The sequence below is a fragment of the Micromonospora sp. NPDC005172 genome, assembly GCF_040608555.1.
In the GTDB taxonomy this organism is placed as follows: Bacteria; Actinomycetota; Actinomycetes; order Mycobacteriales; family Micromonosporaceae; genus Micromonospora.
On sequence record NZ_JBEXIL010000010.1, the window covers coordinates 113,912 to 171,582 of the forward strand.

Genomic DNA, 57,671 nt, shown 5'->3' on the forward strand with positions numbered 1-57,671 from the left:
TCGCGGAGTTCGTCGAGCAGCTCCAGGTGCCGACGCCGCAGTCGCCGGAGGTGTCTCCGGCGAAGGAGCCCAGGCTGGCGAACAGGTTGGCGTTGGTCCGCTGCGCCCACAGTCCGCCGGCGGCGAAGATGTCGACGAGCTGGTAGCGGACGTCCCGGTCGTCGCCGCTCTCCGGCGTCTCGGCCACCGTGGACGGGTAGTAGACGACGCCGTCGCCGTTGATGGCGTACTGCGGGTACGCCTTGAGGCCGTGGCCCTGCGCCTCCTGCGCGGTGACCGGGTGCGTGAAGGAGTCGTGCGGCGAGGACTGGAACTGCAGGGTGCCGTCGACGCCCTCCCGACCACCGCTCCAGGTGCTGCCGGCCGGGGTGTACGAGTAGAAGTCGCTGTGCGCGACGGTGACCGCCCCGCGCAGGACGCCGTACGCGGAGCCGTCCCGCTCGATCGCGAAGAGGACGCCCTCGCCGTCGTTCTCGTGCTCGGTCTCGAAGAACGGGTGGTCGGTCCAGTCCCGAGGGTGGAAGAACAGGTAGGTGATGTACCAGTGCGTGCTGGTCTCCACGACGGAGTAGTACGCGTGCGCGGCGAGCGACGTGCCGGACGCCCCGGTGCGGTCCCAGTTGTTGCGCCCGTTCAGGTCCCCGTCGAAGTCCACCGCGGTGATGTAGTCACTCCGACCGCCCAGTGCGTGGGTGCCGGTGGCGTCGACGTCCTGGTAGTGGATGGGCGCCCAGCGTAGGGCCAGTTCGGCCCGGCTGACCGCGGCGGTGGCGGGTGACGGCGTCGTGAGGGGGGTCAGCGTCAGCGCCGCCACCGTGGCCGCCGCCGTCAGTGCCCTCGCCATCCGCCGGTTCGTGCTGCTTCTGTCGCGCATGATGTCCTCCCGCGTCGAATTGACAGACCACTATGGATGATCGTCGGTCCGGGGGCCTGGCGCGTGTCCCTGCGGCGACGGGAAGGCAGCGGATGTTCGACGGGTGCGCGCCGGGCGCCCCAAGATCACGCTTGTATTGACATTCATCGAATGCAATGCTGTGGTTCGGCCGTGCTCGGGAGCCGGCGCGGTCGACGTCTGTTCCGGAGTCGGGGACGCGCGAGGTGGCCCGTCACCCGCGCCGGGCAGTCCTCGTCAGCGGCCGCATGCCGATCGCCGTCGGGCGGCCGCCGCGCTCATCCGGACCCGTACGGCCGGTCCCTCACCCTGGGCCGCGACGGCGACGGTTTCTCGGAGGTACCGATGCGTCGCATCTTCCTGGCTCTCACGACCATCGCCATGACCGGCTGGGCCGCCACGACAGGCGTCGCCCAGGCGGCGCCGACACCCACGCCGTCGGTCACTGCCGCGCCGACACCCACACCGGTCTGCCCGCCGGTGACGCCGATCGGCGGTCGGGTGTCCGTGGCCACCACGACCAGCCTGACCATCGACTACTTCATCGCGGTCAGCCCGCCGTGCGGCTACCGGCCGCCGATCACCGTGCGTCTCTTCACCAGCCGCGAGGACGCCTTCGCGTGGCAGAACCCGGTCGCGGAGACGGTCTCCGGCCCCGAGCGCGACGGCAGCGTCACCTTCGAGCGGTTGACGCCCGACACCGAGTACTGGTTCGGGTTCCGCGACTCCGACGGCCGGTGGGAGCCCTACTACGGTGGGACCGGTCGGACCGCAGCGCTGGCGTCCTGCCGCGCGACCGCCACCATCGACTCCCGCTGGGGCACCGGCTTCGTCGCCACCGTGACGGTCCGCAACGTCGGCGCGCAGCCGTTGGGCCGGGGACGAGCGGATCCAGGCGGTGTGGGGTGGGATCGTCGACCCGGCCGGCACCGACGTGGTGGTGCGCAACGCCCCGTACAACGGGACGGTGGCGCCGGACGGGACGACGACGTTCGGGCTGCTGGTGACGACCAGCACGACGCCGGCCGGGCTCACGCTGAACTGCACGCGCTGACCGGCGAGACGCTCCGGGGGTTCGGCGTCGGTCAGGGCTTGCGGGCCACCGCACCGTAGGCGTCGATCCCCCGGGCGTCCGCCTCGTCCGGACGCCAAAGTGGGATCGGCACGAGACCGGGCTCCACCATCGCCAGCCCGGCGAAGCAACCGGCGAGGTCCTCCGGGCTGCGCAGGATGTACGGGACACCACCGTTCTCGGCCAGCCGCTGCGCGCCCGACACCACCTCCGGGCTGGTGTTCGTGCCGTCCCAGAGCACCAGGTGGCTGCCGGACGCGGTCGCGTCCATCGTCCGCCCGACGATCGAACGCACCACCTCGAGGTCCGGCTCGTACCCGAGCACGCCCATGAACATGACGGCGATCGGCTGGTCGAAGTCGAGCGTCCGCGCCGCCTCGGCGAGGATGGTCTCCGGGTCGTGGTAGTCGGCCGGCACGTACGTCGTGACGCCCTGGACGGTCGTGCTGGCCAGCAGCGCGCGGGCGTGCACGAGGACCATCGGGTCGTTGTCGACGTAGACGATCCGCGCGTCGGGCGCGATGCCCTGGGCGACCGCGTGGGTGTTCTGCATGGTCGGCAGGCCGGTGCCGATGTCCAGGAACTGCCGGATGCCCGCCTCGGCGGCCAGGTACCGGACCGCCCGGACCAGGAAACGGCGGGACTGCTGCGCCATCAGGACGATCTCCGGGTAGACCTCGGCGACCGCGTCACCGGCCGCCCGATCGGACTGGAAGTTGTCCTTGCCGCCCATCCAGTAGTTCCAGATCCGCGCCGCGTGCGGCACGTCGGGTTGCAGCGTCGCGGTGAGTTCGGCATCCGGGCCGGCCATGCCAGGCTCCTATCGAGGGGTCCGTCGAGGGTCGCATCCCGGATTGTCCACTATCGACCGGACGGACCACGGCCGGGTCGCCGACCACTGCGTGGGCGACCCGGCGACCCGTCACGGCGCGTCGACGACCTCCCGGCCCAGCGGCCAGAACGCGGCCGGGACGAGCTTGAAGTTGGCGACGCCGAAGGGGATTCCGATGATCGTCACGCAGAGCGCGATGCCCGCGAGGATGTGGGACAGGGCGAGCCACCAACCGGCCAGCACCACCCACAACACGTTCGCCAGCCCGGAGCCGACGCCCGCGCCGGGCTTGGGCACCAGGGTCCGACCGAAGGGCCACAGCGAGTAGACGGCGAGGCGCAGCGCGGCGACGCCGAACGGAATGGTGACGACCAGCAGGAAGCAGATCAGCGCGGCGAAGCCGTAGCCGATCGCCAGCACGAGGCCGCCACCGAAGACGAGCCACAGGACGTTCAGGACGAAGCGAATCACCCCTTCAGCATGAGCGATGCCCGCCACCGGGTCCGGGCCGCCGGCCGGGGTCGAGTGGACAGCCGGTCCGGGCCGCCGCCAGCCACGGTCGGTTCCGCGGCGGGATCGGCCCGGCGGCCGGGCGTCAGTTCGACAGGCCGCCGCAGGTGACGCCGTCGATCGTGCACGCCGTGGGAGTCGCGCCGACCGCCGCGCCGTTGACCCGGAAGGTCACCCGCGCCGATGCGCTGCCCGGCACCTGCCCCGCGCTGCCGTCCGGTACGAACGTCCACACGGCGCCGTCCTGCGTGGCCCGCGCGCCCTGGACCGCGCTGACCCGCAGCGACTCCCGGGGCAACGTGATCGCCAGCGTCCACTGCGCCACCGGCACCGGGCCGGGATTGTCGATCGTCACGGCGGCACCGTAGCTGAGCAGCGCCTTGTCCTCGATCGCGAAGTCGGCGGCGAGGGCGGCGGGGGTCGGCGAGGCCGACGAGGGGGTGGCGGCCGGAGCGCTCGTCGGTGATTCGACGGGCGGCGGGGCCGCGCTGACCGACGGCGACGCGGCAGTGGTCGGGCTGGTGGCGGCCGGATGCGCCTGCCCCCGGGGCGTACCGGGCGTGGGGGTGCCCAACTGATCCACCGACGGCGGCGCGTCGAGGGTCACCGGCGCGAACTGCTCCGGGGTGCGCACCACACTGATGATCGAGACCACCGTCGCCACCACCACCCCGAGCGCGGCGAGCACAGCGACCCAGGCGGCCCGCGACACGTCGGCCTGGCCGGTGACCACCCGCCGTACGGCTGCGGCAGCGGCCACGATCCGGTCCAGCAGAATGATCGCCACAGTACGCCGTGGCTGCGGCGGTGTTGCCGGCACTGCCTCTCTCCCCTTCACTTCGTCACCGGACGCCTGCCCGCGACCGCTGGGTCGCGGTGGCACCCGAGCGCTCACAGGGCGCGCAGCCCGACAAGTATCGACTCGAGCAGCTCCTGCGACGGCAGCTCCGACAGCGTCGGTGGTTCGTGCGTCTCGACCAACCCCGCCCCGAGCAGGTCACCGAGGAGGACCCGGACGGTGCCCAGGGGCAGATCCAGCTCGGCGCTGACCTCAGCCACCGACACTGGATGGTGACACAGCTCGACGATCCGCGCCTGTTCGGGGAAGAGTGACGTGGGCGATGTCGCCGACCGCCGCGCGACGACCAGCGAGATGAGGTCGAACCGGCCCCGGTCGGACGTCGTACGCCCACCGGTCATCGTGTACGGACGGGCGACCGGGCCGGCGTCGTCGTCGTACCACGCCTCGTCAGCGGAGCCGGCGCTGTGCACCAGAGTCTCCGCTCCTCGCCACGGAGGCGGTCTCCAGGCGGATCGGCAGGTGCCGTTCGGCCTGCCCGACGAAGAGCGCGACCTCGTACGCCATGTCGCCCACCTCGACCTCGTCGCCCGAGATCCGGACGGTGAGGATGGTCCCGTTCCCGATGGTGGCGACGAACAGGAACGCTCGCGACATCTGCACCACGATCTGGCGTAGCCCGCCCGCGTCGCAGGTCCGGGTGGCGGCCAGCCCCAGCGCCAGCAGACCGGCGACCACGCCGGAGATCTGCTCCGCCAGCTTCGCCTCCACCCCCCGGGAACCGCCGAGCGGGAGCCCGTCGGGGGAGAGCACCACGGCGAACTCCGCCCCGCTCACCCGGTCGACCAGGCGGTCCAGGGCACCGGTCAGGCTGTCCGCGGTGACCACTGCGTGCGTCATCGATGTCTCCTCGTTGTTCTCGTGACCGGCAGCTCGACGGTCTCGGGGCCGGCGCTGCCCGGGCCGGGTCCGACCGGCCCGGATTGGCGGACCCGCATGGGTAGCCCGCCGGCGTTGCCCTGTTCGGCCCCGCCGGGCGTGTGCGGCCCGTCGGGCGTCGGCCGGTACGCGGGGCCTGCGGTCGCCGGGCCGCTGCCGGTCACGGTGACCAGCTCCGCCGGCAGGTGCACGATGGCCGCCGTCCCGCCGCGCTGGCTGGGCCGCATCGTGACCCGCGCACCGCACCGGGCGGCCAGCAGGGCTACCGCGTATAGCCCTCCGGCCCCGCTCGGCGGGTCGCTCGGCGGCCTGGCGAACAGGTCGTTCACCTCGTCGAGCGTGGTGGCGTCGAGGCCGGGGCCGTCGTCGACCACCACGATCACGCAGCCCTGCGGCCGGTGCTCGCCGGCCACCCGGACGGTGGTGTCCGTGGCCGAGAACGTCAGGGCGTTCTCGATCAGCTCGGCCAGCAGGTGCACGACGTCCGTGACGGCGGGGCCGGCGAGCGACCACGGCCAGTGCGGCGCCACCAGGACCCGGTGGTATTCCGGCACCTCCGCTACCGCGCCACGCGCGACGTCGAGCAGGGGCACCGGTCGTCGCCAGCGGCGCGCGGGCCGCGCGCCGGCCAGCGTGATCACCTTCTCCACGTTCCGGCGGACGCGGGTGGTGAGATGGTCGAGCTGGAACAGCTCGTCTGCCTCCGAGGCGCTGCGCTCGCGCCGCTGCATCGCGTCCAGCAGGTCGAGCTGGTCGCGCAGCAGGACCTGGTTGCGCCGGCTGATCCGCAGGAAGAACTCCCCGGTGCGGCGGTCCCCCACCGGACCGCCGCGCTGCGGGGCGGCGGTCTGGTCGGCGGCGGTCCGGCCGCGAGGCTCGTCGGCGAGTGGCTGAGGGTCGACGGGTGGGGCCGGCGGTTCGTGCCGGCGCTGGCCGCCGCCCGCCGGAGCACCCTCGTCGTCGGGCCGGCGGCGCAGGGTGGCGGCCCAGCCGAGCAGTACCGCCAGGACGGCGATCAGCCCGAGCCCGACCACGACGCCGGTCCGCCCGACGAGCACCGCGGCGCCCGGCGTGGCCCGTTCGACGCTCGCGCGGGCGGTGCTCGTGACCAGCTCGTGCAGGGCACCGAGCGCGGCATCCGCCGCCGAGCGCCAGTCCTGCGGGTTGACCCCGCGCAGCGCGTCGGCCCGGTCCGTGCGCAGCAGGGTGTCCTCCACGGCGAGCACACCCGCGAACTCGGGGCCTTCCACGAGCCGCTGGTGTTCGCTCCGGCCGCCGGCCGGCAGGCCGGCCGTCGCCTCGGCGCGGGCGTACCGCTGGACGGACACCAGCTCGACCAGCCGCCGCCGTTCCTCGACGCTCATCCGGCCACTCGCGACGGCTGCGGTGACCAGGGTGTCCTCCCGGGCCAGCAGCTCGCGGGCACGGGCCAGCGAAATCACCGCGCGGGTGTCGATGGCCAGCCTGCTCTCGTACGCGCCCCACTCCGGGCCGTACACGTCGAAGGCCGCGTCGACGAGCTGGTCGTACCCGTCGACCGCCCCGGCGGGATCGACCTGCCCGTCGTCCACGCGGGACCGGATCGCCCCCAGTCCGTTCAGCCGTCGGATCAGCCCGTCGGCCCGGTCACGGACCGCGTCCGCGCTGAGCAGGCGCAGGTCGCGGCTGGAGGGGAACGCCCGGACGTCCGCCGCCGCCCGGTCGGTCGCCTCCCGCGCCCCGGCCAGCGTGGGCCGTGCCGGCACGGCGCCGGCCAGCGTCTCGGCGGTCGCCCGGCGCTCGGTCTGCAGGCTGAGCACCAGCCGGTCGATGGGCTTGCCCAGGGTGTCGGCCAGGGCCCGCACCCGCAGCAGGTCGACCGCGTCCTGGCAGGTCAGATAGGCCGCGTACGACCAGAGTGTGAGCAGTACCGCCGCTGCCGCGACGAACCGGACGCGTGCCCGTCGTCCGCGCGTCACGTCGCCCTCCGTCCGCTGCGCCGGCTCATCGGGCAGACCGTTGCGGCCACGGCTGCCCGGCGGCGTCGCTGGCCCGGTCGGCGACCATCGTCCGCAGCAGCGCCAGCAGTTCCGCCCGGTTGGCGCAGTTCAACCGGTTGCGCATACGAGCCACGTGGTGCTCCACCGTCTTGGCCGAGATGAAGAGCCGATCACCGATCTCCCGGTAGGTCAGGCCGGCCAGCACCAACTCGGCCACCTCGTACTCGCGGTCACTCAGCCCCTGCTGGGTGGGGGCGGCGATGGCGTCGGCGGCGGGCGTCGCGGTCTCGCCGTCGCTCGGGCGCTGCCCGCCGGTCCCGCCGGTCGACCGGCCCTGTAGCACCCGGGCGCACTCGAGCAGGGTGGTCATCGCCCGTCGGTCCGAGGTGCGGATCGCGGCCTGCCCGGCCAGGCGGGCGCCGTCCCAGCACAGTCCGGTGTCGTGCAGGCCACGGGCGGCGGCCTCGACCCGCACCGGGTCGACCACACCTCGCAGCACCTCGACCCAGCTCTCCGCGGCCGCGGCGACCACGCCGGCGTAGCGGCTGTGCTCGGCGGCGGCCAGCAGGGCGGCGACGTGGTCGTCGGCGGCCGCCGGCTCACCGGTCAGGATGGCGGCGTGCAACCCGCTCCAGTGCAGCGGGACGCTCCACAGGGTCGGCGCGCCGAGCCGGTCGAGCAGCGCGCGGCCCTCCCGCAGGTACGGCGCCAACCGGGCCACGTCACCGAGCCGTGCGCCCGCGATGGCGAGTTCGCCCAGCGGCAGCAGCGTGAACAGGTCGACCCGATGGCGTACCACCGCCTCCAGCGCCGGCCCCCACTCCCTCTTGAGCGCGCCGAGGTCGCTGGTGCGCCGGGCGATCCCCATCCGCAGCGCGGCGGCGAAGAGCAGGTCGCGGGACTCCAGTGGACGCTCGTCGGCGGTGACCGTGGCGAGGCGTTCGGCCGCCGCGAGCGTCTGGCCCCGCACCATGAGGATCCAGGCCTGCAACAGCCGGTGCCGGCGGGCCATCAGCGGGCCGCCGACACCGGCGGCCTGCGCCCGGTGCAGGACCCGCTCGGCGATGTCCAGCTCGCCACAGTGCACGGCGGTCAGGGCGGCGAGCGCGGCCGGGCTGTCCGGCAGGAGCACCGCCCGACCGTCGGGCTCGAGCAGGGCGGCGGACTGCACGAGCGCGGACAGCGCAGCGCTCGGCGTACCGGTGACGCTCTCGCGTACCCCCTCGGCCATCAGCCGGGCGGCGCTGGCGTGCAGCGTGGGCGGCGCGCCGACCGGCTCGCCCGCGGGCTTCGCGGCGGCGCTCAGCTCGCCGGTGGCGAGCCCGCCCACGGCGGCGAACGCCACCGACGAGGCGGTGCCCGACCACCGGTACAGCTCGACGCTGCGGCCGGTGTGGCCGCGATGCGCCAGAGCCGTCGCGGCCACCACCGCCGCCTCGGCGCGGTCCGCCGGTTCGGCGGCGGTCAGCAGCCGGTCCGCCAGGCGCAGCGCGTCGTCGAGATTGCCGGCGAGCGCGGCGGCGAGAGCCTGCCGGGCGCCCGTCGGATGGCCGGCCGCGGTGGCGGCGGCGAACAGGTCGGCGGCGAAGGCCGGCTCACCGGCCAGCGCCTCCTGCGCCGCCGCGGCCAACGTCGGGGCGGGACAGTCGGCGAGGACACCCACCGCGAGCAGCGAGCGGACCAGCGGCAGCACCGGGCCACCCCGGGCGAGCTGCAACTCGGTGAGGCGACGCCAGACGGCGCTGCGCTCGGTGGCCGGGCTGAGCGTGGTGACGGCCCGTCGGACCAGCGGTGTGAGCCGCCCGTCGGCGCCGATCAGGCCGGCCGACCGGGTCGTCGCGATCAGCTCGTCGACCGTCTCCGGCTCCTGGTCCAGGAGCGGGCCGAGCATGGCCACCGGCAGCGGTACGCCGGCCGCGACCGCGAGCAGCAGCCGTCGTACGGGGGCGGGCTGGATCTCCAACTCCGGCGCGAACTCGAGGACGACCGACCGGGGCGGCTCGGCCGGGACGGTGGTCAGGCTCGGAGCCGCGCGCAGGCCGCGGGTCAGCCGCTCGACATCGCGGGGTACGCCACCGGTCTGCGCGTGCACGAAGTCGACCAGCTCGCCGCGCTGGGTCAGCTCGGGTACGCCCGCGATCCAGGCTGCGGTCTGCTCCCGGGTGAACGGCCCGAGCAGCACGGCCTGCCCGTCGCGGCGCAGTGTGTCGACCAGTTCGGTGAGTGCCGCCGACCGGGGCCAGGGGCGGTGGGCGATGACCAGCCGGTGCCGGCGGGCGGCGACCAGGCGCAGCAGCACGCCGATCCGCTCGTCGTCGAGGAGGTGCGCGTCGTCGACCAGCAGCAGGTCGTCCGGGTCGACGACATCGTCCGGTCCCGGTGCGCCCGTGCGTACGGTGCTGCCGGCCTGTTGCTGGACGCGCGTCAGCTCGGCGAGCAGAGCGGTCTTGCCGTGCCCTGCGGGACCGGCCAGACCGACGGTGAGCGGCGCGGTCGGATCGTCGGCGACCCTGTCCAGCAGGGCCCTGGGCGCCCGGCCCAGCACCAGTCGGGACTCCACGAGGTGTTTCATGATCATTGCGGTCATCCTTCGCGTCCCCGGCTGAGCGTCAGTGCCAGGCGGGACGCCTTCGGCAGGTCGAGGGGCAGTATCCGGACCGGCGGTCGGGGTGGCGGGTCACCCGGATCGGTGGCGTGGTTGCGGGGCCGGCGCAGGGCCGGGAGGGCCGTTCGTACGCCGCCGCCGACCGGCGCCGGATCGCGGACCGGGGCCGGGCACTGGGGTCGAGGTCGGGGCGACACCACCTGGCAGGCGGCGCTCGCGGCGCCGGTGGCGGCGGTCAGTTGCGCGTCCGGCTCCACCTCGACCGGCACACCGAGCGCCGTGCCGATCAGCTCGGTGACCAGCGGGATGCGGGTCGAGCCACCGGCCAGCAGGACGCCGTCGAGCTGCGTCGGGGCCAGGCCGGCGCCGTGCACGCTACGCAGCAGCAGCTCCACGGTGGCCTGCACCGTCGGGCGGATCATGGCCTCGAACTGCGCGCGGGTCACCGGTATCCGCGCCGGACCGGTCGGCATGTTCAGCACCACGTCGGCGGCTGGCTCGACGGTCAGCGCCCGCTTGACCCGGTCACACTCGACCGGCAGGTCACGCAGGGCGGCGTGGTGGTCCCGACGGCCGATGGCGGCCAGCTCCCGCGACAGCACGGTGCGGACGTGGCTGGCCAGCAGTTCGTCGAAGTCGGCGCCGCCGACCGGGTCGAGACCCTGCGGTGTGCCGAAGCTCTCGTAGGTGCCGCGGGCGGTGCGCCGCACGAGGGCCGCCTCGAAACTGGCGCCGCCCAACGCGTAGACGGCCGCCGTGGTGCCCGCGAATCCGCGCGCCGCGTGACTCTCCGCAACCGTGACCGTTCGGGGTAGCAGCGTGACGGCGCGCAACCCGAGGTCGGCGAGCGCCCGGCGCAGCAGCTCCCGCCGGTACGGCCGCCAGCCGGCCGGGTGACTCAGCACGACCGCCTCGGCCGGGCCGCCCTCCGCCGCGTGCACCTGCTCCACCACCCAGGCCGCCAACTCCGCCGTGAGCGTCTGCGGCGCGCACGCCTCACCGCCCAGCAGCAGGGGCACGTCGTCGCCGATCCGGCGGACGAAATCCCTGGTGGTACGGCTGCCGTCGTCGGTGGCGGGAGCGCCGATGTGCAGCGCCCCGTCCTCGGCCAGGTGCAGCACCGACGGTACGAGCGGCGAGCCGGCGTTCAGCGGGACAGCCTCCGGACGCGTCCAGGCCCGGCCGTCCCGCCGTGCGACGGCGGCGGCGGTGTTGGTGCTTCCGATGTCTATCCCCAGGACGTACGGCATCCGTCTCTTCTCTTTCCGCGACTGGCCGGCTGATGGCGATGGCGTCGGCGTTGCCCGGCGACCCACCCCCGGCGAAACCCGCGGGCCCCTACGTTCGTACCAGAGATCACTGCGTGGTCGGCACCCTAATCTGACCGGGACGGTTTCCCCCAGTCCCCCTAACGGTGGAGCGGGCGCAGGCCCCTAACGGGGCGTGATCGATTGCGGGCGGAGCCCCGATGTCCGGGGCCGGCCCCCGCAATAGCGTTTCCCTCGACGAACGACGGTCGCCGACGCCAATCCGAGGAGAACCGGCACATGAACTCGCAACAGACCCTCCACGACTTCGTGCTCGAAATGCTGACCAACCCCGATGCACGGTCGGCCTTCGACCTCTACCCGGAGGGCGCGCTGCACGCCGCGGGGCTCAGCGACATCACCGCCGCCGACGTGCAGGACGTCGTGCCGCTGGTGGTCGACTACGCGCCGGGCGCGGGCCTCGCGCCGCTCGCCCCGGTGGTCGGGCAGTTCGGCTTCGACCCGCTGGTGACCGACGCCACCGACGTGGTCGGTCAGCTGCAGAGCGTGGCGCAGCAGATCAGCATCACCAGCACGCCCACCGGTGTGGACGTCAAGGCCGGTGTGCTCGGCGCCATCGCCGTCGACCCGTCGACCGTCGCCGCCGGCGTGACCGTGCTTCCGGGTGTCGGCCTGGGCATCGGTCCGAGTGGCCTCGACACGAACCTGACCGGGGTTGCCGACGTGGCGCACACGCTCGACGCGGACGTGGTGCAGCCGGTCGACGGCATCGCCGACCCGGTGCTGGGCGGCGTGACCGGCACCGTCGGCGACCCGACCAGTGTGCTCGGCGTCACCGACCCGGTGCTCGGCGGCGACCTGCTCGGCGGCGACGTGACCGGCGGGGTCCTCTCCGGCGTGCACGGTCAGGTCGACGGCATCGTGGGCTCCCTCGGTGTCCACGACACCCTGGGCGGCCTGGGCCTCGGTCACGGCGCTGTCGGCGGTGTGGTCCCGCCGGTGGACGTTCCGTCCGTTGTGGGCGGTGTCACGCACCACGTGGACAGTGTTCTGCCCGGTGTCACCGGCACGGTCGGTGACGTGACCGGTGGGCTCACCGACGGTGTGACCGGCGACCTGCACGACGGGGGGCCCGCCTCGTCGGACCACGGGTTGCTGGGCATCACCGGCGGTCTGCTCTGACGGTAGTTTCCGTCGGAAGCGGGGGGCCGGGTCGCGTCATGCGGCCCGGCCCTTGCGGGTTTCCCTACCGGCTCCTCTTGCTAATTGAGCCGAAATCCGCACACTTGGTGCGGTGATGGCGGGGATCTGGCTGGACGTACTGGACGAGATCGCCCGGACGTGCACAACACACGGTCGCGGCGACCTGCTCCAGACGGTTCGGCAGAAGCGTGCCCAACTGCTGGACCCGAGGCTGCGTGTCCTGGTCGTCGGTGAGCCGAACCAGGGCAAGAGTCAGCTCATCAACGCGATCATCAACGCGCCGGCCTGTCCGGTCGGTGACGGCCGGACGACCGTCCTGCCGACAGTGGTGCAGCACGCCGAAGCCGCCAGCGCGACAATCGTCCAGGCGCCGCCACCGCCGGCCGGACGACCCGCCGGGGCGCCGGCGACGCTCGCCGAGCGCACACCCTTGGCGCTCGATGAGGTCGCGGCCGGGGTGTCCGGCACCGTCGGGCGTCGGCCGGGCGGCGGTCCGGCGTACGTCGAGGTTGGCCTGCCCCGCGCGCTGCTCGCCGCCGGACTGGTGCTGGTGGACACTCCCGGCACCGACCAGGTCTCCGCGCTCGGCGCCGCCGCGGAGGTCGCCGCCTCGGCTCGCGCGGACGCCGTTCTGCTGGTCTCGGACTCCACCCGGGAACTCTCGGTGGCCGAGCTGAACATGCTGCTGCACGTCATGCGCTTGCAACCGAACGTGGTGGTGGTGCAGAGCAAGACCGACCTGGTGGCGGACTGGCGGACGGTGGCCGAGCGCAACCGGCAACACCTCGCCGACGCGGGCGTGGCGGCGCCGCTGGTCCCGGTGTCGGCGACGCTGCGGCTGCGTGCGGCGGCGGCCGACGACCGTGGCCTCAACGCCGAGTCCGGCTTCCCCGTACTGATCGCCCGCCTGCAACGGGATCTGGCCGGCAAGGCCGACCACCTGGCGCGGGCGTCGGTGCAGGCGGTGGCGCGTACGGTGGTGGAGCAACTGGCCGCGCCGCTGCGCGCCGAGTTGGCGACGCAGGAGGCCGAGGAGCAGTCCGGGCCGATCTCACGGCTGCACGCGGCCCAGCGGGAGGTCGACGAGCTGCGTCGCTGCTCGACCCGCTGGCAGAACACCCTCACCGACGAGATCGCCGACCTGCTCTCCGACATCGAGTACGACCTGCGTGACCGGACCCGCCAGATTCTGCGTGCGGTGGACGAGGCGTTCGACACGGCCGACCCCCTCGTCGCCTGGGACACCTTCGACGAGTGGTTGGCGCGCAGTCTCGTCGAGGCCGCGGAAGCCAACCGCGAGTGGCTGGTCCAGCGCTGCGACTGGATCGCCCGCAGGGTGGCCGCCCACTTCGACAGGTACGGCTACGACGTGCTGCCGCCCTGGTCGATGACGATGCCGGAGGATCTCGGTGACCGGCTGCCGGATCTGGAACGGCCGAGGGTCGACCGGTTCACGACCGGCCAGAAGCTGTTCACCGGCATGAAGGGCTCGTACGGCGGCATGCTGATGTTCGGGCTCGCGACCACCCTGGCCGGGATGCCGATGATCAACCCGGTCTCGGTCGGGATCGGCGCCCTGTTCGGCGGCAAGAGCATCCGCGACGAGGGCAAGCAGATGCTGCGCCGCCGGCAGGCGACCGTGAAGACCGCCATCCAGCGGCATGTCGACGAGTTCTTCGTCCGGATGGTCCGGGAGTGCCGGGACACCACCCGACAGGTGCAACGGATGCTGCGCGATCACTTCACGGCCCTGACCGAGGAGTTGCAGGAGGCCATCGTTCAGTCGTTCCGCAGCGCGAAGCAGGAGGCCGACACCGACGTCGCCCTGCGCGAGCAGCGACAGCGGGAGATCCGGTCGAAGATGACCCGCCTCGCCGCGCTCTACGAGCAGTCCCAGCAACTGACCGCCACCCGGTCGAGGCCGGTGCTGCTGGAGCCCGGGGCATGACGGTCGGGGTGCGGTTGGACGAGGCGGCCTGGGGGTTGTTGCACCAGGCGTTGGACGTCTACCAGCACGACGCGCGGGCCGTCGGACGGTTGCGACACCAGATCGCGCGGTTCGAGCAGCCCCTGCGGATCGCTGTCGCCGGCCCGTGGCGGGCGGGCAAGTCGACGGTGCTCAACGCGCTGATGGGGGAGGAGGTCGCACCGGTCGAGGGTGCCGACGGCGCGTTCACCTGGTACGAGGACGGCGCGTCGCCGGCGGCCACCGCCTACCTGGTGGGGCAGCCTCCGCAGGAGTTGACGGTGGTCAAGTCGGCGACCGGTATGCGGGTCGACCTCGGTTGGCGGGCCGGGGAGGTACGCGACATCGTGGTGCGGTGGCCGACACGGGCGTTGCGGCAGGTGACGCTGATCGACACCCCGGCGCTCACGGCGGTCGACGACCAGGGGCACACGCCGGTGCTGGATCGCGTCCTGGCCGACGCGGACGCGGTGTTGTTCCTGACCCGTGACGGCCGCGACAGCGATCTGCGGGTGGTGGAGTCCGGTCGGGACAGCGCCGTCGCGCAGGCCGCCCCGGTGAATGTGATCATGGTGTTGTCCCGGGCGGACGAGGTCGGCGGTGGCCGGGTCGACGGGTTGCTCACCGCCCGTCAGTTGGCCCGCCGGCACCACCGTGATCCCCGGGTGGGCGCGCTGGCCGTCAACGTGGTGGCGTGCAGCGGGGCTATCGGCCTCGCGGGCCGGTTGCTCAGCGAGTCCGACTTCGTCGCCCTCGCGACGCTGGCCGGGGTGCCCCGCGCCGAGATGGAGGCCCACCTGCTCTCCGCGGACCGCTTCGTCCGTGGCGAGCTTCCGGTACGCCTCGACCCCGAGGTGCGCGCGGGCCTGCTGGAACGGTTCGGCCTCTTCGGTATCCGGCTCGCGACGACCCTGGTACGCGGCGGGTTCGACACCCGGGTGACGATGTCGGCCGAGCTGATCCGGCGCAGTGGGCTCACCGAGCTGCGCGAGTCGATGACCCGCTGTTTCGTCGATCGCCGCGACGCGCTCAAGGCGCGCTCGGCGCTGGCGGCGGTGGAGTCCCTGGTGCGTGACGAGCCGGTCCGGGGCAGCGACGAGTTGGTCGGCGCGATCGAGCAGATCCTGGCGGGCGCGCACGAGTTCCGTGAGTTGCGCCTGCTGGTGGCGTTGCGCAATGCGCGTCTCGGTTTCGACGCCGAGTTGGCCGCCGAGGCACAGCGTCTGGTCGGCGGCGACGGGGTCTCCCTGGCCGCCCGGCTCGGTGTCGAGCACGGGGCGACCGCGCAGCGGCTGTGGGAGGTCGCCGCCGACGCCCAGTGGCGGTGGCGGGACCGGGCCGAGGATCCGCTGCTACCGCTGACCCAGCGGCGCGGGGCGGAGGTCGTCGTGCGCAGCTGCGAGGGCATGCTGGCCGAGTTGGCCGCCGACGGTCGCTGAGCGGTCACGAGTCCAACCGGGACGTTGCGGCGCGCGTCTCCCCGCGACCAACCCATTGACACGGCCGTGGTCTCCCGGCAGCATCTGCCCAACATCCACCGGATCTGCCCTCGCTTGTCAGGCACGCCCGATGACAACGATGTCAGGCCCGGTTGACCGTCCACTACCACCACCCCCTTCGCCCATCCGCTCGACGTCCTCGACCGGATCGAGTCGAAAGGTCCCGCCCCCATGCCGTATCTCCCCCGTGCGCGCACCGTCTCCCTGCGGATGGCCGCCGCGACGACCGCCATCCTGCTGCCCCTGGGGCTGGTCGTCGGCGCGCCCCTGGCCAGCGCCGCGCCCAGCGCCCCGCCGGGTGCCTTCCGATCCTCGTTCGAGTCGGCCGACCCGCAGCCCGCCACGAGCACCGTCGAGGTGGACCGCTCGGGTCGACCCGTGCAGGGCAACCTGAGCGGGTCGAGCAGCGCCAACCTGCCCGGCAGCCTGCTCGGTCAGGTCGAGGCCGTCACCGCGAGCGCCCAGAACCCGCCGAACGAGATCGCGGCGAACCTCGCCGACGGGAACCCGTCGACCAAGTGGCTGGCGTTCGAATCGGCCGCGTGGGTGACGTACCAGCTGGCGAAGCCCGCGGTCGTCAAGCGGTACGCGCTGACCTCGGCCGACGACGAGCCGGGCCGCGACCCCCGCGACTTCACCCTCCAGGGGTCCGTCGACGGCAGCACCTGGGTCGACCTGGATCGTCAGACGCAGCAGCGTTTCGCCAGGCGGTTCGCCACCATCACGTACGGCGTCACCAACACGACGGCCTACGGCTGGTACCGACTGTCCATCTCCGCCAACTCCGGCGAGTCCCTCACCCAGCTCGCCAGCTGGGACATCAGCGACGGCTCGGACGTCCGGCCGCCGGCGACGCCCATGGTCACCGACGTCGGCCCCGGGCCGGTCGGCGGCTACACGACGAAGCCGAGCGTCGGCTTCACCGGGCTGGCCGCGCTGCGGTACTCCGGTGGCGCCCAGGCCGCCGGTCGCTCGTACGCGACGAACCGGCTGTTCGACGTCGACATCCCGGTCGGACCGCACACCCGCCTGTCGTACCGGATCTTCCCCGAGTTCACCGGTCAGGACGCCCGGTACCCGTCCACCTACGCGTCCGTCGACCTGCGCTTCACCGACGGCAGCTACCTCAGTGGACGGTCGGCAGTCGACCAGCACGGCTACCCGCTGACGCCGGCCGGCCAGGGCGCGTCGAAGGTGCTCTACGCCGACCAGTGGAACGCGGTGAGCGCGGACCTCGGCGTCGTCGCGCGCGGCAAGACGATCGACCGGGTCCTGCTCGCCTACGACAATCCGCAGGCCACCGGGGAGACCCGGTTCCAGGGATGGCTCGACGACATCGAGCTGACGGGCACGCCGACGGCAGTCGACGGCTCCCGCCTGACCAACTACGTCGACACCCGGCGCGGCACCAACTCCACGGGCGGGTTCTCGCGCGGCAACAACCTGCCGATCACGGCCGTGCCGAACGGGTTCAACTTCTTCACCCCGGTGACCGACGCGACCTCCGATTCCTGGGAGTACGACTACCACCGGGCCAACAACGCCGCCAACCTGCCCACGTTGCAGGGCCTCGCGATCTCCCACGAGCCCAGCCCGTGGATGGGCGACCGCAACCAGATGTCGGTGATGCCGGTGGCCGGCGACGGCCCCCTCACCGGAGCACCCGCCAGCCGGGCGCTCGCCTTCCGCCACGAGGACGAGACGGCACGTCCGGACCTCTACCGGGTCGCGCTGCAGAACGGCCTGGTCGCGGAGATGGCACCCACCGACCACGCCGGCATCATGCGGTTCACCTTCGGTCCCGGACCGGCGACCGGAAGTCTCGTCTTCACCAAGGGCACCTTCACCCTCGGGACGGACAGCACGTTCACCGGCTGGGTCGACAACGGAAGCGGCCTCTCGGCCGGGCGTAGCCGCATGTTCGTGTCCGGCGAGTTCGACCGGGCGCCGACGGCGGCCACCGCGACGTCCGCGACCTTCGACGTGTCCGCGAACCGGCAGGTGACGATGCGGATCGCGACCTCGTTCCTCTCCGTCGACCAGGCTCGTCGCAACCTCGACCTGGAGGTCACCGGCCGCAGCTTCGACGCGATCCGGGACGCCGCCACCGCCGCCTGGAAGGACCGGCTCGGCCGGGTCGAGCTGCGGGGCGCGACCGAGACGCAACTGGTCACCATGTACTCGAACCTGTACCGGCTGAACCTCTACCCGAACTCCCAGTCGGAGAACACCGGCACCGCCGCCGCCCCCCGCTGGCAGTACGCCAGCCCGGTGTCCGCGCTGGCCGGCACGTCGACCGCCACCCGGACCGGCGCGAAGATCGTCGACGGGCAGATCTACGTCAACAACGGTTTCTGGGACACCTACCGCACGGTGTGGCCCGCGTACGCGTTGCTCTACCCGGACGTCGCCGCGAAGATCTCGGACGGGTTCGTCCAGCACTACCGCGACGGCGGCTGGATCGCCCGCTGGTCGTCGCCCGGCTACGCCGACCTGATGACCGGCACCAGCGCGAACGTGGCCCTCGCGCAGGCGTACCTCAGCGGGGTGAAACTGCCCGACCCGCTCGCGGCGTACGACGCGGCGGTGAAGGACGCGACCGTCGCATCCGGGCGCGGCGCGGTCGGCCGCAAGGGCATCGAGACGTCGCTGTTCCTCGGCTATACCCCGACCTCCACGGGCGAGTCCGTGTCGTGGGCGCTGGAGGGCTACATCAACGACTACGGCATCGGCAACATGGCCGCAGCCCTGGCCAAGGACCCGGCCACCCCGAAGTTGCGGCGCGACCGGCTCACGGAGGAGTCCCGGTACTTCCTGGAGCGTGCGCGCAACTACGTCCACCTCTTCGACGACAGGACGAAGCTCTTCCAGGGCCGCGACGCCTCCGGCACGTTCCTCGCCGGTGACCCGCTGGACTGGGGCGGCGTGTACACCGAGACCAACGGTTGGAACTTCGCGTTCACCGCGCAGCAGGACCCGCAGGGCCTGATCAACCTGTACGGCGGGCAGAAGGCGTTGCGCGACAAGCTCGACACCTTCTTCGCCACGCCGGAGAACGCCGACCGCCCCGGCGGCTACGGCGGCGTCATCCACGAGATGCTCGAAGCCCGCGCGGTGCGACTGGGCCAGCTCGGCATGAGCAACCAGCCCTCGCACCACATCCCGTACCTGTACGACGTCGCCGGCGCTCCCGCCAGGACGCAGGCGGTCGTGCGCGAGATCATGCGGCGTCTCTACGTGGGCAGCGAGATCGGCCAGGGCTACCTGGGCGACGAGGACAACGGCGAGATGTCGGCCTGGTACGTCCTCAGCTCGCTGGGCATCTACCCGTTGCAGGCCGGGTCGACCCACTGGGCGATCGGTTCGCCGCAGTTCACCCGGATGACCGTGCACCGACCGACCGGCGACATCGTGGTCAACGCCGCGAACAACAACGACCGCAACGTGTACGTGCAGAGCGTGAAGGTCAACGGCAAGAAGCAGCGCGGGGTCTCCGTCGAGGTGTCCGCGCTCTCCAGGGGCGGCACGATCGACTTCCAGATGGGACCGAACCCGTCGTCCTGGGGCGCCGGACGCAACGACGTGCCGCCGTCACTGACCAAGGGTGATGCCGTGCCCGAGCCGTTGCAGGACGTCACCGGACCGGGCCTCGGCACCGCCACCGTCAGCGGCGGGCAGGACGCGTCCACGCTGTTCGACGACTCGTCCACCACCCAGCTCACCGCGTCGACGGGTACGCCGCGGATCGGCTGGACCGCCCGCGGCGGCCGGCAGAAGCCGACCTACTACACGCTCACCTCCGGCGCTGCCGCAGGTGATCCGGCGGACTGGCGGTTGCAGGGCTCCACCGACGGCCTCACCTGGAGCACCCTCGACTCCCGGGCGGGCGAGGTGTTCGCCTGGCGCAACCAGACCCGGCCGTTCCGGATCGACAAGCCCGGGCGGTACGCGCAGTTCCGCCTCGTCGTGACCAGGACGGTCGGCGCGGAGCGGCCGACCTTCGCCGAGATCGAACTGCTCGCCGGTGGCGACCTCGACCTGGCCGGCGGCGACATCACGGTGACCGCCACCGACGGCGCGCACGCGCTCTCCGGCGCACCCGCGACTGTGGCGCTGGCCACCGTCACCGGCGGCGTCGCCGACGACTACCGCGCGACGATCGACTGGGGTGACGGCTCACCGGCCACCGCGGGCACCCTGACCCTGAGTTCCCGGGCGGTCTACCGGATCAGTGGCGAGCACACCTACGCCACTCCCGGCTACCACCAGGCGACCGTCACGGTGACCGACGGCGTCGGCCAGGGCTCGGTGACGGTCGGCGTCGACGTCGCGTACGCGCCGGCGAACGGCCTCGCCGCGGCGTTCGACACCGTGTGCGTCGGCGACGAGGGCACCCTCGCGGCGGACTGCGACGCGAAGTCGTGGGCGTACTCGCGGGCCGCGCTCGTGGCGGCCGGTGTGGCGCAGGGGCAGCGGCAGCAGGTGCCGGGCACGGCGCTGGGCTTCGCCCTGCCGCAGATCCCGGCCGGGCAGCCGGACAACGCCACCGGCAACGGCGCGACGATCGACCTGCGCCTACCGTCCGATGCCCGGACGATCTCGTTCGTCGGCGCCGGCACGCAGGGCAACCAGAGCACCACCGGCACGGCGACGTTCAGCGACGGCAGCACCGCCGGCATCCCGATCCAGTTCAGTGACTGGACGCTGGGCGGCAACGCCAACGGCACCCCGTCGTACGGCAACATCGTGGTCGCGAAGTCCGCGTACCGGCTCAGTGGCACGAGCCGCGACGGCGCCCAGCCGTTCCTGTTCGCCACCGCGCCGTACCAGATCCCTGCGGGTAAGACGCTGGTCTCGGTGACCCTGCCGACGCAGACCGGCGATCCCCGCTCGGCGGGCCGGATCCACGTGTTCGCCGTCGCGGACGACGGCACGCCGACCGCCGCGCTGGCGACCACCGCCCCGAGCGGCCAGAGCGTCGACGCCGGGCAGGTCCTCGCGGCGAACCTCGGGTCGGTCAGCGGCGGTGTCCCCGGCGCGACCGGCTACCGCGCCCGCGTCCAGTGGGGCGACGGCACGGTTCCGGACGACGCCACGGTCGGCGCGGACGGCGCGTTGAGCGGTCGGCACACCTACGCGGCGGAGGGCACCTACACGGTGCGCGTCACCGCGTGGGACACGCTGTCCAGCAGCACCGCCAGCTTCACCGTGACCGTCCGGCGGGCCGGAGCGCGCACCACTCTCGCGGTGTCCGGGACGCAGCCGGTCCTTGCCGGTGACGCGGTCACGGTCGTCGGCAGCGGGTTCGCCGCCGGCGAGCGGGTGACGGTGGGCCTGGCGGCCGGCACGATCCGCGACGTGACGGTCTCGGCGTCCGCGACGGGCACGATCCGCGCGGTCGTCGCGACCTCGGGGAACACGACACCGGGCCGGTACGCGGTCAGCGCCACCGGCGCGTCCTCGAGCACGCCGGCGACGGCCACCGTCCAGGTGACCGCCCCGCCGACGGGCCCGACCTACCAGCCGCGTCTGTCGTTGCCGACGGCGTCCGCACCGCGGGGCACGTCGATCACCGTCGACGGCTCCGGCTTCGCGCCGAACGAGGCGATCGCGGTCAGCTTCGGCGACGGCCGTGGGGTCGGCACGGTACGCGCGAACGGTGACGGCGTCGTCGCCGGCGCGACAGTCAGCGTTCCGGATTCGGCGCGGCCGGGCGTGACCAGCGTGACGCTGTCCGGCGGCACGTCGGCGACGCCGGTGTCCCGACCGTTCACGGTCACCGGCGCGAAGTAGGCCGGGTACGACGCAGTGGGGCGGGCCGTGACACACGGCCCGCCCGACTGCGGTTCCGGGTCCACCCGGCCTCGACCCCGAGATGCACGTGCTTCGCGGGTCGCCCCTCGTGCGGCGGCCACCACTGGCGCTCCTCGCCGCCGGCGAGGCATGTCGGTTGTGCGGCACATACCTCAGAGTCATATTCATACCTCTGTGGTATGTCGCTCACCGGCTCTGTCGCCTGCCGAGGGTGACGGGGGCGCGCTCAGCCGGAGCTGCCATCGTCGGCCGTGGTCGGTGAGCCGGACGATCGCCAGCGGCGCGACGTCGAACTGCCGGTACGTCGCCAGTGGCAGATCCAGGGCGTGCACCAGCGCGACGCGGACCACGAGCGGATGAGTGACCGCCGTGACCCGTCGACCGACGCCACGCTGGGCGTCCAGCCACCGACCGACGCGCTGGCGTAGCGCCGCGACCGACTCGCCACCGTGCGGTGCCGCGTCCGGGCTGGTCAGCCACTCATGCAGCGCCGCGGGCCGCGTCGCGGCGATGTCCTGAAGGGACCGACCGGCCCACTCCCCGTAGTCGCAGTCGGCAAGCGCCGACTCGACCGCGGGCGTCAGGCCGAGGGCGTACGCGGTCTGCACGGCCGCCGTCGCGGGACTGGACAGGCAGGCGTGGCCGTCGCCGGTCCGCCGGCCCGGGTCGACGGGGGACAGGGCGAGGGCGGCGCGCCGGCCGCCCTCGTCCAGGCTGTCGTTCCCGCCGAACCGGGCCTGCCGCAGGGCGACGGTGTGCCCGTGGGCGACCAACCGCAGGCTGGTGGCGCTCACCCGGCCAGTCGTGCCTCGGCGACCGCGCGTTGGCGGTGCATCAGAGCGGCGAAGAGCAGACCGAGCCCGGTCCACAGCACCACCTGGGTGCCCAGGGAGGCGAGGCGGAAACTCCACAGCAGCGTCGCGGGGAAATCACCGGGGACCTCCTGGAACGACGGCAGCACCACATAGGAGACGACGGTGACCAGCAGGAAACCGCCGACTGCCGCGCTGGCGCGGAGCCACACCGGCGAGTGCTCGCCGACCGAACGGTAGCCGAGCGAGCCCGACCAGACCGCGACCAGGCCGAGTACCACCATCAACAGGTAGGTGACCGTGCGCTGGTCGATGGTGGACGGGTCGCCGACGGCCGGAGGGTTCGGCGGGTACTTGAGGAACGGCACGATCACCACGCCGAGCAGCGCGCCGCCGGCCAGTAGCAGACCGCCCCGCCCGTCGTCGACGGCCCTGCGTCGCCGGCTCAGCAGGACGTACGCGGTGGCCAGCAGGCCGCCCATCGCGGCGCCGAACAGGCCGGTGGCCAGGAACAGGCCGCCGCGCTGGCCGTTGCGGCCGACCAGGGCGTCCTCGTCGTGCTGGTGCCCGTCGACGGGGGATTCGGCGTGCGTGGCAGCCGCCGCCTCCTCGATGGCGATGGCCGCCTCGACGTGCGGTTCGCCGACGACGTAGGCGAACGTTCCGGCGAGCAGGCCTGCCACCAGGCCGGCGAGCAGGCCGCGCAGCAGGACCGTGACGAACGAGGGTGCGGTGCCGGTGCCGGTCAGTGGCACGGGACACCGAGCAGGTGCCGACCGTCGTGCATCAACTCGTGCAGGTACATGCCGCTGCGGGAGACGGCCCCCTGGTCGAAGGCGACGAGGTAGGTCAGCAGGGCGAGCGCGGCGACCGTGGCCAGGACCGCCCACAGCAGACGGGTCGGGACAGCGGGGTGCACCAGCGGCTGGCTGGACGTGGAGCTGGACATGCGTGCACGAACCTCCTCGGGGATGACGCGTCCCCATCGCAAGGCTGCGGACGACCGAGCGTCCTGGCTCGCGACCCCCGAGTGGGGACCGCTCACAGTGGCGCGACCGCGCCGGATTCTCACCGGCTTCCCTCGCGTCGCCGCAGATAGTGGATCGACCGTATCGGTGCCGGTTCGGCTCAGTCAAGCCGGCGGCGACAGCCGGACGCGCTGCCGCCCGACGTGCGCTCACCGGCCGACTCGAAGGTGTCGACGGTGACCATCACCGTTGACCGCGACACGCCCGGACCCGACATGTGGGGTGTGACAAACGTGGTCCCCCCTATATATGGTGTCGACCGCAGCTGGTTCGGCCGCTCATCCCGAGTGGTCGAGGCAAGAGGGAACCCGGTGGGAATCCGGGACTGTCCCGCAGCGGTGAGTGGGAACGAACGCCGCCATCAGCACTGGGCCACCAATCGGCCTGGGAAGCGACGGCCAGTAGGAGACCGGCTAGTCCCGGTCGCGCCCACGAGTCCGAAGACCTGCCAGCGCGCCGCGTACCCGACCCCGGGTGTGCGGCGGTCCGAGGCCGCGTGGGACGGCTGACGCCACCTGACCCACGCCGCGCTGGCGTGGCGTCCGACGGTGTCCGTCTCCTCGCGTCCGAGGGCCGTGAGGTCTCGAACTCCCGAGGAGTGAGTGGTGACAGTCACCGAGGTGGTACCGGTCAGCGGCGAAGCCCTGCGGCGGACACCGATGCAGGTCCGCAAACGCGACGGCGGCACCGAGGCCGTCGACGTCAACAGGATCGTCCGGGCGGTCGAGCGGTGGGCCGACGACCTGACCGACGTCGACCCGATGCGGGTCGCCACCCGTACGATCAGCGGCCTCTACGACGGCGCGACGACGGCGGAGCTGGACCGGCTGTCCATCCAGACGGCAGCCGAGATGATCGGCGCGGAACCGCAGTACTCGCGCCTGGCCGCGCGCCTGTTGGCCGGCTATGTCGACAAGGAGGTCCGTCGGCAGGGCATCGCCTCGTTCAGCGCGGCGATCCGGGCCGGCCACGCCGTGGGCCTGATCGGCGACGAGACCGCCGCGTTCGTCAACGCGCACGCCGAGACCTTCGACAACGCCGTCGACGCCGACGGTGACCGTCGGTTCGAGTACTTCGGCCTGCGCACGGTCTACGACCGGTACCTGCTGCGTCACCCCACCTCAAGGCTGGTGTTGGAGACCCCGCAGTACTGGCTGCTGCGGGTGGCCTGCGGCCTGTCGCGTACGCCTGACGAAGCGGTCGACTTCTACCGGCTCATGTCCAGCCTCGCCTATCTGCCCAGCTCACCGACGTTGTTCAACTCCGGCACCCGGCACACGCAGATGTCCTCGTGCTATCTGGTCGACTCGCCGCGCGACGAGCTGGACTCGATCTACGCGCGCTACGCCCAGGTCGCCAACCTGTCCAAGTTCGCCGGTGGCATCGGCATCGCGTACTCCCGGGTCCGGTCCCGCGGTGCGCTGATCCGGGGCACCAACGGGCAGTCCAACGGAATCGTGCCGTGGCTGCGCACACTGGACGCGAGCGTCGCCGCGGTCAACCAGGGCGGCCGACGCAAGGGCGCGGCCTGCGTCTACCTCGAGCCGTGGCACCCGGACATCGAGGAGTTCCTCCAGCTACGCGACAACACCGGCGAGGACGCCCGCCGTACCCACAACCTCAACCTGGCCAACTGGATTCCGGACGAGTTCATGCGCCGAGTCGAGGCGGACGAGATGTGGTCGCTGTTCGACCCCGACGAGGTGCCGGAACTGCCGGACCTGTGGGGGGAGCGGTTCGACGCCGCGTACCGGGCGGCCGAGGCGCAGGGTCGGTACGTGCGGCAGCTGCCGGCGCGTGAGCTGTACGGGAAGATGATGCGGACCCTGGCCCAGACCGGCAACGGCTGGATGACCTTTAAGGACGCGGCCAACCGGCTGTGCAACCAGACGGCCGAGCCGGGCAACGTGGTGCACCTCTCCAACCTCTGCACCGAGATCATCGAGGTGTCCAGCGACGCCGAGACCGCCGTGTGCAACCTCGGCTCGGTGAACGTCGCCGCCCACCTGAGCGACGACGGCATCGACTGGGAACGGCTGCGCGCCACGGTCCGCACCGCCGTGACGTTCCTCGACCGGGTCATCGACATCAACTACTACCCGACGCCGCAGGCGGCGGCGAGCAACCCCCGCTGGCGTCCGGTCGGGCTCGGGTTGATGGGGTTGCAGGACGTGTTCTTCGCGCTGCGGCTGCCGTTCGACTCGCCGGCCGCGCGGGAGCTGTCCACGCGGATCAGCGAGGAGCTGTACCTCACCGCGCTGGAGACCTCCGCCGACCTGGCCCGCCGGTTCGGGGCACATCCGGCGTTCGCGCAGACCCGGGCCGCGCGGGGGCGCCTGCAACCGGACCTGTGGGGTGTCGAGGGTACGCAGACCGCACGCTGGGCCGCGCTGCGCCAGGAGGTCGAGGAGTACGGGCTGCGCAACTCGCTGCTGGTGGCGGTCGCCCCGACCGCGACGATCGCCTCGATCGCCGGCTGCTACGAGTGCGTCGAGCCGCAGGTGTCCAACCTCTTCAAGCGCGAGACCCTGTCGGGGGAGTTCCTCCAGGTCAACACCGCTCTGGTACGCGAGTTGAAGGCCCGTGGTCTGTGGACCGAGCAGATCCGGTCGGCGATCAAGCGGGCCGATGGCTCGGTGCAGTCGGTCGCGGAGCTGCCGGCCGACGTGCGGGAGCTGTTCCGCACCGCGTGGGAGCTGCCGCAGCGGGCGCTGATCGACCTGGCCGCTGCCCGCGCCCCGTTCATCGACCAGTCCCAGTCGCTGAACCTGTTCCTGGCCTCGCCCACCATCGGCAAGCTCTCCTCGATGTACCTGTACGCCTGGAAGTCCGGCCTGAAGACCACCTACTACCTGCGCTCGCGCCCCGCCACGCGTATCCAGCAGGCGACCGTCGCGGTGGTCACGCCGTCGACGGGCGACGCCGAGGCGTTGGCCTGCTCGCTGGAGAACCCCGAGTCGTGCGAGGCGTGCCAGTGACCGTCGCCGACCCCACCACCGACAGCACCGCCGACGCGAGGACCACACACATGCTGCTCGACCCCGGGATGGACCTCACGCTGCGTCCGATGCGTTACCCGCACTTCTTCGACCGGTTCCGGGACGCCATCCGCAACACGTGGACGGTGGAGGAGGTCGACCTGCACGCCGACCTCGCCGACCTGGACCGGTTGTCGCCGGCCGAGCGGCACCTGGTCAGCCGTCTCGTGGCGTTCTTCGCCACCGGCGACACGATCGTCGCCAACAACCTCGTTCTCAACCTGTACCAGCACGTCAACAGCCCCGAGGGTCGGCTCTACCTGTCGCGGCAACTGTTCGAGGAGGCCGTGCACGTCCAGTTCTACCTCAACCTGCTCGACACGTACGTGCCGGACGAGACCGAGCGGTTCGCGGCGTTCGCGGCCATCGAGAACATCCCGTCGATCCGTCGCAAGGCGGAGTTCTGCTTCCGGTGGATCGATTCGTTGCAGGAGATGCGGGAGCTGCGTACCCGCGAGGACCGGCGGGCGTTCCTGCTCAACCTGATCTGCTTCGCCGCCTGCATCGAGGGCCTGTTCTTCTACGGCGCGTTCGCGTACGTCTACTTCCTGCGCTCGCGTGGCCTGCTGCACGGTCTGGCGTCCGGGACCAACTGGGTGTTCCGCGACGAGTCCATGCACATGGCGTTCGCGTTCGACGTCGTCGACACCGTCCGCGCCGAGGAACCCGACCTGTTCGACGACGACCTCGCCGAACAGGTTCGCCGGATGCTCACCGAGGCCGTCGAGTGCGAGGTCCGGTTCGCCGAGGACCTGGTGGGTCAGGGGGTGCCCGGTCTCACCCTCGTGGACATGCGGGAGTACCTCCAGCACGTCGCCGACCGCCGTCTGGCCCAGCTCGGGATCGCACCGCACTACGGGTCGGCCAATCCGTTCGCCTTCATGGAGTTGCAGGACGTGCAGGAGCTGTCCAACTTCTTCGAGCGGCGGGTGTCGGCGTACCAGGTCGGCGTGAGCGGCGCGGTCGCCTTCGACGACGACTTCTAGGACCCCCACCCCACCCCCTCCCCGCCCCGTCGAGCATGACGTTGTTGCTCCCTATCGGCGTTCGGGGGCCCCAGCTTCATGATCGACGTCGGCGGCGGACGGGGTGTGGGGATGGGGTGGGGGTGTTCTTGGGGGTGGGACGGTGGATCAGGCGGGGGTGCAGGTCGGCGTGCTGGCCGGGGGACTGGTTGAGGTGATGGAGCTGAGGTAGCCGGCGGTGGTCGACGCGCCCGGCGCGAGTTGGCCGTTGTAACTGGCGTTCGCGACGCTCACCTGGCTGCCCGACTGGGCGAGTGTGCCGTTCCACACCTGCGACACCGTCTGTCCACTGGCCAGTGTCCAGGTGACCTGCCAGCCGTTGAGCGTGGACGATCCGGAGTTGGTGACCGACAGCCGCCCCTCGAACCCGCCCTGCCAGGTGTTGACCACGGTGTTGGTGACCCCGCAGGACGGCCCCCCCGGGCCGGTCGGCGTCGGTGTCGGCGTCGTGGTGGGGGTGGGGGTCGGAGTGGGCGTCGGGGTCGGGGTCGGGGTCGGGGTGGACGTCGGGGTGGGGGTCGGCGTGGGCGTGGTGCCGTTGGCCTGGAACTGCCACCAGTCGAGGTTGAACAGGGTGCCGCTGCCGCCGGTGAACCGCAGGTACAGGTCCTGGGTGCCGGTGGCGCCCGAGATCGGGCAGGAGATGGTCTGCCACGCCTGCCAACCGCCGGTGCCGGGCACCGCGCAGCTGCCCACCCGGGTGCCGGTGGGGCTACCGAGGCGCAGTTCGACGGTGCCGCCGGACGCGGCCGAGGCGACCCGCGCGGAGAACGACGTCGCGCCCGTACCGAAGCCGACGCCCTTGACCTTGATGTAGTCCCCGTTCTCGATCCACCCGACGTTCATGCCGCCCCCGCTGGCCGGCTCGGTTTCGATGCCGGAGCCCCAGGCGATGGTCTCGGCCTCCTGCCGCACGTACGGGTTCAGCGTGCCGACCTGGGGCGCGCCCGTCGTGGTCATGTTGATCGTCGGGATCGTGCCGTTGGTGTTGTACGTGAACTTCTCCACGGCCACCGAGCGGGTGTAACCGCTGCCGCCGGGCAGCGCGCCGTTGTGGTAGAAGAAGTACGATCCGCCGTTGAAGTCGATGACCCCGGGGTGGTTGGTGAAGCTCGCGCCCTGGCGGGGCATGACCGTTCCGCGATAGGTCCAGGGGCCGGTCGGGCCCGTCGCGGTCGAGTAACCGATGAACTCGGAGCAGCACTCCGCCGCGAACACGTTGTAGTAGATGCCGTTACGTTTGTAGACCCACGGACCCTCCTCGTAGAGGGTGGGCCGGCTCGCGTTGCCCGTCCGGGTGCCGAACCCGGCGGTGGTGAGCGGGATCTTCGTGGCGCTGCCGCTGTACGAGATCATGTCCGCGTTCAGCCGGACGTACCACAGGTTCGGGTTGCCCCAGTACAGGTACGCCTGGCCGTCGTCGTCGACGAAGACCGTGGGGTCGATCTCGCCGTTGCCCACCAGGGGACGGCCGATGGCGTCCCGGAACGGTCCGGTGGGACTGTCGGCGACGGCGACGCCGATGGCCATCGAGTTGGTCGCCCGGGCGGTGACCGGCACGTACCAGTAGAACTTGCCGTTGCGGGCGACGACCTGGCCGGCCCAGGCGTTGGCGCTCGCCCAGCTGAAGGTGGCGAGGCTCAGCGGGGAGCCGTGGTCGGTCCAGTTGACCATGTCGGCCGACGACCAGACCCGCCAGTCCTTCATCGTGAAGTACGAGGAGCCGTCCTCGTCGTGGCCGGTGTAGAGGTAGACCCGTCCGTTGTGGACCAGGGGTGCCGGGTCGGCGGTGTAGATGTGCTGGACGATGGGGTTGTCCGCGCGGGCGGCCGTGGCCGGCATCAGCGTCGAGACGAGCAGCAGGCTCGTGAGCCAGGCGAGGCCGCGCCGGAGCCGGGTCTTGGTCCGTGGTGGCGGTGTGGGGTGCATCGGTACCTCCAGGGTGGGTCACGACGGGCGGGGCGGCTCGCCGCGTGCGCTGGTGGCGTGTCGCGTGTGTCGTCGCGTGTCGATCGGGGCGGCCGCGGCGGTGCCGCGGGCACGGCGGGAGGGAGTTGGTCGTCTGCCGTGGCTCCCGCGTGCGGCGGCCCGCCGCTGTCGACGGCGGTGGTCAACGTCCCTGAGGGAGGCCCGGACACCCACCAGCGGGCGTTGGTCGTGCACTGCCCCATCGATCCCGACGGATCGGTTGGAGCGGTGAAGCGTGCCCTTCGCCTCTGCGGCCCGAGGGTAGTCTGTTATCGCTAACATTCTCAAGCGATGGATGGACCTGGATTTCGCGCGGCCTCACGGACGGGTCGGCGCAGGGGCGTACGCAGTGGTCGACAGGGCGGTCAGCGCTGCAGGCGGGTCGGGCTTCCCGGTCCGCTGCGACGCACGAGCCACGCCTCCGTGATGTGCGTGAACATCGCCTGGGCCGCGCCCTCGGGGTCGTGGGCGGCGATGCCTTCGTAGATGCGTCGGTGGCCCTGGTTCGACGCCACGCACATGGCGCGCTCGGGCTGGCCCATGTACCGCGCGGTGTTGACGACCTGGCTCTCCAGGGACCGGACGACGCCCCTGGCGATGCGGTTCCCGGACGCCTGCATGACCGTGTCGTGAAAGGCGCGGTCGTGCTCCTGGTAGGTGACGTGGTCGTCCACCAGCTCGTCCATGCGGTCCACCAGGGCGCGCAGCCGGTCGACCGTGGCCGGGTCGGCGAGTCGGGCGGCCACGTTGGCCATGTCGGACTCCAGCACCCGCCGGGTGACCACCAGGTCGTCCAGTATCGCCAGGGAGTCGTCCTCGGCGATGGTCGCCGCGAGGACGAGTTCGTCGAGCATGTCCCACGCCGAGGGTGGGGTGACAAGCGTTCCGCTGCCCTGGCGGACCTGCACGAGCCCCTTCTCCTGCAGGATCTTCACCGCTTCCCGGATGACGGTCCGGCTCACCGAGAAGGTCTCGCAGAGCACCGGCTCGGGGGGCAGCGGAGTGCCCGAGGGATGCGCTCCCTGCACGATTCGGGTCACCAACTCGGCGGTGATCGCCCGCGCCAGATTCGCCGGGCGACGCGTCCAGGTCTGCGCCGTCGCGCCGTTGACGGCCGGCCGGTTCGATGTCGTCACGTTCACCTCCGCGTAGCCGCGGGAGCGGGCCCACGAGTCCGCCCCAGTGTAAGGGCAACCGTTGACGTCAGACGTCATACGAGTTACGTTCTCGTCAATCTTGCATCGACGGCCGTTCTCAGGCCACTCCCCATATGAAGGTGAGCAACGATGAAGCAACGAGCAGTGTGGTCCGCGGTCCTCGTTGCAGGGCTGGCCCTGACAGGCTGTGGAAGCGCGACAGGATCGGGTTCATCGTCCGGAGGCTCGGACAAGAAGCTGGTCGTCTGGGATTGGAAGTCCGGCGAGGCCAGCTCTGCCCAGTACGTGGAGAAGGCGAAGGCCGACTTCGCCAAGAAGCACAAGGACGTCGAGGTCGAGTTCGTCGCCCAGCCGTTCGAGGAGTACTACACGCTGCTCGGCGCGGCCATCCAGTCGGGCAAGGGACCGGACGTCATCCTGTTCAACGGTGGCGGCCAGATCCGCGACCGGGTCGACTCGCTCCAGCCACTGGACGAGTACGTCGGCGAGGACCGGCAGCGGCTGGCCGGCTGGGAGGCGTTCGCCAAGGGCGGCAAGACCTACGCCTCTCCCGTGACGCTCCAGGGTCACCCGATCTACTACAACAAGACGCTCTACGAGAAGGCCGGTCTCGACCCGGCGAAGCCCGCCACGACGTGGCAGGAGTTCGTCGCCAACTGCGCTGCCATCACCAAGGCCAGCGGCGCCAAGTGTTTCGCCCTCGGCAACAAGGAGGGCTACGGCATCCAGTTCTTCCTGTCGGCGATGGCGTCGGGTGTCCTGACCCCGCAGGAGTACGACAACTGGATCGCCGGCAAGCGTGACTGGAACTCGCCCAACGTGAAGCGGATCTTCGAGCTGTGGAAGGAGACCGGCACCGCGAAGCTGAACAACGACGGGGCGAACTCCACCGCCATGTTCAACGACGCGTTCGCTGTCTTCCAGTCCGGCAAGGCCGCCCACATTATCGGGCTCATGTCGGACATCGGGCACTGGAAGGACTTCAACGAGTTCATCACGCCGGACAAGCTCGGCGTGATGATGGCCCCGGCGGTGACCAGCGGCGCGACCCCGAGCCTGCCATACGACGGTGGCATCGGTTACGCGGTCGCCAAGTGGACCAAGGACCCGAAGGTGGCCGCCGACCTGGTGCGCTCGCTGAGCTCCACCGAGGCGCTGAAGGCGTTCTACGCCAACGCGGGCGCGATCACCGCGGACACGACCATCGACGTGTCGGCGAGCGGGCCGGCCGTCACCACGATCGTCTCCGCGCTCAAGACCGGCAAGCCGGCGCCGCACGTGGCGCTCTCCTCGAAGTCGCTCGACCTGATGGGCCGCCTCTCGCAGCAGTTGCTCAGCGGCTCGATCAGCGTGGACGAGGTCGTGAAGCAGATGGCCGCCTCGGACACGGCGGGCTGACCTCGTGACGATCGGCAACTCGCTCCCGTCGGTCCGCTCGGCTTCGGCCGGGCGGGCCGGCGGGGTCCCGCCCTCCGTACCGCCGCCTCGCAATCGCGCCGTCTCCCGGCGTGCCGCCGGCGGCCGTCGCGCCGAGCAACTGGCGCCCTTCGTGCTGGTCGCCCCGGCCGTCCTGATCCTCGTGTTGCTGCGGCTGTGGCCGCTGGCACTCGGCGTCAACTTCTCGTTCACCGGCGACGGCGACCGCGACGGGGCGATGGTCGGCTTCGCCAACTACGTCGACCTGTTCCAGGATCCGCTGTTCCAGCAGGCGCTGCGCAACGTGGGACTGCTGGTGCTGCTCCTGCCGGTGGCGGTGGCCATCCCGGGCCTGCTCGCCACATTCATCTACCTGCGGGTACCGGGGCACCGGTTCTACCGCAGCGTCTACTTCTTCCCGGCCGTGCTGTCCCCGGTCATCGTCGGCGCGATCTTCAACCTGCTGCTCTCGTTTGACGGTCCTGTCAACGTTGTCCTGTCCACGGTGGGCATCGGACCGGTGGACTGGCTCGGTGATCCGGACGTCGCCATGTTCGCCGTCGTCGGCGTACACATGTGGGCGACCTTCGGGATGGCCCTGGTCGTCTTCCTCGCGGGCTTCGCGACCCTGGACGCCGCCCTGTTGGACGCCGCGCGGGTGGACGGAGCGTCGCTGGCACAGGTGATCTGGCACGTCATCATCCCGAGCCTGACCCGCACCATCCAGTTCGTCTTCGTGACCACGATGATCGGGATGCTGACGTCCATGTTCGGCCTGCTCTACGTCATGACCAGTGGCGGTCCGGAGGGCTCGACCTACCTGCCGGAGTACTACATCTGGATCCAGCAGGGGCGGATGAACCGCCCGGCGCTCGCATCGGCCGCGTCCACCGTCCTGTTCATCATCATGCTCGTCGTCGGGCTCCTGCAGCTCAAGCTGCTCCGACGCGCGGGAAGGGAGGACTGATGTCCCGCGTCCGACTGGGCAGATGGCTGCTCGTGATCCCGATGGGGCTCCTCGCGGCCGCGACGATCTACCCCCTCCTGTTCACGGCGAACGTCGCCATGAAGACCCGCCGGGAGTACATCCTCGACCGCTTCTCACTGGCGGACTCCCTGCGCATCGAGAACATCACCACGGCGTGGACGAGCGTCGGCATGGGCCGGTACGCCGCCAACTCGATCCTCGTGGTGGGCTGCGCGGTGTTTTTGCTGCTGCTGTTCGGGTCGATGGCCGGCTTCGCGCTGAGCCAACTGCGCTTCCGGGGCTCGACGGCGCTGTTCATCGGCTGCCTCGCGGCGCTCTTCATCCCCTTCCAGGTGATCATGGTGCCGCTGGCCCGGGTCATGGCGGACAGTGGCCTGGTCGACACGTACCCGGGGCTGATCCTCGCGTACGTGGCGCAGTTCCTGCCCTTCACGGTCTTTCTGATGACCAGCTACTACCGGACCATCCCGGTCGAGATCGTCGACGCGGCCCGGATCGACGGCAACAGCGTGTACGGCGTCTACCGGCGGATCATGCTGCCGCTGGGTGCTCCGGCGCTGCTGTCGGTCGGCATCCTCAACACGCTGTTCTGCTGGAACGACGTGCTCATCTCGCTGCTGCTGATGCCGTCGGCCGAGCACCGGACCCTGATGGTCGGGGTGACCTCGCTGCGGGGGCAGTACTCCGAGGACATTCCCACCTTCGCCTCCGGGGTGCTCATCGCCGCGATCCCCGTCCTGGCGGTCTATTTGTTCCTTCAGCGCCAGATCGCCGACGGCGTCGCCGCTGGTTCCACGAAAGGCTGACATGCGCATCACCGGGTATCGAACCCTGACGACGGTCCAGGAGTGGGGCCGACCCGTCGGCGACGCCAACGGCGTGTTCCCCGACGGCGTCACCACGGTGCCGATCACCGTCGTCGAGACCGACGAGGGGATCAACGGCATCGGCCTGGGGCCGCACGTGGAGATCGACAAGATCTTCCCGGCCATCGAGGGGGAAGATCCCCGCGCGGTGTCCACCCTGTACGACCGGATGCTGCGACAGACGTTCAAGGCCGGCCACGCGGGCCTGGTGTTCGGGACGATCGGTGCGCTGGACACCGCCCTGTGGGACATCAAGGCCCAGCTGGCCGGCGAGCCGCTGTGGCGGCTGCTCGGCGGGCGGGACCGCCGCGTTCCCGCGTACGCCTCCGGTCTGGACATCGGACTCACCGACGACGAGCTGGTCGCGGAGTACGAGATCTACGCCGGGTACGGCCTGCGGGCCGCCAAACTCAAGGGCGGTCTCGACATCGAGCGGGACCGGCACCGGCTCGGCCTGGTCCGGGAGGTCCTGACCGAGGCCGGTCACGGTCGACGGCCCGGTCTGATGCTGGACGTCAACGAGGCGTGGTCACGCAAGCAGGCCGTACGCCACGTGGCCGAGCTGGAACGCACCCTCGATCTCATCTGGATCGAGGAGCCGGTCCGCCGTTGGGACGCCGAGGGCCTGGCGGCCGTCGGACGGGGTGTACGGGCGTCGATCGCCACCGGGGAGAACCTCACCGGGCTGGAGCAGTACCGGCCGCTGATCGCGGCGGGCGCGGTCGACATCGTCCAGGCGGCCGCCGTCTGGGGGGTCACCCACTTCCTGCGGGTGGCGGCACTGGCCCACGCCCACGATTTGCCGGTCAGCCCCATCGGCAACATTCCACTCGGTCTCCTGCACGCCGCGACCTCGGTGCCGAACCACCTGGTCAGTGAGTTGCAGGATCTGCGACCTCCGGTGGGCATCGGCCTCGACCTGCACGTCGAGGACGGCGCGTTCGTCCTCGGAGACAGCCCGGGCCTGGGTGTACGGGTGGACGAGGTGGCGATCGCGGCGGTCGGGCACCGCCCGGACGGGCCCTCGGCCGACAGCCCGAACGTCCGTCCCGAGCGGGCGGGCAAACGCCTCCTGGCCGTTGCCGAGCCGACCGTCACCACCGCACCGGTCGGGGTCGAGGCCCTGCTCGTCGACGCGGTCCGGGCCCCGAACGACGTGGCGCCCCTGCGGCACTGAGCCGGTACGGGCCGACTCCACCACTGGACCACGATTGGTCGGATGATTACCGTGTCCGTGGCGCCGACACCGCGCACGCGGCTCCGGCCGCCCTGTCACACGCACCGTACGTACCACCCACGTCGAGACGGAGCAGCAGTGAAGGCGATTGTCTACCAGGGAGCACGTGACCTGCGGGTCGAGGATCGCGCCGCGGAACCGCCGGGCCCCGGCCAGGTGCGAATCGCGGTGGCGTACACCGGGATCTGCGGTACGGACCTGCACATCTTCCACGGCGACATGGACGCCCGCGTGGGCGCGTCGGCGGTCCTCGGGCACGAGATGTCGGGACACGTCGCCGCTGTCGGCGACGGAGTGACCGACCTGCGTGTCGGACAGGCCGTCACGGTGATGCCGACCCGCGCCTGCGGGCGGTGCCCGGCGTGCCGTCGTGGCCACTCGCACGTCTGTCACGCCATGGACTTCCTCGGCATCGACTCGCCCGGCGCCATGCAGTCGTCCTGGACGGTGCCGGCCGACCTGGTGCTTCCGCTCCCCGACGACCTGCCGTTGGACCAGGCCGCGCTCGTCGAGCCGGTCGCGGTGGCCGTGCACGACGTCGGCCGGGCCGACGTGGCATCCGGTGAGCACGTGGTCGTCGTCGGCGGTGGTCCGGTGGGTGTCCTCATCGCGGCCGTCGCCCGGGAGCGCGGGGCACAGGTCCTGCTCGTCGAGCCGGACGGCTTCCGGCGCGGGGTCGCGTCGGGCATCGGGATCGAGGCGGTGGACCCGGGGCCGACCGATGTGGTGGCGCTGGTCAACGAGCGGACCGACGGCGCGGGCGCGGACGTCGCGTTCGAGGTGTCCGGCTCCGCTGCCGGCGTCGGCACGGCCGTGGACGTGCTGACCACCCGGGGCCGGCTGGTGATGGTGGCGATCCACCCGCAGCCGCGTCCGGTGAACCTGCACCGCTTCTTCTGGCGCGAGCTGCAGTTGCTGGGCGCCCGGCTGTACCAGCGCGAGGACGTCGTCGAGGCGATCCGGCTCGTGGCGGCCGGCGTCATCCCGGCCCAGGAGCTGATCTCCCGGGTGCTGCCGGTGGAGGGCGTCACGGATGCGTTCACGGCCCTGGAGTCCGGCGGCGGTGTAATGAAGGTGCTGCTCGACTGGCGGGAGGAGGCGCGATGAGCGCCCTGTTCGACCTGAGTGGGCGTACGGCCCTGGTGACCGGCGCCCGGCGGGGGATCGGTCTGGCGATGGCCGAGGCCCTGGCGTTGGCCGGCGCGGACGTCATCGGGGTCTCGGCGCAGTTGGAGCCGGAGGGCAGTGAGGTCCAGCGGCGTGTCCAGGCGGCCGGTCGCCGGTTCACCGGCATCCGGACGGACCTGGGCGACCGGGCCGCGGTGTACCGGTTGGCCGAGGAGGCCGAGGCGGTGGCGCCGGTGGACATCCTGGTGAACAACGGTGGCACGATCGCTCGTGCGCCGGCCGTGGAGCATCCCGACGAGATGTGGGACCGGGTGGTGCAGGTGAATCTGTCCAGCCAGTTCGTGCTGAGCCGGGAAATCGGTCGGCGGATGGTCGACCGCGGACGCGGCAAGATCATTTTCACCGCCTCGCTGCTGAGCTTCCAGGGCGGCATCAACGTCGCGAGCTACACGGCGGCGAAGTCGGGCCTCGCCGGGCTGACCCGCGCCCTGTCCAACGAGTGGGCCGCACGCGGGGTGAACGTCAACGCGATCGCGCCCGGGTACATCGCCACCGACAACACCCAGGCGCTCCGCGACGACCCCGCGCGTAACGACGCCATCGTGGGTCGCATCCCCGCCGGTCGGTGGGGACGCGCCGACGACCTGGCCGGCGCCACCGTGTTCCTGGCCGCAGCTGCCTCGGACTACGTGCACGGCACCGTCCTGCCCGTCGACGGCGGTTGGTTGGGCCGATGACGGGGGCCCCGCCGGACGGGCGTCCCGGCATCGTCGACGCGCACCACCACCTCTGGGTCCGTGCACGGCACCCCCAGCCCTGGATCGACCCGGACACGATGGCGGCGATCGACAACGACTTCACCCCGGCGGATCTCGCCCCGGCGGCGCGGGCCGCCGGCGTCACCGAGACCGTCGTCGTGCAGTCGATCGCCTCCGTGGCGGAGACCGAACACCTGCTGGGCATCGCCGCCGACGACCCCCTCATCGGCGGAGTCGTCGGCTGGGTCAACCTCACCGCCGACGACATCGACGAGCGCCTCGACCGGCTCCGCGCCGCACGGGGAGGGGAGCGGTTGGTCGCCATCCGCCACCTCGTCCAGTCCGAGCCCGACCCGGCGTACCTCGACCGGCGCGACGTCCGGCGGGGCATCGCGGCTGTCGGCGCCGCCGGCCTCGCCTACGACCTGCTGGTCCGCGACCACCAGCTCCCGGCGGCCACCCGCCTCGTCCGGGACCTGCCCGAGGTGTCGTTCGTCCTGGACCACCTCGCCAAGCCGTCGCTCGGCACGGGTGACCTCGGCGACTGGCCCGCCAACCTGCGGGCGCTCGCCGCCGGGGAGAACGTCACCGCGAAGCTCTCCGGCCTGGTGACCGAAGTGGATGGTCCGTCCTGGTCGGCGTCCGACCTGCGCCCGGCCGTCGACCACGCGCTCGACGCGTTCGGCCCGCACCGGCTCATGTTCGGCTCCGACTGGCCGGTGTGCCTGCTCGCCAGCTCGTACAGCCGGTGGGTCGGCGTGCTCGCCGAGCTGCTGGAACCGCTCGGTGACGGGGAACAGGCGGCGATCTGGCGGGAAACCGCCGTCCGCGCGTACGGGTTGGGGGAGCCGTGACGGGCCGGGCGTTGCCCCGGCGGCCGGCGGTGCGGCTCACCACGCTGGGCTTCGGCGCCGCGCAGGGCGGCAACCTGTACCGGGCGACGTCGGACGACACGTTCGCCGCCGCCGTCGACACCGCCTGGGACGCCGGCATCCGCTACTTCGACACCGCGCCGCACTACGGTCTCGGCCTGTCCGAGCGGCGGCTGGGAGCCGCGCTGCGGTCCCGGCCCCGCGCCGAGTACGTGGTGTCGACGAAGGTCGGGCGGTTGCTCGTACCGTCGCCGGAGAGCGCGGGGGACCGCGATCCGGAGGGGTTCGACGTGCCGGCCGACCACCGGCGCGTCTGGGACTTCAGCCGCGACGGCGTGCTCCGGTCGTTGGAGGCCAGCCTGGAGCGCACCGGTCTGGACCGTGTGGACGTGGTGTACCTGCACGACCCGGACGACCACTGGGAGCAGGCGGCGACCGAGGCGGTGCCCGCACTGGTCGAGCTGCGCGACGAGGGGGTCGTCGGCGCGATCGGGGCCGGCATGAACCAGTCGGCGATGCTGGCCCGGTTCGTGAAGGAGACCGACATCGACGTGGTGATGTGCGCCGGCCGGTACACCCTCCTCGAACAGGGCGCGCTCGACGACCTGCTGCCGGCGGCGCAGGCCGCGGGGGTGGGCGTGGTGATCGCCGGCGTCTACAACTCCGGGCTGCTGGCCCGTGACCAGCCACCCGCCGACGCGACCTACAACTACCAGCAGGCGCCGCCCGAGGTGATCGAGCGGGCCCGGCGGATCGCGACGGTCTGCCAGGAGTACGGCGTCACGCTGCCCCAGGCGGCGTTGGCGTTCGTCCGCCGGCACCCGGTCGTGGTCTCGACGGTGGTCGGCCTGCGCGACGAGGCCCAGGTGACCGAGACCCTGCGCCGCTTCGACGCGGACGTCCCGGAGCAGCTCTGGGTGGCGCTGCGCGACGCCGGACTGCTCCGGTGACGACACGCCGCTGAAAAAGCCGGAGCGCCGGCCACCCGTCGTCAGGAGCGGGTGGCCGGCGCTTCGTTCGCGCTACGGTCCGGTGGTCAGACCTGGGTGAACCGCCACTGCTGGTTGGCGGCGCTGTGGCAGCCCCACTGCAGCAGTCGGGCCCCGTCGGCGGTCGAGGCGCTGTTGACGTCCAGGCAGAGCCCGCTCAGCGCGCTCTTGACCGTGTAGACACCGGTGGTGCCGGTCGACGTCACGGTGAACTTCTGTTGGTTGGAGTTGTTGCAGGTGGTGTGTTGCAGGAAGGCGCCCTGCGCGGTCGAGCCCCCGACGACGTCGAGGCACTTACCGCTGTGCACCGCCTTGAGGTAGACGGCGCCGCCGCCGGCGTCCACCGCCTGCCACTTCTGGTTGTTGGCCCCGGTAGCCGCCCACTGCACGACCTGCGCGCCGTCGGCGGTGGAGACACCGCTGACGTCCATCAGCTTGCCGCTGTGTTGGGCCGTCAGGGTCCAGGTCTTCCCGGCCACGCCGGTACCGGTGTCGCCGCCGGGGACCCCCACGCCGTTGCCGCCGAAGGTGAACGCGTCCAGGTCGAACCAGTTGGACGTGCTGCCCTTGAACACCATGTAGAGCGTGTGCGTCCCGGACAGGGCCGCGACGCTCACCGCCGACGTGGACTGGTAGTTGTCCCAGCCGCCGGTGCTCGGCACGGTCGTGGTGGCCAGCAGGGTGCCGGTCGGCGAGTCGGCCCGCAGCTCGATGGAACCGCCGCCGCTGGGCGACGACAGCCGGTAGCTGACGGTGCTGATGCCCGACAGGCTCATCGGGTTGAACGCCACCCAGTCGTTGTTGGAGATGTCGCCGACGCGCTTACCGCTCTCCGCGGCGCTCTGGTCGACGACCCGGACGCCGGACTGGCTGCTGAAGTACTCGGCCTGCTTGTGCTTCGGTTGCAGGATCGCCTGCGCGTAGCCGGTCAGCGGTGAACCGCCACCCGAGCCGCCGTTGTCGGTGTAGCGGGCGTTGAGCACGTAGTACAGGTTCGCGCCTTCGGGGTGCCCACCGAGCAGGTCGGTGGAGATGGTCCCCGAACAACCCGGGTACTCGGTGGTCTCGTGGGCGTGGTCGTCGTGGCCGAGGGCCGGGTTGACGAACACCTTGGTGCAGTCGATGGCCGCGCCGCCGGGGTCGGAGACACTGACCGTGTACGAGACCTTGTCGCCGAAGTTCAGCATGCCTCCGTTGGGCGGCACGTTGATGGTGACCACCGGGGCGGTGTTGCCGACGGTGATCTGTACGTTGGCGAAGCCGGTCTTGCCGGTGTTGTCGGTGACCTTCAGCTGTGCGGTGTAGTCGCCGTTGGTCGTGTAGGTGTGTGCCGGGTTGGCCGCCGTGGAGGTACCACCGTCACCGAAGGTCCACTGGTAGCTGAGGGTGTTACCCGGGTCCGGGTCGGTCGTGCCGGCGCTGCTGAACTGGACGGTCAGCGGGGCGCTGCCGCTGGTCGGCGTACCGACGGCCTTCGCGATCGGTGACCGGCCGCCCTGGATGTAGTCGATGCGGTAGAGACCGGAGTCGTTGTTGCCACCGCCGAAGTTCGATCCCCACTCGAGCAGGTACAGCGAGCCGTCGGGGCCGAACTCCATGTCCATCGGCTTGTTGAAGTTGCCGCCGGGCAGGAACGGGTTGGTCCGGGTGACCGCCGTCGAGGAGTCGAAGTGGACCTCCTTGACGTAGTTGCGCGCCCACTCGTAGAAGAAGTGCACGCCGTCGTAGTACGGCGGGAACTTCGTCGCCGACGGGTTGTTCGCGTCGTACCGGTACACCGGACCGCCCATCGGCGCCGACCCGCCGGAGCCCAGCTCGGGGAAGGTCGTCGAGGCCGGGTAGCCGTACCAGATGTTCGGCGAGACGATCGGCTTGAGGTTGACCAGGCCGGTGTTGTTGGGCGAGTTGTTGACCGGCGCGCTGCAGTTGAACTTCGACCCGACGACACCCGTGTCCGGGTTGAACGGCGCGTACGGCTGGTTGTTGCCGTGGCAGAACGGCCAGCCGTAGTTACCGGCTGCCTTGATCACGTTCAGCTCGACGAGACCCTCCGGGCCGCGGTTGGTCGTCGGCGGGTTGCGGTCGGGGCCGTAGTCGGCCAGGTAGACCCAGCCAGTTGCCGGGTCGATCGAGAAGCGGAAGGGGTTGCGGAAGCCCATGGCGTACACCTCGGGCTTGGTCTGCGCCGTGCCCTGGGGGTAGAGGTTGCCGGACGGGATGGTGTACCCGCCGCTGGCCGAGGGCGTGATGCGCAGCAGCTTGCCGCGCAGGTCGTTGGTGTTGCCGGCGGACCGGGCGGCGTCCAGGTTGGCCTTGCCGGACCGCCAGTCCAGCGGAGCGTAGCCCTGCCAGTTGGGGTCGAGGTTGGGTGGCGTGTCGTCGCCGGTGCCGATGTAGAGGTTGCCGTCCGGCCCGAACTCGATGTAGCCGCCGGTGTGGCCGGGCTCCGCGAAGGTCCGGTCCCGGTACGCCGGGATGTCGATGATCCGCGCCTCGGTGGACAGGTTGAGCGTGTCACCGGAGAGCGTGTAGCGGGAGACCCGGTTGACGTCGGTCGAGCTGCTCGCCGGGGAGTGGTACAGGTAGACGTACCCGTTGCTCGCGAACGCCGGGTCGATCGCGACGCCGGTCAGGCCGTCCTCACCGCCGGTGTAGACGCTCAGCGTGGCGGCGGTGACGGTGCTGTTGGTGCTCGGCTTGAAGATCTTGACCTGGCCGCCGCGCTGGACGTACAGCACGCGGCGGTCGGGCAGCACGGCCATCGCCATCGGGTCGGCGGTGTTGTCGTCCAGCGTGCGCTTCTCGAAGTTGCCCCAGACGGTGCCGCCGCAGTCACCGGGCACGTTGCCGGCGGCCCACTTGATGCCTCCCAGGACGTGGTTGCGGAAGTAGGTCTCGCTGTACGACTCGATGGCGTGACCCATCGCGGTGGCCCACACCCGGCCTCCGCCGGTGTTGCGGCACCACGAGATCGGGTGGTCCGGGCCCATCGCCCGCGAACCCGGGTTGTACGTGCGCTCGTCGGCGGTCACCAGGACGTGCACGTTGCCGCGCGGGTTGGAGTCGAAGTTGTACCACTCCTCGCTGCGGCTCCAGCGGTCCGGCAGGCCGACCGTCGACGGGTGCTGCTTGTCGGCGACGATGGCGGTGCCGGCGAGCACTCCGGGGGAGTGCTCGGGCATGTGGGCTCCGCCGTTCATCATCTGGTCCCACCACGGGTACTCAGACTCGATGCCCATGTCGGTGGCGTTGTGCACACCGACGATGCCCTTGCCGCTGGCGAGGTAGCCCTCGATGGCCTGCCGCTGCGAGGCCGAGGTCCAGACCATACCGGAGGTCTGGAGCATGATGACGACGTCGAAGGTGGCGAGGTTGGAGGCCGTGAAGACGCTGGCGTCCTCGGTCTGCACCACCTCGAAGTTGTTGGCGGTGGCCTGCTGCTGGATCATCGAGATCCCGGCGGGGATCGAGTCGTGCCGGTAGCCGGCGGTCTTCGTGAACAACAGGGCGCGGAAGGCCGGGGCGGCCGACGCCGGCGGGGCCAGGCCGAGGGCCACCAACAGGCCGACGATCAGTCCGATGATCAATGTGGGGCGACGCATGCCGTCTCCTAGGTCTGGGCGGGCAACTCCGATTGCGAGCACGGGCCGCCAGCGCGTCAGGTCGTGTCTGGGCGCGCGGGAGCCACGAGTGTGCTGGTCGCGGTCGTCGTGCCGTCCGCCGAAACGGCAGTCAGCCCCGCTGGATGTCACACAGCGTGATGTGGGCTGTGATCTCGTCCATGGTCTGCGAGGTCAGGATGAGCTATCCATCGACAGGTGTCAATGAAACGTCGAGCGTCGGATGTTACCCCTCGGTAGGGGTGCTCGGGCCTGACTCGTCCGTGTCGACACTCGCGCCGATCGAGTGCCGGGCCTGGCAGTCGCCGCAGATGGAGGATTGCGGACCCGCATCCAAACATCTATCTTCATACGTGTGATGTTTCCTCGATGTCAAGGAAATGTTTGCACCATAAAAACGCAAGTTCTGCACCAGCCTGCGAAAGTGCGTCGCTCAGCGCGCCGAACGGCCTACCGGCCGTTGTGCTGTTCCCGTCGATGACTACTATCTGTAAGGGCTATCGGGATGTCAGACCCACCACCGGCACCGCTGCTGGCCCTACGGGGCATCGGCAAGTCCTTCCTCGGTGTCCGCGTTCTCGAGGGTGTCGACCTCGACGTCGCACCGGGTGAGGTGCACGCCGTCGTCGGCGAGAACGGCGCCGGGAAGTCGACGCTCATGAAGATCGTCTCCGGTGGGTACGCCCCGGACGAGGGTGCCATCGAGTTGGCCGGCCAACCGCGCTCGTTCCACGGCCCCCGCGACGCACAGCGGGCCGGCGTCGGCATCATCCACCAGGAGTTCAACCTCCTGCCCGAGCGCACCGTCGCGGAGAACGTCTACCTGGGCCACGAGCCGGTCCGGCGCGGCCTGGTCGACCGTCGCGCGATGCTCGACCGCACCCGCGAACTCCTCGCCTCAATCGGCGAGACCGCGTTGCCGGCCGACGCCCGGGTCGGGCGGCTGGGCGTCGCCCAGCAACAGGTCGTCGAGATCGCCAAGGCGCTCGCCCTGGACGCGCGGCTGCTCATCATGGACGAGCCGACCGCGGCGCTGGCAGATCAGGAGGTCGAGCTGCTCTACGGGTTGGTACGCAGGCTCCAGGAGCGCGGCATCGCTCTGCTGTACGTCTCGCACCGGCTCACCGAGGTCTTCGACCTGTCCAGCCGGATCACAGTGCTCAAGGATGGTCGTCGTGTGACCACGGTGGACACCGCGCAGACCAACGCCGACGAGTTGGTGCGGCACATGGTCGGCCGTGAGCTGTCCAGCTACTACCCCGACCGGGCCGGCCCCGACGACCGCGGGTCGGTACGGCTGACCGTCCGTGGCGGCGGCAACCGCAAGCTGCGCGACGTGGACCTCGAACTACGCGCCGGCGAGGTGCTCGGCGTGGGCGGCCTGCAGGGCTCCGGACGATCCGCGCTGGCCCGTGCGCTCTTCGGCGTGGCGCCGTTCACGACCGGCGACGTCGAGCTCGACGGTAGGCCGGTGCGGCTGCGTTCACCGCGCGCCGCGATGCGGGCCGGCATCGCGTACGTCACCGAGGACCGCAAGGGTGAGGGCATCGTGGCGCGGCAGTCGGTGCTCGACAACGCGCTGCTCGCCAGCCGGGCCGTCTTCGCGGCACGGTCCGGCCGTGCCGCCCGCACCGCACGGGTACGCGAGCTGCTCGCCGCCGTGGAGGTCCGCGCCGCCGGCGACGACCAGGAGATCCGCTTCCTCTCCGGGGGCAACCAGCAGAAGGTCGTCCTGGCCCGTTGGCTCGCGCTGAAACCACGGATCCTGATTTTCGACGAGCCGACCCGGGGCATCGACGTTGGCGCGAAGTCCGCCATCCACGATCTGGTCCGCCGCCTCGCCAGCGACGGCGCGGCCGTCCTGATGATCTCGTCCGAACTGCCGGAGCTGCTCGGCATGAGCGACCGGATCGTCGTCCTGCGCGACGGCCGGATCGCGGGCGAGCTGCCCGCCGGCGCGACCGAGGAGGACGTGGTCGCCCTGGCGGTCGGCACCGTCCGAGAGGTCGTCTCATGACCGCCCTGTCGCTGCGTCCGGCCCGCCGCGCGGTGCCGGGTGTGTACGTGGCTCTGGCCCTCACCCTCGTCGTCGGCTGGCTGATCGTCATGCTCGACGGCGGTCAGCTCTTCAACCAGTCGACGACGGTGAGTCTGCTGCACGTCGCCGCCGGCCTCGGGCTCGTCGCGGTCGGGCAGACCCTGGTCATCCTCGGTGGTTCTCTCGACCTCTCCGTGGCGTTCGTGATCAGTCTGAGCACGCTGGTGGCGGCCGAGGCGATGAACGGCAGCGACGGCGCGCTGCTGCCGGCGATCGGGCTCGCCCTCGCGGTCAGCGCCGGCGTCGGGTTGCTCAACGGGCTGCTCGTCACCAAGCTGCGGATCAACGCGTTCATCGCGACCCTCGGCGTCGGGCTGCTGCTCAAGGGCTACCTCGACAACGGATACGACGGCCCGGCCGGCGAGAGCGCCCCCGCGCTCGTGCGGACCCTGGGATACCAGCGGATCGGTCCGGTGCCGGTGTCCTTCCTGCTGCTGCTGGCGGTGACCGCGGCGGCCTGGTTCGCACTCTCGCGCACCCGGTTCGGTCACCACCTGGTCGCCGTCGGCGGCGATCCGGAGGTCGCCCGGCTCTCCGGCGTCCGCAACGACCGGGTCCTGGTCACGGCCCACATGCTGTGCTCCCTCTGCGCCGGCCTGGCCGGGGTCTATCTGGCCAGCCGACTCGGCTCCGGCGCTCCACGGGTGGGCACCGAAGGGCTCTACGACCTGGAGTCCATCGCCGCGGTGGTCCTCGGCGGCACCGCCCTCGCGGGCGGTCGCGGGGGAGTCCTCGGCACGATCGGCGGCGTGCTGCTGCTCGCCAGCATCGACGCGGTCTTCAACCAGCTCGAGGTCGACGCGTTCTTCAAGCAGGTGATCCGCGGAGTGATCATCATCGCCGCGGTCGCCGTCTACGCCCGACGGGCCATGCGAAAGGCGGGGTCCTGACCATGCGGGTCGCCGAGCGTCGTCCGCTCACCCTGCGGATCCGTCCCGACGGGATCGCGCCGATCGCCGCGCTCCTTGCGGTGCTGCTGATCCTCATCGCGTTCGTCCAACCCGACTTCCTCGCCCCGGGTTCGCTGATGTCGTTCCTGGGCCGTTCCGCGCCGATCATCCTGCTCGCCGCCGGTCAGTACTTCGTGATCGTCAGCGGGGAGTTCGACCTCTCGGTGGGTTCCCTGGTCACTGCGCAGGTCGTCGTCGCCGCCCGCCTCATCGACAGTGATCCGTCGCGCACCTGGCCGGTGGTCGCGCTGCTGCTCGTCGGCGGCGCGTTCGTCGGGTTGGTCAACGGCGTGGTCACCACGGTGCTGCGGGTGCCGTCCTTCATCACCACCCTCGGCATGTTCCTGATCCTCGTGGGCGCCGTGTACCTGTGGTCCGACGGCGCGCCGAAGGGCGGCCTCTCGGAGGAGTTCCGCCGGTTCGGCCGACGGGCCATCGAGGACGTGCCACTGCTGGGCCGGATTCCGTACGCGCTGATCGTCCTCGTGGTGGTCGCCGTGATCGCCGTGGTGCTGACCCGCTCGGACTTCGGCCGCACGCTCGTCGCGGTCGGGGACAATCCGCGCACCGCCGAGATGAGCGGCGTACGCGTCGGACTCACCAAGACGATCGCGTTCGTGCTCAGCGGCGTCGCGGCGGCGATCGCGGCGATCCTGCTCGGCGGGTACAGCGGGGTGTCGTTCCAGGCCGGCGTCGGCCTGGAGTTCGGGGCGATCACCGCCGTCGTGCTCGGTGGGGTCGCCCTCGGCGGCGGTCGCGGCTCGGTCGTCGGGGCGATGCTCGGTGCGCTGACCCTCGAGACGCTCTTCGCGCTGATGAACTTCACCGGCGTCTCCGGTGCCCTCAGATCGACCGTCCAGGGCGTGATCATTCTGCTCGCCGTGGCGGTCTCGGCTTCGCGTTCCTCCTCCTCAAGATAAAGGTGATTCGATGAGACGATCCATGACCGCCCTGGCCGCGGTGGGTGTGCTGGCACTGGCCACCGCCGGGTGTGCCACCGACGAGCCGACCGCCTCCCCGTCCGGCAGCGCGTCCGCCGCCGCCGGGTCCGGCACCGGGGAGCAGTCCAAGTTCTTCGTGCAGGCCGACTACGACAATGAGCTGGCGCTGCTCGACGCCGCACCGACGGGCCCGGCCGACAAGCCGTGGGAGCAGGTGCTCAACCCGAAGATGGTCGACACCGCGAAGTTCAAGAAGGCCGGTCCGCACAAGATCTGCTTCTCCAACGCGGCGCTGAACAACCCGTGGCGGCAGGTCGGGTTCAAGACCATGCAGGCCGAGGTCGAGGCGCAGCGTTCCCGCATCAGCGAGTTCGTGCACGTCGACGCCGAGGGCAAGGACCAGAAGCAGATCGCCGACATCAACGATCTGCTCGGCAAGAAGTGCGACGCGCTCATCGTGTCGCCGAACACCACCGCCACGCTCACCCCGGCCGTCGAGGCCGCCTGCAAGGCCGGCCTGCCGGTGGTCGTCTTCGACCGCGGCGTCAACACCACCTGCCCGGTGACGTTCATCAACCCGGTCGGCGGCTACGGCTTCGGTCACGTGGGCGCGGAGTTCGTCAGCCAGAAGATGAAGCCCGGCGGCAAGGTGCTGGCCCTGCGTATCCTGCCCGGCGTCGACGTGCTGGAGACCCGCTGGTCCGCCGCGAAGATCGCACTGGACAAGGCGAAGGTCGACGTCGTGGGCGTGGAGTTCACCGACGGCGACCCCGCCAAGACCAAGAAGATCGTGAACGACTACATCCAGCGGTACGGCACGATCGACGGTGTCTGGATGGACGCCGGAGCGGTCGCCGTGGCGGCGGTCGAGGCCTTCCAGGACGCCGGCAAGCCGGTACCGCCGATGAACGGCGAGGACCAGCTCGACTTCCTGAAGCTGTGGAAGGACAAGAAGCTCACCGCCATCGCGCCGACCTACCCGACGTACCAGTGGCGGACGCCGATCATCGCCGCGCTGAACATCCTCGACGGGACCCAGGTCTCCAACCCGTGGAAGCTGCCGCAGCCCACGGTCACCCAGGACAACCTGGACCAGTACCTGGACGCGAGCATGCCGCCGTTGCACTACGCGATGTGCGGCTGCCGCGACCTGCCCGGCTATCCGCAGCGCTGGAAGTAGGTTGCGGTGTACGCCATCGGCGTCAACCCCTGGGTGTGGGCCTCGCCGGTCGACGACGAGGCCCTCGCCCGGCTGATCCCGCGGATCGCCTCCTTCGGGTTCGACGCGGTCGAACTGCCGATCGAGCAGCCCGGCGACTGGGACCCGGCCCGCACGCGGGACCTGCTGGCCGCGCACGGCCTCGTCGCGGCCGGGGTCTGCGCGGTCACCCCGCCCGGGCGGGACCTGGTGGATGCCACGCCGGCCGTCGTCGAGTCGACAGTCGCGTACCTCATGGGGTGTGTGGCGAGCGCGGCGGCGGTCGGCGCGCCCTGCGTCGGCGGCCCGGTGTACGCGGCGGTCGGCCGTACCTGGCGGATGTCGGCGGCGGCCCGGGTGGCCTGCTACGCCGACTTCCGGCGGGCTCTCGCGCCGGTCGCCGACCGGGCCGGCGAGTGCGGCGTGAGCATCGGCGTCGAGGCGCTGAACCGCTACGAGACGAGCGTGGTCAACACCGTCGAGCAGACGATCGAGCTGATCGACGGCCTGCCCCCGAGCGTCGGCATCATGATCGACACCTATCACATGAACATCGAGGAGGCCGACCCCTACGCCGCCCTCGCGCTGGCCGGCCCGCACATCAAGCACGTCCAGGTCAGCGGCACCGACCGGGGCGCTCCCGGGGCTGACCACTTCGACTGGCCCCGCTTCTTCTCCGTCCTGCGGGGCACCGGCTATCGGGGCGCGGTCTGCATCGAGTCGTTCACGGCCGACAACGCGACAATCGCCACCGCCGCGTCGATCTGGCGGCCCCTGGCCCCCTCCCAGGACCGCCTCGCCCTCGACGGTCTGCACCATCTCCGGAAGGTCGTCGCCTGACCTGGCGTCGGCATGCCCACGTTGTTAGCGCTAACCCCACCGATCCACGTCCCCCACCCCCACCACCACAGGAGATCGCCCCGTGTCCGTCTCATCCATCCCCATGGCGCGCAGGCTCCTCGCCGGCGCCGCCACGGCGGCACTGACCGCTCTGGTCGCCGTGACCGTCTCGGCCACACCGGCCGCCGCGGCCACCACCACCCTCTACGCGTCCCCGGCCGGCAGCGGTAGCACCTGCTCATCGAGCCAGCCGTGCTCGCTGAGCGGCGCGCAGGCTGCGGTACGTACGCTCAACAGCTCCATGTCGGGCGACATCGTCGTGGAGTTGGCCGACGGCGTCTACCGGCTCACGTCGCCGCTGCGCCTGACCGCCGCCGACTCCGGCACCAACGGCTACCAGGTGATCTGGCGGGCGGCAGCCTCGGCCCGCCCGACGATCAGCGGCGCGCGGGCGGTCACCGGGTGGTCGCTCGTCGACTCCGGGAAGAACATCTGGAGGGCCAGCGTCCCCGCCGGGTTGGACAGCCGGCAGCTCTACGTCAACGGCGCCATCGCCACCCGGGCGCGTACCGCCGTCAACCGCGCCGACTTCACCTTCACCACGAGCGGCATGCGGTTCAGCAACAGCGCGCTGAGCTACCTGAACAACGTCGGTAACCAGAGCCGGGTGGAGGTGGAGAGCGTCGGCTCGTTCACCGACCGGTACTCGCCCGTGCAGAGCATCAGCGGAAACTTCCTGACGATGCAGCAGCCGGCCTGGAACAACAACACGTTCGGCTTCGACACCCTGTCCCGCCCGCACCGGGCCGGCCCGTTCTACCTGGCCAACGCGTACGAGTTCCTCGACTCGCCGGGGGAGTGGTACCTCAACCCGGGCAGCGGCCAGCTCAACTACATCCCGCTCTCCGGGCAGAACATGAGCAGCGTGAGCGTGGAGCTGCCGCAGGTGCAGTCGCTGGTCAGCGTGGGTGGCACGTACGACGCGCCCGCGCACCACATCTCGTTCAGCGGCATCACCTTCACCGGCACCAGCTGGCTCGGCCCGAGCAGCAGCAACGGTTTCGCCGACCAGCAGACCGGCGCGCACATCGTCGGCACCTGGGCCCGTCCGTCCGACGCGCTGACCTCCTGCCAGGAGGGCTGCCCCCTGTTCGAGGCCACCCGCCCGAGCTGGGCACAGATGCCGGCCGCCGTGCAGGTCTCCGCCGCCAACACCATCTCCTTCGCTGACTCCCAGTTCGTCAACCTCGGTCAGACGGCCATCGGCATCGGCAACGACGCCAACGCCCACGCGAGCGGTGTCGGGCTGGGCACCAGCAACATCACGGTCACCCGCTCCGAGATCGCCCGTAACTCCGCCGGCGGCATCGTGGTCGGCGGCGTGCGCGCCGACGCCCACCACCCCGGCGACCAGCGGATGGTCAACCGGAACGTCACCATCAGCAACAACCGGGTGCACGACCTGGGTGTGGAGTACCGGGGCGTGGTGTCGATCCTGACCACCTACGTCAACACCTCGCTGGTCTCGCACAACGAGGTCTACAACATGCCGTACACCGGCCTGTCGGTGGGTTACGGCTGGGGTGCCAACGACGCCGGCGGCAGCCAGCACTACGCCAACCGGGGCCTCTACAACTACCAGCCCCGCTATTCGACGGCCACCACCGCGGCCAACAACCAGGTCGTCGGCAACTACGTGCACGACGTGATGCAGCAGATGACCGACGGCGGGTGCATCTACACGCTCTCGGCGAACCCGGGCGGGACCATCAACCAGAACTACTGCCTGCGTACCAACGGCTGGTTCGGGCTCTACTTCGACGAGGGCTCGCGCTACTACACCGCCCGCAACAACGTGTTCTCCTCCACCGGCACCTGGGCCACCGCGAACTACTACTACGCCGAGAACATGGGCAACTTCACGGTCACCAACAACTGGTCGTCCAACGGCAGCACCAACGTGACCAACGGGGACCGCGGCAACGTCGTCAACAGCAACGTCACGGTCTCCAACGGGAGCTGGCCGTCGGGCGCGCAGTCCGTGATCGCCGCGGCCGGTGTCCAGAGCGGGGGCAGCACCAACCCGCAGAGCGCGCAGCTCGTCGGCGTCCAGTCGGGTCGCTGCGCCGAGATCGGCAACTCCAGCACCACCAACGGGACGCAGGCCCAGCTCTGGGACTGCATCAGCGGGGCCGCCAACCAGCGGTGGACCGCCACCGCGAGCAGGCAGCTCATGGTGTACGGCAACAAGTGCCTGGACGCCTCCGGCCAGGGCAGCGCCAACGGCACCGCCGTGGTGATCTGGGACTGCAACGGCCAGGCCAACCAGCAGTGGAACGTCAACGCCAACGGCACGATCACCGGCGTGCAGTCGGGCCTCTGCCTGGACGCGAACGGCGCCGGCACGGCGAACGGCACGAAGCTCATCCTGTGGTCGTGCAACGGCGGCACCAACCAGCAGTGGCAGTTGCGCAGCTGACATGGGCTCGCCCCGGCCGGCCGCACCCCGGCCGGGGCTCCCCGGTGGCGGCAACCGCGAGAATGCGGCCCGCCATCGATGCCGGCCATTCACCGGTGGATGTGTTAACGCTAACCCGTAGAGGTCACGTCTTCAGCGGCGGCACCCAGCTCAGCGGGTGCAGCGGCGGCAGCCAGCCCGCCGCGTACGTCGGCCTGCACGGTATCGGCGCCTCGGTGCTCACCACCTCCTCGGGTCGGTCGTCGAGGGACGCCCTCGTGCGAACCAGCGGGTGCACCGCGCAGAGCGAAACCTCGGGCGGCGGTGCGCCAAGACATGGAAGTAGTTGAATTCGACGAAACGGCTCCGTAATATGACCGGCGTCTGCTGTTAACGCTAACAGTGGCAAGACGGTGCCCGCCTCATCCGGGCGGCCGTCCTCCGTGGACGGCACTATCGAAAGGACGCTCCCGTATGAAGCGAAACGTCCGAGCCCGCTACTGGGGGCGGGCCGCGGCGGCCGGTCTGCTCGTGGCCGCCGCCCTCGTCGGTCTACGTGCGCCCGGGGCGCAGGCGCTGGAGAACGGCGTCGCCCGGACACCCCCGATGGGGTGGAACAGCTGGAACTCGTTCGGCTGCAACATCAGCGAGGGGCTGATCCGGCAGACCGCCGACGCGATGGTCAGCAACGGAATGCGCGATCTCGGCTACCAGTACGTCGTGGTCGACGACTGTTGGTTCAACCCGAACCGTGACAGCGCCGGCAACCTCCAGGGCGACCCCACCCGCTTCCCCAGCGGGATGAAGGCGCTCGGCGACTATCTGCACGCCCGGGGGCTGAAGTTCGGCCTCTACCAGGTGCCGGTCGACAAGACCTGCGCCCAGTACTTCAACAGCTATCCCGGCGCGACCGGCAGCCAGGGCCACGAGGCGCAGGACGCCCGGCAGTTCGCCGCCTGGGGTGTCGACTTCCTCAAGTACGACTGGTGCTCGCCGAACGGCAGCATCAACGACCAGGTCACCACGTTCGCGAAGATGCGGGACGCGCTGGCCGCGACCGGCCGGCCCATCGTCTACAGCATCAACTCCAACAGCATCCACGCCAAGACCGGCCCGCAGCGCAACTGGGGCGACGTGGCGAACATGTGGCGGACCACCGAGGACATCACCAACGCGTGGGACACCGGGCAGACCAACGGTTACCCGATGGGCATCCAGAACATCATCAACGTGACCGTTCCGATGGCCTCGTACGCGCGTCCGGGTGGGTTCAACGACCCGGACATGATGGAGGTCGGCCGCGGTGGCATGAACGACACCGAGATGCGCAGCCACTTCGCGATGTGGGCGATCATGGCGTCGCCGCTGATCGCCGGCAACGACGTCCGCAACATGAACTCCGCGACGCAGACGATCCTCAAGAACCCGTACCTGATCGCCATCAACCAGGACGCCCTCGGGTTGCAGGCCAGCCAGGTGTCGTTCGACGGCACCCGCCGCGTGCTGGCCAAGCGGCTGGCCAACGGCGACGTCGCCGTCGCCCTGTTCAACCAGGGCGGTTCGACGACGACGATCTCCACCTCGGCCGCCGCCGTCGGCAAGTCCGGCAGCTCCTTCACCCTGGTGGACGCCTGGAGCAACAGCACCAGCACGAGCACCGGCTCCATCTCCGCCAGCGTCCCGGCGCACGGCACGGTGGTGTACCGGGTCAGCGGCGGCGACACCAGCACCCCGCCGCCGACCACGGCCCCGCCGACCACGCCGCCGCCGTCGACGACCTCCTTCGCGCTGGCCAGCGCGGCCTCCGGACGCTGCCTGGACGTTCCGCAGAGCAACACCACCAACGGCACCCAGCCGGTGATCTGGGACTGCAACGGGGCGGCCAACCAGCGCTGGACGTCCAGCGGGCAGACCCTCCAGTCGCTCGGCAAGTGCCTGGACGCTCCCACCAACGCCACAGCCGGCAGCAAGGCCCAGATCTGGGACTGCAACGGCGGCGCCAACCAGCGGTGGACGTTCAACTCGAACGGCACGATCAGCGGGGCGCAGTCCGGCCTGTGTCTCGACGTGAACAACAACGGAACCGCCAACGGCACGACGGTGCTCCTGTGGACCTGCAACGGCGCCGCCAACCAACGCTGGACGCAGCGCTAGCCGGTCTGTTCAGGGGCTCCGATGTAGGCGTTGACAGCAGTACCGACAGGTCCGGTCCGGGGCGACAGCGTCCCGGGCCGGGCCTGTCGTTCGTCCGCCTCGGCCGGGGCGAGGCGGGGTCAGCGGGCGGGAGGCGCCAGGGACCGGCGGCGGCGCAGCGGCATGGCGACGAACGACGGTTCGGCGGCGCCACCGTCGAGGAGCAGCTCGACCGCGCGCCGGCCCATCAGCTCGTGTGGCAGCGCCGTGGTCGCCAGGCTCGGGCGCAACCAGGCCGCGATCGGGTCGTCGTCGAACGAGATCACCGAGATGTCGTCCGGGACGCTCAGGCCCGCCTCGCCGAGTGCCTGGTAGGCGCCGAACGCCAGCCGGTCGTTCATGCAGATGATCGCGCTCGGTCGCTGCGGCCTGTTCAGGAGCGCCCGGGTGGCGGCATAGCCGTGCTCGGGCAGCCACTCGGTGCAGAAGGACTCCGTGAGGAGCGTGACGCCCGCGTCGCCCAGCGCCTGCTGGATGCCGCGCAGGCGGGCCCGGGCGGCGAGGGAGATCTCCGGGTCGCCCTCCTTGAGCCGGTTGCGCCCGATGAGCGCGATGGCGTCGCGGTGACCGTGCTCCAACAGGGCGGTGGCGACGGCGCGACCGGCCCGGTCGTCGTCGGGAAGCACGCAGGGCAGGCCGTCGGAGCTGGTGGCGTTGAGCAGCACCACGGGGCCGCCGAGGATGGCCGGCGGCACCATCAGCCGCCGGGTGGCCATCGCCGCGTAGATCACCCCGTCGACCTGCCGGTCGAGCATGGCCTCGATGGCGTACTGCTCGAACGTGGCGTCGCCCTGCGTCTCGGTGATGAGCAGCACGTGGTCGCGTTCCCGGGCCGCGTCCAGCGCGCCGCGGATGAGACCGCCGGCGAAGCGGGTGGTGGCGACGATGTCGGAGACGAACGCGATGGTCGCGGTCTTGCGGGTACGGAGGCTGCGCGCCGCGAGGTTCGGCCGGTAGCCCAGCTCCTCGGCGGCGGCGAACACGCGCTGGTGTGCCTCGGCCGAGAGCCGCGTGCCCTCTCTGCCGTTGAGCACCATCGACGCGGCGGTCTTGGACAGCCCTGCTCGCCGCGCGACGTCGGCCAGGGTTGCTCTGTTGCGGCCCATCAGTCCTCCGAATCAGGCGCGGTGCCACGGGCTCCGCTCCTGCTCATCATGATGCGTCGGCACCCGGAGCCCGGCCCCCGGTCGGGTCGGGCGCGGTGTGAACCCGATGTTTCCGGACCGTTGCCAGGTTGTCCTTGACAGCCTCCAGTGTCACGCGCATGCTCTGCTAAATCAGTTTAGCGACCACTTTTGGCGCGTCGGGAGACACTGCCGGTCGCCGCGCTGAACGTCCGTACACGTGCGCGGCGGCGCGACGGTCGCGGCCCTGGTGTCGTGGTCTCTCGCCCGGCGCGAGGGCCCCGGTGGAGCCGTCGCGCGGCCATGGGCCGCCCGACGCGCGGAGGAACATAGGAGTCATGACATGGCAGAAACCCTGACGACATTCCCGCGACGCGGCGCGCTGGTCCTCGCGCCGCTGCTGGTGCTCGGGCTCGCCGCGACGGCGTGCAGCGCGCCGGGGGCCGACCGTTCGTCGACCGCCGGGCCCGACGCCGCCGTCAAGACGGACCTGGGCACCGGGCCGGTCACCCTCCAGATGTACGCGGAGACCGGTTTCCCCCTGGCCAAGGCGCTGGCCGACGAGTTCTCCAAGCAGCACCCGAACGTCACGTTCACCATCCGCGAGGACCAGTTCACGGTCATCGTGGAGAACGCGCCGCGCGTGATGGCCTCGGACAACGCGCCTGACATCATCCGGCTCCCCACGATGGTCGACCTCGTGAAGGACGACCTGCTCAAGAACCTCGACCCGTACGTCACCGCGTACGGCTGGGACAGGTTCCCCGCGTCGCAGCTCGTGCAGTTGCGCGTCGGCGACCAGAAGACCCGGGGGACCGGATCGCTCTACGGCATGGGGCTCGGTTACAGCGTCACCGGCGTGTTCTACAACAAGAAGCTGGCCAGCCAGGTCGGCATGACCCAGCCGCCGGCCACGGTCGCGGAGTTCGAGCAGTTGCTCGCGAAGGCGAAGACCAGCGGGATCCAGCCGATCATGCAGTTCAACAAGAACACCGCCGGCATCAACTTCCCGCACCAGGCGCTGCAGAACCAGTTCGGCGACCCGGCCCAGGTCGCCGACTGGATCTTCCAGAAGCCGGGTGCCACCTTCGACACGCCGGCCGCGCTGAAGGCCACCCAGACCATCCAGAAGTGGGCCCAGGCCGGCTACTTCACCAAGGACGCCAACGCCCTGGACTACGCGGGCATGGTGGGGCAGTTCCAGAAGGGCAACGGCCTGTTCATGTTCAACGGCGACTGGGAGTCGGCCAATCTCGACAAGGCGATGCCCGGCAACGTGGGCTTCTTCCTGTTCCCCGGGGAGGCCGCCGGCGCCAAGCACGTCGCGATGTCCGCCCCCAACACCTTCGGTGTATCCGCGAAGGCCAAGAACCCGGACGCCGCCGCCTTCTTCCTGAACTGGGTCCACACCGACGCCAAGGCGCGGGAGATCGCCGTGACGGTCGGCGGCTCCAGCCCGGGCGGCCCGAGTGACCTCCCGGTGCCGGCCGCCGCGCCGAACACCGTGCTGGCCGAGACCCTCAAGGCGGCGCAGCAGCTCGGGGCCGAGAACGGCGCGGTGGACTTCACCGCGAACGCGACCGGTGGCATCTTCGCCGCCGCGATCACGCCGGAGATGCAGAAGCTGGTCGCCGGCCAGCAGACGCCCGAGGGGTACGTGAAGGCGGTCCAGGCCGAGTACGAGAAGGAACTGTCCCGATGACGTCTGCCCTCGGCAGCGCACCACCCGGGCGGGACGGCCAGGTTGCTCCTGCGGGTCGTACCGCCCGTTCCGCCTCCGCGCGGGCCCACCGACGCCGGTGGGCCCGCGCGGCCGGAACCGGCTGGTTGTACGTCCTGCCCGCCTTCGTGATGTACGCGGTCTTCGTCCTACGTCCCCTCGCCCTGACCGTCCAGTACTCGCTCTACGACTGGAACGGGATCGGCGTGGCCCGCTGGGCGGGCCTGGACAACTACGTCACGGTGTTCACCGACAGCGACCTGCTGAAGATCATCTCCAACGCGATCATCCTGATCGTCTTCTTCAGCCTCATCCCGGTCGCGCTCGGGCTGCTGGTGGCGAGCCTGGTCCGTCGGATCACCACCGGCGCGTTCGGGACCGTGGTCCGGACGATCCTGTTCCTGCCCCAGGTCATTCCCCTGGTGGCGGCCGGCATCGCGTGGAGCTGGCTCCTGTCGACAAACGGGTTGGTCAACCAGGTGCTGCGCGCCCTCGGGCTGGGTGGGGTGGCCCGCGCGTGGTTGGGCGACTTCGACACGGCGCTGCCCGCTGTCGGAGTGATCGGGGCCTGGGTCCTGCTGGGTCTCTGCACGATCCTGCTGGTGACCGGCATGAGCAAGATCGACCCGGCGCTCTACGAGGCCGCCCGTCTGGACGGCGCGGGGCCGGTCCGGGAGTTCCTCGCGGTGACCCTGCCCAGCCTGCGCCAGGAGATCGGGGTCTGCCTCACCGTGACGATCATCGCCGCGCTGGCCAGCTTCGACATCGTCTACATCTCCACCAGCGGTGGTCCGGGCCTGCAGACCACGGTTCCCGGCCTGGAGATCTACCGGCTCGCCTTCTCGCAGCGTCAGGTGGGGCTCGCCTCGGCGCTCGCCGTCGTGCTGATGCTGCTGGTGCTGGCGTTCGTGCTGCCCATCCAGCGACTGACCCGGGGGGAGAAGCCGTGAACCTGAGCCGACGTGAGCAGGTGACCGGGCGGGTGTTCCTGATCGCCCTGATCCTCGTCACCCTGCTGCCGTTCGTGAGCATGCTCTCGGCCGCCCTGCAACCGCGGGGCACCGTGCCCGACGGTCTGGCCTGGCCGTCGGACCCGCAGTGGGGGAACTTCGCGGACGCGTTCACCGCCGCCAACATGGGCGCCCTGCTGCGCTCCAGCCTGCTCATCGTGGCCGGCGTCGTGCCGGTCTCCGTGCTCATCGCCACCATGGCCGGCTTCGGGCTGGGCCAGCTGCGGGTACCCGGTGGCCGGCTCGTCTTCGGCCTGCTGCTGCTCGGCCTCACGCTGCCCTTCGAGGCAGTGGTCACCCCGCTCTACTACCAGATGCAGGACCTCGGCCTCCTCAACACCCGATGGGCCATCATCCTGCCGCTGATCGGCCTCTACATGCCGTTCGCGGTGTTCTGGATGCGTGCCCACTTCACCAACGTGCCGGTCGAGCTGTCCGAGGCGGCCCGTGTGGACGGCAGCAGCACCTGGCAGCTGTTCTGGCGGGTCCAGGTGCCGCTGGCCCGCCCGGCCATCGCCTCGCTGACGATCCTGATGTTCCTGTGGACGTGGAACCAGTTCCTGCTCGCGATCGTCCTCGTCGACGACGCCACCAAACGGACGATGGCCGGGGCGCTCGGCGCGTTCCAGGGCCAGTGGGGCACCGACCTGGTGCTGCTGTGCGCTGGCTCGCTGCTGATCCTCACACCTACCCTGATCGTCTTCCTGATCTTCCAGCGACAGTTCATCAAGGCCCTGATCCAGGGCTCACTGAAGGGATAGGCAGTGGCCACGCAGCCGCAGATCCACGGCGACGTCGACGAGCGCTACGGGCGCGTCGCCGACGCCTTCCGCGACAACTTCACCTCCGGCGGTGAGGT

The 57,671-nt window shown here is 71.0% G+C and carries 43 protein-coding genes and 2 riboswitches (2 of these 45 running past the window's edge); of the genes, 26 read left to right on the forward strand and 17 right to left on the reverse strand.

Features of this window, described 5'->3' with window-relative positions; genetic code table 11:
• On the reverse strand, positions 1-874 hold the 5' portion of the coding sequence (locus tag ABZV06_RS09610; protein WP_355620127.1) for a hypothetical protein. 194 nt of this gene lie to the left of the window's left edge; only the first 874 of its 1,068 coding nucleotides appear in the window; the start codon lies at positions 872-874; its stop codon lies beyond the left edge, outside the window.
• A 955-nt stretch (positions 875-1,829) separates the two neighbouring features.
• Between ABZV06_RS09610 and ABZV06_RS09615 the strand changes: the two genes are divergently transcribed.
• A complete protein-coding gene (locus ABZV06_RS09615; RefSeq protein ID WP_355620184.1) occupies positions 1,830-1,946 on the forward strand; it encodes a hypothetical protein in 117 nt (38 codons plus the stop codon).
• Between the two features lie 31 nt (positions 1,947-1,977).
• On the opposite strand, the gene ABZV06_RS09620 is transcribed toward ABZV06_RS09615, so the two are convergent.
• The 8 genes from ABZV06_RS09620 to ABZV06_RS09655 all read right to left on the reverse strand — a co-directional run bounded on the left by ABZV06_RS09620 (position 1,978) and on the right by ABZV06_RS09655 (position 10,878).
• The gene (locus tag ABZV06_RS09620) at positions 1,978-2,775 is read right to left on the reverse strand and encodes an SAM-dependent methyltransferase (RefSeq protein WP_355240996.1); all 798 of its coding nucleotides are present in this window, start codon (positions 2,773-2,775) and stop codon (positions 1,978-1,980) included.
• A 111-nt stretch (positions 2,776-2,886) separates the two neighbouring features.
• Positions 2,887-3,267 carry a YccF domain-containing protein gene (locus ABZV06_RS09625; RefSeq protein ID WP_355240999.1) on the reverse strand — a complete coding sequence of 127 codons (381 nt, stop codon included), beginning with the start codon at positions 3,265-3,267 and terminating at the stop codon, positions 2,887-2,889.
• A gap of 124 nt (positions 3,268-3,391) precedes the next feature.
• Positions 3,392-4,093, reverse strand: a complete 702-nt coding sequence (locus ABZV06_RS09630; protein WP_355620130.1) for a cellulose binding domain-containing protein — start codon at positions 4,091-4,093, stop codon at positions 3,392-3,394.
• 104 nt (positions 4,094-4,197) lie between these two features.
• Positions 4,198-4,578 carry a DUF742 domain-containing protein gene (locus tag ABZV06_RS09635; RefSeq protein ID WP_355241005.1) on the reverse strand — a complete coding sequence of 127 codons (381 nt, stop codon included), beginning with the start codon at positions 4,576-4,578 and terminating at the stop codon, positions 4,198-4,200.
• Positions 4,556-5,005 (reverse strand): roadblock/LC7 domain-containing protein, encoded by a 450-nt coding sequence (locus ABZV06_RS09640; RefSeq protein WP_355241008.1) that lies wholly within the window; start codon positions 5,003-5,005, stop codon positions 4,556-4,558. Before ABZV06_RS09640 ends, ABZV06_RS09635 begins: the two co-directional genes overlap by 23 nt.
• Entirely contained in the window at positions 5,002-7,002 is a 2,001-nt protein-coding gene (locus tag ABZV06_RS09645; protein WP_355620133.1) for a nitrate- and nitrite sensing domain-containing protein, read from the reverse strand. Before ABZV06_RS09645 ends, ABZV06_RS09640 begins: the two co-directional genes overlap by 4 nt.
• 25 nt (positions 7,003-7,027) lie before the next feature.
• The gene (locus ABZV06_RS09650) at positions 7,028-9,601 is read right to left on the reverse strand and encodes a LuxR C-terminal-related transcriptional regulator (RefSeq protein ID WP_355620136.1); all 2,574 of its coding nucleotides are present in this window, start codon (positions 9,599-9,601) and stop codon (positions 7,028-7,030) included.
• Positions 9,602-9,606: 5 nt separating this feature from the next.
• The gene (locus tag ABZV06_RS09655; RefSeq protein WP_355620139.1) at positions 9,607-10,878 is read right to left on the reverse strand and encodes an Hsp70 family protein; all 1,272 of its coding nucleotides are present in this window, start codon (positions 10,876-10,878) and stop codon (positions 9,607-9,609) included.
• Between the two features lie 297 nt (positions 10,879-11,175).
• Here ABZV06_RS09655 and ABZV06_RS09660 point away from each other — a divergent pair, with 297 nt between their 5' ends.
• The 4 genes from ABZV06_RS09660 to ABZV06_RS09675 all read left to right on the forward strand — a co-directional run bounded on the left by ABZV06_RS09660 (position 11,176) and on the right by ABZV06_RS09675 (position 21,357).
• Positions 11,176-12,078, forward strand: a complete 903-nt coding sequence (locus ABZV06_RS09660) for an IniB N-terminal domain-containing protein (protein ID WP_355620142.1) — start codon at positions 11,176-11,178, stop codon at positions 12,076-12,078.
• 115 nt (positions 12,079-12,193) lie between these two features.
• A complete protein-coding gene (locus tag ABZV06_RS09665) occupies positions 12,194-14,047 on the forward strand; it encodes a dynamin family protein (protein ID WP_355620187.1) in 1,854 nt (617 codons plus the stop codon).
• Positions 14,044-15,504: a hypothetical protein gene (locus tag ABZV06_RS09670; RefSeq protein WP_355620145.1), complete on the forward strand. Its 1,461-nt coding sequence runs from the start codon at positions 14,044-14,046 to the stop codon at positions 15,502-15,504. The genes ABZV06_RS09665 and ABZV06_RS09670 overlap by 4 nt, the downstream gene beginning before the upstream one ends.
• 231 nt (positions 15,505-15,735) lie before the next feature.
• On the forward strand, positions 15,736-21,357 hold the full coding sequence (locus ABZV06_RS09675; RefSeq protein WP_355620148.1) for a GH92 family glycosyl hydrolase: 5,622 nt from the start codon (positions 15,736-15,738) through the stop codon (positions 21,355-21,357).
• A 185-nt stretch (positions 21,358-21,542) separates the two neighbouring features.
• Here ABZV06_RS09675 and ABZV06_RS09680 read toward each other — a convergent pair whose 3' ends face one another.
• The 3 genes from ABZV06_RS09680 to ABZV06_RS09690 are packed head-to-tail and all read right to left on the reverse strand — an operon-like array spanning position 21,543 to position 23,139.
• The gene (locus ABZV06_RS09680; RefSeq protein WP_355620151.1) at positions 21,543-22,172 is read right to left on the reverse strand and encodes a histidine phosphatase family protein; all 630 of its coding nucleotides are present in this window, start codon (positions 22,170-22,172) and stop codon (positions 21,543-21,545) included.
• Complete coding sequence (locus tag ABZV06_RS09685; protein ID WP_355241029.1) at positions 22,169-22,945, reverse strand: CbtA family protein; 777 nt, start codon at positions 22,943-22,945, stop codon at positions 22,169-22,171. Before ABZV06_RS09685 ends, ABZV06_RS09680 begins: the two co-directional genes overlap by 4 nt.
• On the reverse strand, positions 22,936-23,139 hold the full coding sequence (locus tag ABZV06_RS09690) for a CbtB domain-containing protein (RefSeq protein ID WP_355241032.1): 204 nt from the start codon (positions 23,137-23,139) through the stop codon (positions 22,936-22,938). Before ABZV06_RS09690 ends, ABZV06_RS09685 begins: the two co-directional genes overlap by 10 nt.
• Positions 23,140-23,173: 34 nt before the next feature.
• Positions 23,174-23,313, reverse strand: a riboswitch (cobalamin riboswitch).
• Between the two features lie 154 nt (positions 23,314-23,467).
• Positions 23,468-23,686: riboswitch (cobalamin riboswitch) on the forward strand.
• Between the two features lie 191 nt (positions 23,687-23,877).
• Between ABZV06_RS09690 and ABZV06_RS09695 the strand changes: the two genes are divergently transcribed.
• Together ABZV06_RS09695 and ABZV06_RS09700 are read left to right on the forward strand one after the other, a co-directional pair.
• Complete coding sequence (locus tag ABZV06_RS09695; protein ID WP_355620190.1) at positions 23,878-26,196, forward strand: ribonucleoside-diphosphate reductase subunit alpha; 2,319 nt, start codon at positions 23,878-23,880, stop codon at positions 26,194-26,196.
• 50 nt (positions 26,197-26,246) lie between these two features.
• Positions 26,247-27,242: a ribonucleotide-diphosphate reductase subunit beta gene (locus tag ABZV06_RS09700; protein WP_355241113.1), complete on the forward strand. Its 996-nt coding sequence runs from the start codon at positions 26,247-26,249 to the stop codon at positions 27,240-27,242.
• Positions 27,243-27,389: 147 nt separating this feature from the next.
• Here ABZV06_RS09700 and ABZV06_RS09705 read toward each other — a convergent pair whose 3' ends face one another.
• Together ABZV06_RS09705 and ABZV06_RS09710 are read right to left on the reverse strand one after the other, a co-directional pair.
• Complete coding sequence (locus ABZV06_RS09705) at positions 27,390-29,123, reverse strand: family 43 glycosylhydrolase (RefSeq protein WP_355620193.1); 1,734 nt, start codon at positions 29,121-29,123, stop codon at positions 27,390-27,392.
• Positions 29,124-29,614: 491 nt separating this feature from the next.
• A complete protein-coding gene (locus ABZV06_RS09710) occupies positions 29,615-30,385 on the reverse strand; it encodes a FadR/GntR family transcriptional regulator (protein ID WP_355241035.1) in 771 nt (256 codons plus the stop codon).
• Between the two features lie 150 nt (positions 30,386-30,535).
• Here ABZV06_RS09710 and ABZV06_RS09715 point away from each other — a divergent pair, with 150 nt between their 5' ends.
• The 8 genes from ABZV06_RS09715 to ABZV06_RS09750 all read left to right on the forward strand — a co-directional run bounded on the left by ABZV06_RS09715 (position 30,536) and on the right by ABZV06_RS09750 (position 38,621).
• Positions 30,536-31,804 carry an extracellular solute-binding protein gene (locus ABZV06_RS09715; RefSeq protein ID WP_355620154.1) on the forward strand — a complete coding sequence of 423 codons (1,269 nt, stop codon included), beginning with the start codon at positions 30,536-30,538 and terminating at the stop codon, positions 31,802-31,804.
• A gap of 4 nt (positions 31,805-31,808) precedes the next feature.
• Positions 31,809-32,789 (forward strand): sugar ABC transporter permease, encoded by a 981-nt coding sequence (locus ABZV06_RS09720; protein WP_355620156.1) that lies wholly within the window; start codon positions 31,809-31,811, stop codon positions 32,787-32,789.
• A complete protein-coding gene (locus ABZV06_RS09725) occupies positions 32,789-33,616 on the forward strand; it encodes a carbohydrate ABC transporter permease (RefSeq protein WP_355620159.1) in 828 nt (275 codons plus the stop codon). The genes ABZV06_RS09720 and ABZV06_RS09725 overlap by 1 nt, the downstream gene beginning before the upstream one ends.
• A 1-nt stretch (position 33,617) precedes the next feature.
• Positions 33,618-34,853 (forward strand): mandelate racemase/muconate lactonizing enzyme family protein, encoded by a 1,236-nt coding sequence (locus tag ABZV06_RS09730; protein WP_355241047.1) that lies wholly within the window; start codon positions 33,618-33,620, stop codon positions 34,851-34,853.
• A gap of 138 nt (positions 34,854-34,991) precedes the next feature.
• A complete protein-coding gene (locus ABZV06_RS09735) occupies positions 34,992-36,020 on the forward strand; it encodes an alcohol dehydrogenase catalytic domain-containing protein (protein WP_355241050.1) in 1,029 nt (342 codons plus the stop codon).
• Positions 36,017-36,778, forward strand: coding sequence for an SDR family NAD(P)-dependent oxidoreductase (locus tag ABZV06_RS09740; protein ID WP_355241053.1), 762 nt, complete (start codon positions 36,017-36,019; stop codon positions 36,776-36,778). The genes ABZV06_RS09735 and ABZV06_RS09740 overlap by 4 nt, the downstream gene beginning before the upstream one ends.
• On the forward strand, positions 36,775-37,653 hold the full coding sequence (locus ABZV06_RS09745) for an amidohydrolase family protein (protein ID WP_355241056.1): 879 nt from the start codon (positions 36,775-36,777) through the stop codon (positions 37,651-37,653). The genes ABZV06_RS09740 and ABZV06_RS09745 overlap by 4 nt, the downstream gene beginning before the upstream one ends.
• Positions 37,650-38,621 carry an aldo/keto reductase gene (locus ABZV06_RS09750; protein ID WP_355620162.1) on the forward strand — a complete coding sequence of 324 codons (972 nt, stop codon included), beginning with the start codon at positions 37,650-37,652 and terminating at the stop codon, positions 38,619-38,621. The genes ABZV06_RS09745 and ABZV06_RS09750 overlap by 4 nt, the downstream gene beginning before the upstream one ends.
• 86 nt (positions 38,622-38,707) lie before the next feature.
• Here ABZV06_RS09750 and ABZV06_RS09755 read toward each other — a convergent pair whose 3' ends face one another.
• A complete protein-coding gene (locus ABZV06_RS09755; RefSeq protein ID WP_355241062.1) occupies positions 38,708-42,262 on the reverse strand; it encodes a ThuA domain-containing protein in 3,555 nt (1,184 codons plus the stop codon).
• A gap of 523 nt (positions 42,263-42,785) precedes the next feature.
• Between ABZV06_RS09755 and ABZV06_RS09760 the strand changes: the two genes are divergently transcribed.
• From ABZV06_RS09760 to ABZV06_RS09785, 6 genes are all read left to right on the forward strand, one after another.
• Positions 42,786-44,297, forward strand: a complete 1,512-nt coding sequence (locus ABZV06_RS09760) for a sugar ABC transporter ATP-binding protein (protein ID WP_355620165.1) — start codon at positions 42,786-42,788, stop codon at positions 44,295-44,297.
• Positions 44,294-45,268, forward strand: a complete 975-nt coding sequence (locus tag ABZV06_RS09765; protein WP_355241068.1) for an ABC transporter permease — start codon at positions 44,294-44,296, stop codon at positions 45,266-45,268. Before ABZV06_RS09760 ends, ABZV06_RS09765 begins: the two co-directional genes overlap by 4 nt.
• A 2-nt stretch (positions 45,269-45,270) precedes the next feature.
• Positions 45,271-46,248, forward strand: a complete 978-nt coding sequence (locus ABZV06_RS09770; protein WP_355241071.1) for an ABC transporter permease — start codon at positions 45,271-45,273, stop codon at positions 46,246-46,248.
• 10 nt (positions 46,249-46,258) lie between these two features.
• Positions 46,259-47,449: a substrate-binding domain-containing protein gene (locus ABZV06_RS09775; protein ID WP_355241074.1), complete on the forward strand. Its 1,191-nt coding sequence runs from the start codon at positions 46,259-46,261 to the stop codon at positions 47,447-47,449.
• Between the two features lie 6 nt (positions 47,450-47,455).
• Complete coding sequence (locus tag ABZV06_RS09780; protein WP_355620168.1) at positions 47,456-48,307, forward strand: sugar phosphate isomerase/epimerase family protein; 852 nt, start codon at positions 47,456-47,458, stop codon at positions 48,305-48,307.
• A 103-nt stretch (positions 48,308-48,410) separates the two neighbouring features.
• Positions 48,411-50,786: an RICIN domain-containing protein gene (locus ABZV06_RS09785; RefSeq protein ID WP_355620171.1), complete on the forward strand. Its 2,376-nt coding sequence runs from the start codon at positions 48,411-48,413 to the stop codon at positions 50,784-50,786.
• A 124-nt stretch (positions 50,787-50,910) separates the two neighbouring features.
• Here ABZV06_RS09785 and ABZV06_RS09790 read toward each other — a convergent pair whose 3' ends face one another.
• The gene (locus ABZV06_RS09790) at positions 50,911-51,063 is read right to left on the reverse strand and encodes a hypothetical protein (protein ID WP_355620174.1); all 153 of its coding nucleotides are present in this window, start codon (positions 51,061-51,063) and stop codon (positions 50,911-50,913) included.
• 176 nt (positions 51,064-51,239) lie between these two features.
• On the opposite strand from ABZV06_RS09790, the gene ABZV06_RS09795 reads away from it, so the two are divergent.
• Entirely contained in the window at positions 51,240-52,919 is a 1,680-nt protein-coding gene (locus ABZV06_RS09795; protein ID WP_355241086.1) for a ricin-type beta-trefoil lectin domain protein, read from the forward strand.
• Between the two features lie 119 nt (positions 52,920-53,038).
• Here ABZV06_RS09795 and ABZV06_RS09800 read toward each other — a convergent pair whose 3' ends face one another.
• Positions 53,039-54,064, reverse strand: coding sequence for a LacI family DNA-binding transcriptional regulator (locus ABZV06_RS09800; RefSeq protein WP_355241089.1), 1,026 nt, complete (start codon positions 54,062-54,064; stop codon positions 53,039-53,041).
• A 361-nt stretch (positions 54,065-54,425) separates the two neighbouring features.
• Here ABZV06_RS09800 and ABZV06_RS09805 point away from each other — a divergent pair, with 361 nt between their 5' ends.
• The 4 genes in view from ABZV06_RS09805 to ABZV06_RS09820 are tightly spaced (at most 3 nt apart) and all read left to right on the forward strand, a layout consistent with a single transcriptional unit that may run on beyond the window.
• Positions 54,426-55,784, forward strand: a complete 1,359-nt coding sequence (locus ABZV06_RS09805) for an extracellular solute-binding protein (protein WP_355241092.1) — start codon at positions 54,426-54,428, stop codon at positions 55,782-55,784.
• Entirely contained in the window at positions 55,781-56,752 is a 972-nt protein-coding gene (locus ABZV06_RS09810) for a sugar ABC transporter permease (protein ID WP_355241095.1), read from the forward strand. Before ABZV06_RS09805 ends, ABZV06_RS09810 begins: the two co-directional genes overlap by 4 nt.
• Positions 56,749-57,573: a carbohydrate ABC transporter permease gene (locus ABZV06_RS09815; protein WP_354857223.1), complete on the forward strand. Its 825-nt coding sequence runs from the start codon at positions 56,749-56,751 to the stop codon at positions 57,571-57,573. Before ABZV06_RS09810 ends, ABZV06_RS09815 begins: the two co-directional genes overlap by 4 nt.
• Before the next feature lie 3 nt (positions 57,574-57,576).
• On the forward strand, positions 57,577-57,671 hold the beginning of the coding sequence (locus ABZV06_RS09820; RefSeq protein WP_355241098.1) for a serine hydrolase domain-containing protein. The gene runs 1,060 nt beyond the window's last position; the window shows 95 of its 1,155 coding nt (coding positions 1-95); the start codon lies at positions 57,577-57,579; its stop codon lies beyond the right edge, outside the window.

What these genes read in the sequence shown, in the direction of transcription:
- ABZV06_RS09730 (WP_355241047.1), top strand. Translation starts at nt 33,618, where the DNA reads ATGCGCATCACCGGGTATCGAACCCTGACGACGGTCCAGGAGTGGGGC.
- ABZV06_RS09640 (WP_355241008.1), bottom strand. Translation starts at nt 5,005, where the DNA reads ATGACGCACGCAGTGGTCACCGCGGACAGCCTGACCGGTGCCCTGGAC.
- ABZV06_RS09675 (WP_355620148.1), top strand. Translation starts at nt 15,736, where the DNA reads ATGCCGTATCTCCCCCGTGCGCGCACCGTCTCCCTGCGGATGGCCGCC.
- ABZV06_RS09620 (WP_355240996.1), bottom strand. Translation starts at nt 2,775, where the DNA reads ATGGCCGGCCCGGATGCCGAACTCACCGCGACGCTGCAACCCGACGTG.
- ABZV06_RS09660 (WP_355620142.1), top strand. Translation starts at nt 11,176, where the DNA reads ATGAACTCGCAACAGACCCTCCACGACTTCGTGCTCGAAATGCTGACC.
- ABZV06_RS09705 (WP_355620193.1), bottom strand. Translation starts at nt 29,123, where the DNA reads ATGCCGGCCACGGCCGCCCGCGCGGACAACCCCATCGTCCAGCACATC.
- ABZV06_RS09785 (WP_355620171.1), top strand. Translation starts at nt 48,411, where the DNA reads ATGGCGCGCAGGCTCCTCGCCGGCGCCGCCACGGCGGCACTGACCGCT.
- ABZV06_RS09670 (WP_355620145.1), top strand. Translation starts at nt 14,044, where the DNA reads ATGACGGTCGGGGTGCGGTTGGACGAGGCGGCCTGGGGGTTGTTGCAC.
- ABZV06_RS09760 (WP_355620165.1), top strand. Translation starts at nt 42,786, where the DNA reads ATGTCAGACCCACCACCGGCACCGCTGCTGGCCCTACGGGGCATCGGC.
- ABZV06_RS09740 (WP_355241053.1), top strand. Translation starts at nt 36,017, where the DNA reads ATGAGCGCCCTGTTCGACCTGAGTGGGCGTACGGCCCTGGTGACCGGC.
- ABZV06_RS09775 (WP_355241074.1), top strand. Translation starts at nt 46,259, where the DNA reads ATGAGACGATCCATGACCGCCCTGGCCGCGGTGGGTGTGCTGGCACTG.
- ABZV06_RS09725 (WP_355620159.1), top strand. Translation starts at nt 32,789, where the DNA reads ATGTCCCGCGTCCGACTGGGCAGATGGCTGCTCGTGATCCCGATGGGG.
- ABZV06_RS09805 (WP_355241092.1), top strand. Translation starts at nt 54,426, where the DNA reads ATGGCAGAAACCCTGACGACATTCCCGCGACGCGGCGCGCTGGTCCTC.
- ABZV06_RS09800 (WP_355241089.1), bottom strand. Translation starts at nt 54,064, where the DNA reads ATGGGCCGCAACAGAGCAACCCTGGCCGACGTCGCGCGGCGAGCAGGG.
- ABZV06_RS09690 (WP_355241032.1), bottom strand. Translation starts at nt 23,139, where the DNA reads ATGTCCAGCTCCACGTCCAGCCAGCCGCTGGTGCACCCCGCTGTCCCG.
- ABZV06_RS09795 (WP_355241086.1), top strand. Translation starts at nt 51,240, where the DNA reads ATGAAGCGAAACGTCCGAGCCCGCTACTGGGGGCGGGCCGCGGCGGCC.
- ABZV06_RS09650 (WP_355620136.1), bottom strand. Translation starts at nt 9,601, where the DNA reads ATGATCATGAAACACCTCGTGGAGTCCCGACTGGTGCTGGGCCGGGCG.
- ABZV06_RS09715 (WP_355620154.1), top strand. Translation starts at nt 30,536, where the DNA reads ATGAAGCAACGAGCAGTGTGGTCCGCGGTCCTCGTTGCAGGGCTGGCC.
- ABZV06_RS09695 (WP_355620190.1), top strand. Translation starts at nt 23,878, where the DNA reads ATGCAGGTCCGCAAACGCGACGGCGGCACCGAGGCCGTCGACGTCAAC.
- ABZV06_RS09655 (WP_355620139.1), bottom strand. Translation starts at nt 10,878, where the DNA reads ATGCCGTACGTCCTGGGGATAGACATCGGAAGCACCAACACCGCCGCC.
- ABZV06_RS09755 (WP_355241062.1), bottom strand. Translation starts at nt 42,262, where the DNA reads ATGCGTCGCCCCACATTGATCATCGGACTGATCGTCGGCCTGTTGGTG.
- ABZV06_RS09700 (WP_355241113.1), top strand. Translation starts at nt 26,247, where the DNA reads ATGCTGCTCGACCCCGGGATGGACCTCACGCTGCGTCCGATGCGTTAC.
- ABZV06_RS09770 (WP_355241071.1), top strand. Translation starts at nt 45,271, where the DNA reads ATGCGGGTCGCCGAGCGTCGTCCGCTCACCCTGCGGATCCGTCCCGAC.
- ABZV06_RS09765 (WP_355241068.1), top strand. Translation starts at nt 44,294, where the DNA reads ATGACCGCCCTGTCGCTGCGTCCGGCCCGCCGCGCGGTGCCGGGTGTG.
- ABZV06_RS09745 (WP_355241056.1), top strand. Translation starts at nt 36,775, where the DNA reads ATGACGGGGGCCCCGCCGGACGGGCGTCCCGGCATCGTCGACGCGCAC.
- ABZV06_RS09665 (WP_355620187.1), top strand. Translation starts at nt 12,194, where the DNA reads ATGGCGGGGATCTGGCTGGACGTACTGGACGAGATCGCCCGGACGTGC.
- ABZV06_RS09810 (WP_355241095.1), top strand. Translation starts at nt 55,781, where the DNA reads ATGACGTCTGCCCTCGGCAGCGCACCACCCGGGCGGGACGGCCAGGTT.